This is a genomic window from Flavitalea sp. (assembly GCF_035489435.1).
Classification (GTDB): Bacteria; Bacteroidota; Bacteroidia; order Chitinophagales; family Chitinophagaceae; genus DATHKG01.
Window position 1 is genome coordinate 1 of sequence record NZ_DATHKG010000023.1, and the last position, 57,671, is coordinate 57,671.

At 40.1% G+C, this 57,671-nt stretch carries 37 protein-coding genes (1 of these 37 running past the window's edge); 11 read left to right on the plus strand and 26 right to left on the minus strand.

What is annotated here, in order from left to right; translation table 11 throughout:
* The 6 genes from VK664_RS03740 to VK664_RS03765 form a co-directional block, all read right to left on the minus strand.
* Positions 1-438: histidinol dehydrogenase (locus VK664_RS03740; RefSeq protein WP_461397268.1), on the minus strand; the 438-nt coding region annotated here is incomplete at its 3' end.
* Positions 439-485: 47 nt separating this feature from the next.
* Positions 486-2,756 carry an alpha-amylase family protein gene (locus VK664_RS03745; protein WP_461397269.1) on the minus strand — a complete coding sequence of 757 codons (2,271 nt, stop codon included), beginning with the start codon at positions 2,754-2,756 and terminating at the stop codon, positions 486-488.
* Positions 2,757-2,897: 141 nt separating this feature from the next.
* Complete coding sequence (locus VK664_RS03750; protein WP_461397270.1) at positions 2,898-4,334, minus strand: RagB/SusD family nutrient uptake outer membrane protein; 1,437 nt, start codon at positions 4,332-4,334, stop codon at positions 2,898-2,900.
* A 22-nt stretch (positions 4,335-4,356) separates the two neighbouring features.
* Positions 4,357-7,515: a SusC/RagA family TonB-linked outer membrane protein gene (locus VK664_RS03755; protein WP_461397271.1), complete on the minus strand. Its 3,159-nt coding sequence runs from the start codon at positions 7,513-7,515 to the stop codon at positions 4,357-4,359.
* Between the two features lie 530 nt (positions 7,516-8,045).
* The gene (locus tag VK664_RS03760) at positions 8,046-9,215 is read right to left on the minus strand and encodes a FecR family protein (protein WP_461397272.1); all 1,170 of its coding nucleotides are present in this window, start codon (positions 9,213-9,215) and stop codon (positions 8,046-8,048) included.
* Between the two features lie 64 nt (positions 9,216-9,279).
* Positions 9,280-9,888 (minus strand): RNA polymerase sigma-70 factor, encoded by a 609-nt coding sequence (locus VK664_RS03765; RefSeq protein WP_461397273.1) that lies wholly within the window; start codon positions 9,886-9,888, stop codon positions 9,280-9,282.
* Positions 9,889-10,148: 260 nt separating this feature from the next.
* Here VK664_RS03765 and VK664_RS03770 point away from each other — a divergent pair, with 260 nt between their 5' ends.
* The 4 genes from VK664_RS03770 (at position 10,149) to VK664_RS03785 (ending at position 17,383) form a co-directional block, all read left to right on the plus strand.
* Positions 10,149-10,307 (plus strand): hypothetical protein, encoded by a 159-nt coding sequence (locus VK664_RS03770; RefSeq protein WP_461397274.1) that lies wholly within the window; start codon positions 10,149-10,151, stop codon positions 10,305-10,307.
* Entirely contained in the window at positions 10,286-12,664 is a 2,379-nt protein-coding gene (locus VK664_RS03775) for an ABC transporter permease (protein WP_461397275.1), read from the plus strand. The genes VK664_RS03770 and VK664_RS03775 overlap by 22 nt, the downstream gene beginning before the upstream one ends.
* A gap of 438 nt (positions 12,665-13,102) precedes the next feature.
* Positions 13,103-15,340 (plus strand): 2OG-Fe(II) oxygenase, encoded by a 2,238-nt coding sequence (locus VK664_RS03780; RefSeq protein WP_461397276.1) that lies wholly within the window; start codon positions 13,103-13,105, stop codon positions 15,338-15,340.
* Between the two features lie 264 nt (positions 15,341-15,604).
* Positions 15,605-17,383 carry an NUMOD1 domain-containing DNA-binding protein gene (locus tag VK664_RS03785; protein ID WP_461397277.1) on the plus strand — a complete coding sequence of 593 codons (1,779 nt, stop codon included), beginning with the start codon at positions 15,605-15,607 and terminating at the stop codon, positions 17,381-17,383.
* 797 nt (positions 17,384-18,180) lie between these two features.
* Here the strand turns inward: VK664_RS03785 and VK664_RS03790 are convergent.
* The 5 genes from VK664_RS03790 to VK664_RS03810 form a co-directional block, all read right to left on the minus strand.
* Positions 18,181-20,112 (minus strand): LamG domain-containing protein, encoded by a 1,932-nt coding sequence (locus VK664_RS03790; protein ID WP_461397278.1) that lies wholly within the window; start codon positions 20,110-20,112, stop codon positions 18,181-18,183.
* Positions 20,113-20,449: 337 nt separating this feature from the next.
* Positions 20,450-21,916, minus strand: coding sequence for a lamin tail domain-containing protein (locus VK664_RS03795; RefSeq protein ID WP_461397279.1), 1,467 nt, complete (start codon positions 21,914-21,916; stop codon positions 20,450-20,452).
* Positions 21,917-22,352: 436 nt separating this feature from the next.
* On the minus strand, positions 22,353-22,730 hold the full coding sequence (locus VK664_RS03800) for a T9SS type A sorting domain-containing protein (RefSeq protein WP_461397324.1): 378 nt from the start codon (positions 22,728-22,730) through the stop codon (positions 22,353-22,355).
* Positions 22,731-22,767: 37 nt separating this feature from the next.
* Complete coding sequence (locus VK664_RS03805; RefSeq protein ID WP_461397280.1) at positions 22,768-23,274, minus strand: hypothetical protein; 507 nt, start codon at positions 23,272-23,274, stop codon at positions 22,768-22,770.
* A 182-nt stretch (positions 23,275-23,456) separates the two neighbouring features.
* Positions 23,457-25,028 carry a M81 family metallopeptidase gene (locus VK664_RS03810; RefSeq protein WP_461397281.1) on the minus strand — a complete coding sequence of 524 codons (1,572 nt, stop codon included), beginning with the start codon at positions 25,026-25,028 and terminating at the stop codon, positions 23,457-23,459.
* Positions 25,029-25,124: 96 nt separating this feature from the next.
* On the opposite strand from VK664_RS03810, the gene VK664_RS03815 reads away from it, so the two are divergent.
* Both VK664_RS03815 and VK664_RS03820 read left to right on the plus strand, forming a co-directional pair.
* Positions 25,125-25,256, plus strand: a complete 132-nt coding sequence (locus VK664_RS03815) for a hypothetical protein (protein WP_461397282.1) — start codon at positions 25,125-25,127, stop codon at positions 25,254-25,256.
* 158 nt (positions 25,257-25,414) lie between these two features.
* On the plus strand, positions 25,415-26,260 hold the full coding sequence (locus tag VK664_RS03820) for a pre-peptidase C-terminal domain-containing protein (protein WP_461397283.1): 846 nt from the start codon (positions 25,415-25,417) through the stop codon (positions 26,258-26,260).
* Positions 26,261-26,447: 187 nt separating this feature from the next.
* On the opposite strand, the gene VK664_RS03825 is transcribed toward VK664_RS03820, so the two are convergent.
* Together VK664_RS03825 and VK664_RS03830 are read right to left on the minus strand one after the other, a co-directional pair.
* On the minus strand, positions 26,448-28,457 hold the full coding sequence (locus tag VK664_RS03825) for a glycoside hydrolase family 97 protein (protein WP_461397284.1): 2,010 nt from the start codon (positions 28,455-28,457) through the stop codon (positions 26,448-26,450).
* A gap of 293 nt (positions 28,458-28,750) precedes the next feature.
* Positions 28,751-29,332 carry a 3-keto-disaccharide hydrolase gene (locus VK664_RS03830; RefSeq protein WP_461397285.1) on the minus strand — a complete coding sequence of 194 codons (582 nt, stop codon included), beginning with the start codon at positions 29,330-29,332 and terminating at the stop codon, positions 28,751-28,753.
* A 533-nt stretch (positions 29,333-29,865) separates the two neighbouring features.
* Here VK664_RS03830 and VK664_RS03835 point away from each other — a divergent pair.
* A complete protein-coding gene (locus VK664_RS03835) occupies positions 29,866-30,441 on the plus strand; it encodes an RNA polymerase sigma-70 factor (protein WP_461397286.1) in 576 nt (191 codons plus the stop codon).
* Between the two features lie 17 nt (positions 30,442-30,458).
* Here VK664_RS03835 and VK664_RS03840 read toward each other — a convergent pair whose 3' ends face one another.
* From VK664_RS03840 to VK664_RS03860, 5 genes are all read right to left on the minus strand, one after another.
* Complete coding sequence (locus VK664_RS03840) at positions 30,459-31,709, minus strand: polysaccharide pyruvyl transferase family protein (protein ID WP_461397287.1); 1,251 nt, start codon at positions 31,707-31,709, stop codon at positions 30,459-30,461.
* A gap of 410 nt (positions 31,710-32,119) precedes the next feature.
* Positions 32,120-33,496, minus strand: a complete 1,377-nt coding sequence (locus VK664_RS03845) for a polysaccharide pyruvyl transferase family protein (protein ID WP_461397288.1) — start codon at positions 33,494-33,496, stop codon at positions 32,120-32,122.
* A gap of 63 nt (positions 33,497-33,559) precedes the next feature.
* A complete protein-coding gene (locus VK664_RS03850) occupies positions 33,560-35,263 on the minus strand; it encodes a RagB/SusD family nutrient uptake outer membrane protein (RefSeq protein WP_461397289.1) in 1,704 nt (567 codons plus the stop codon).
* A gap of 12 nt (positions 35,264-35,275) precedes the next feature.
* Positions 35,276-38,668, minus strand: a complete 3,393-nt coding sequence (locus VK664_RS03855; RefSeq protein ID WP_461397290.1) for a SusC/RagA family TonB-linked outer membrane protein — start codon at positions 38,666-38,668, stop codon at positions 35,276-35,278.
* Positions 38,669-38,749: 81 nt separating this feature from the next.
* A complete protein-coding gene (locus VK664_RS03860) occupies positions 38,750-39,907 on the minus strand; it encodes a FecR family protein (protein ID WP_461397291.1) in 1,158 nt (385 codons plus the stop codon).
* 1,253 nt (positions 39,908-41,160) lie between these two features.
* Here VK664_RS03860 and VK664_RS03865 point away from each other — a divergent pair.
* From VK664_RS03865 to VK664_RS03880, 4 genes are read left to right on the plus strand one after another with little or no spacing between them, the layout of a single operon-like run.
* A complete protein-coding gene (locus tag VK664_RS03865) occupies positions 41,161-43,395 on the plus strand; it encodes a DEAD/DEAH box helicase family protein (RefSeq protein WP_461397292.1) in 2,235 nt (744 codons plus the stop codon).
* Entirely contained in the window at positions 43,392-43,604 is a 213-nt protein-coding gene (locus tag VK664_RS03870; RefSeq protein ID WP_461397293.1) for a hypothetical protein, read from the plus strand. The genes VK664_RS03865 and VK664_RS03870 overlap by 4 nt, the downstream gene beginning before the upstream one ends.
* Before the next feature lie 4 nt (positions 43,605-43,608).
* A complete protein-coding gene (locus tag VK664_RS03875) occupies positions 43,609-45,795 on the plus strand; it encodes an AAA family ATPase (RefSeq protein WP_461397294.1) in 2,187 nt (728 codons plus the stop codon).
* A gap of 1 nt (position 45,796) precedes the next feature.
* Positions 45,797-46,306 carry a hypothetical protein gene (locus VK664_RS03880; protein ID WP_461397295.1) on the plus strand — a complete coding sequence of 170 codons (510 nt, stop codon included), beginning with the start codon at positions 45,797-45,799 and terminating at the stop codon, positions 46,304-46,306.
* On the opposite strand, the gene VK664_RS03885 is transcribed toward VK664_RS03880, so the two are convergent.
* From VK664_RS03885 to VK664_RS03920, 8 genes are all read right to left on the minus strand, one after another.
* Positions 46,299-47,165: a hypothetical protein gene (locus VK664_RS03885; protein WP_461397296.1), complete on the minus strand. Its 867-nt coding sequence runs from the start codon at positions 47,163-47,165 to the stop codon at positions 46,299-46,301. The two genes, VK664_RS03880 and VK664_RS03885, sit on opposite strands and share 8 nt — an antisense overlap.
* Positions 47,166-47,169: 4 nt before the next feature.
* Entirely contained in the window at positions 47,170-48,330 is a 1,161-nt protein-coding gene (locus tag VK664_RS03890; protein ID WP_461397297.1) for a hypothetical protein, read from the minus strand.
* 3 nt (positions 48,331-48,333) lie between these two features.
* On the minus strand, positions 48,334-49,494 hold the full coding sequence (locus VK664_RS03895; RefSeq protein WP_461397298.1) for a hypothetical protein: 1,161 nt from the start codon (positions 49,492-49,494) through the stop codon (positions 48,334-48,336).
* A gap of 32 nt (positions 49,495-49,526) precedes the next feature.
* Positions 49,527-50,630: a phosphoadenosine phosphosulfate reductase domain-containing protein gene (locus VK664_RS03900; protein WP_461397299.1), complete on the minus strand. Its 1,104-nt coding sequence runs from the start codon at positions 50,628-50,630 to the stop codon at positions 49,527-49,529.
* Positions 50,627-53,848 (minus strand): hypothetical protein, encoded by a 3,222-nt coding sequence (locus tag VK664_RS03905; protein ID WP_461397300.1) that lies wholly within the window; start codon positions 53,846-53,848, stop codon positions 50,627-50,629. The genes VK664_RS03900 and VK664_RS03905 overlap by 4 nt, the downstream gene beginning before the upstream one ends.
* The gene (locus VK664_RS03910) at positions 53,838-54,704 is read right to left on the minus strand and encodes a DUF4007 family protein (RefSeq protein ID WP_461397301.1); all 867 of its coding nucleotides are present in this window, start codon (positions 54,702-54,704) and stop codon (positions 53,838-53,840) included. The genes VK664_RS03905 and VK664_RS03910 overlap by 11 nt, the downstream gene beginning before the upstream one ends.
* 423 nt (positions 54,705-55,127) lie before the next feature.
* Positions 55,128-55,556 (minus strand): (deoxy)nucleoside triphosphate pyrophosphohydrolase, encoded by a 429-nt coding sequence (locus VK664_RS03915; protein WP_461397302.1) that lies wholly within the window; start codon positions 55,554-55,556, stop codon positions 55,128-55,130.
* A 61-nt stretch (positions 55,557-55,617) separates the two neighbouring features.
* Positions 55,618-57,671, minus strand: the 3' portion of a protein-coding gene (locus tag VK664_RS03920; protein ID WP_461397303.1) for a DEAD/DEAH box helicase. 1,087 nt of this gene lie beyond the right edge of the window; 2,054 of the gene's 3,141 nt are visible here — the last part of the coding sequence; its start codon lies off the right edge, out of view; it ends in the stop codon at positions 55,618-55,620.

Genomic DNA, 57,671 nt, shown 5'->3' on the forward strand with positions numbered 1-57,671 from the left:
TTTAACACCTGCAACCTTAGCAGTTAAAATGCTCATATGTGCAGATGCCACCATGGGGTATCTTCCACCCGGGATGTAACATCCTGCACTATTAACAGGAATATTTTTATGCCCTAGTATAACGCCGGGCATAGTTTCAACTTCAATATCTGTGATAGAAGCTCTTTGCTGTTGTGCGAAAAAACGGATCTGCTTTTGAGCAAACTTTATATCATCAATTACCTGTGCGGGAACTGATGCTACAATTTCATTTATCTGCTCCGGGCTTAAACGAAAGGATTCCGGGCTCCAATTGTCAAATTTTTCTGAATACCTGCGAACTGCAGCATCACCGTTTGTTTCTATGTCTTTAATAACTTCACTTACTACCTGTTTTACTTTTAAATCGGCCTCCTGTATTTCCGATATACTCTTTCCCCGCTTTAAGAATGTAGCCATGTAATAACGATTTATACTTTATAAAAAAATTAAACCCAATTTGTTCGTCAAGCCTTCATCTGTATGTGTACGGCCGCAAAATCTTCCAGCTTACTAATGTTCAGTTCAATGTTTTGGCCGTTAGTAGTAACCTTACAGGAGCCCTGGCAGCGCAATACTTTGTGACTCTCTACCGAACGGCCGTCTAATTTTAACTTCACATTTATGCCATTGACTGGTATCAGTTCACGTATAGGACGAACAGGACCCGATGTTGTATTTACAAGCGACAGTATATATTGCCCGGGCTTAATCAGTGATTTTGTTAAACCAATATTTACACTTGATGGAGCATTACTTTCAATCGGTATCGAATTGCCTGCAAAAAGTCTTATTGTCCTTAACAGCAGATTACGGGAATCCGGATGACCCACCTGGTAACTTAACAGGTCCGGCTGGTTCGCAAAATACATCACTCTGCCTTTGCCATATGCATTCTCAACAACGGTTGGATATTCTGTAGAAAACTTATCAACCCACGATTTATCAGGTGGCTGGTTTTGAATGGTAGGAACCCAGGTACAGATCACATCCGCTGACTTTGCCGGCTTGCAAAGTGCTGTAAAACCAGCGTTAAACAACAGTTCCGTCTGGGCACTATCGGGCGCTACCAATGGGTGCTTTTTATTTAAGATGAACTGGTAGTTGTCGCGACGGGTGTTCTCTTTTTTACCCGCATAGCTAACACCAAACAATTCACTTAACCCATAGTCCTTTCGCTCTTTACCATTCGCATCATAAAGACTAGTGGCATAGGTCGCTATTAAGGTACCACCATTGCTTACATATTCTTTCAACAACGCTATTTCTCCATCACCCATGCACCTTACATTGGGTAAAACGATCACTTTGTATTTACTTATTCCCTCACTGGTTGCCTGGTCATCAAGTATAAAATCGTTGGGAATATGATTTTCCATGAACAAGTTTTCCCAACCCCGCATTTCATTACCAAACTGGTCGCCTTCTTCAGATTTTTTATGGTATGATAAACGGGTTGACCGGGAATAATAAATACCAATATTCGCAACTGGCACATGCTGCTCCAGCAATTTTTCATTTGCCTTTACAAACATGTACACATCTGTTTCATTAAAGGCATTCCGGTTGTCGGAGGTTTGGGTAGGCACATTTGTAAAGTAACAATTCCAGAACCTGCCACCAGCAGACAAGATCTGCCACAACCAGATCTTCAGATCTATTGGCGGATCAATTACCAACCGGTGTGAGGTTCCATTACCACCATACATTACAACCGCTTCGCGGTCAGGCACCATCGATTTTAGAAACTTAATAATCGTACTGCCATAATTAAGATCATAATAATACTTATCAGCCCCTCCTCCTGTTAAAAAGGCTACACTAACCAAAATATCGAAATGATCTTTGGCATTCTTCAGATCAATCCCCCATTCTGCGTCAGTTCCCAAACCATAAAGGCTAAATACTTCTGCTGTGTATACTTTATCGTTTCCAAATGATTTTATTGTTTTCTTTAAACGGATCATGTACTCATCCGCTACCTGGCGTTTCCACACCAGGTATTCATCCAGGTCTGCTTCGGAAGCCGAACCGGCAACCGGGATTGCCTTGCCCAGAGTTTGCTTATAAGCTTCCTGGCAACGTGAACAATAACATATACCACGGTAGCCTGGTGAATTATGCCAGATTCCATCTACTGCGTAATTCTTTAAGACATAACTCACGTATTCGTTGGCATACTCATTACGATGCCTGCCCAGGTAACAGGATTCATACAGTTGAGGCTTAGTCCAGTTCATTATCACCGGCTGTTGTGAGGCATTACGCATAAACCAATCCGGGAATTTTTTATAAACATGTTCCTCAACCCCGCGAAAGTCGATTCTTGCAATAACTTTAAATCCTGCTTCTTTACAGGCAGATGATATCTCCTTTAAGATATCCCGCTCGCCCATGATACGATTGATATTGGCTGCGGGCAAAGGATTCTGGAAGAAATCAACGATGCCCCCGGCGTTCACACAAAGGGTATTGTAGCCGCCCTTTTTCATGTAATCGATAACAGCTTTTGCATCGTAGTTCTTTGCATCGATTTCACGTAATACGGTATGCATAATACGCAATGGCTGCTGGTACCAAAGAAGCGGTCCTTCCGCGGCTTTATCACTAATTGTTGCAGCTTTACTAAAAAAAGGAGTAAGCATGAACCCACCGGCAACTACTGAACTATATTGAATGAAACTGCGGCGTGGCAAATTACCACCTGGCAAAAAATTTTCTTCCGTATCTACTGGCATCAAATTTATTTAATTCATTAAAAGATATCGCAAACCCCCTGTTGATTAAACAGGCAACTAAATGATCGGCGCTTAACTCTCATTTCAAAGTAACTCCAGGTAATTCCTCACCTGGAGCTACGATGTTGTAAAGAATAATAATTAATTATAGCCCGGGTTTTGCGGCAAAATAGCATCATCGTTTATCAACTGTATCTGGCTAAGAGGCACAGGGAAAACAGTCATATAAGCTTTCATACCTTTTGATTCCATTTTTGCAAGAGCTCTCCCGGTCCTTACCATATCGAACCATCTGTGTCCTTCAAGATATAATTCAAATCTTCTTTCCAGGTAAATGCTTTCGCGGGCCTGGTCTTTATTGAGTCCTGAGAGAGGTGTTAAACCTGCACGAACATGTACTTTGTTAAGATTATCAAGTGCCAGCGGAGTTTTATTATTTTCATTTAGGGCTTCCGCATACATTAACAGCACATCAGCATACCGAATTACCTTCCAGTTTGCCTTGCTGTCGTTCATACGCACTGTTTTAGTAAAATATTTTTTGGTGAATGTTCTTACATCAAAAGTCGGTGTCGGAATATAAACACCGTTATTATCAGTATAACCTTTTGCTACAGTGATATCTTTACGCTTATCGTTGGCGGCAAATAAAGTGAACAGTTCTTCTGAGGGAGAACCCTGGCTGGCACCCTGCCCGGTTATCCCATAAAAATTCAGAACGTTTGCATAAGCCGGGGCAAAGTTATTCGTGAATGCACTGCCCAGGTTGATGCCTTCCTCGTATTCAATATCAAAAATGTATTCGCTGTGATGTTCATCCTTTTGATAATTGAATAATTCATTGAAGTCTGCCAGGAGGTTATAACCCATGGTAGTTACTTCCTGTAGTTTGGTTTCAGCTTTAGGGAAATTTTTACGTGTCAGATATACTTTACCAAGCAGCGACTTTGCCGCACCGCTGGTTGCCCTTCCCAAATCGGCACCAGTATTCCTGGCGGGCAATTTTGTTTCGGCGTCTAACAAGTCCTTCTCGATTATGTCGTCATAAATTTTGTCTACTTTTTCCCTGGGTACCTTATAGGCTTCCGCGGTAGTCAGAGGAGTGACCACTGCAGGAACATCTCCAAAAATGCGAACGAGGTCGAAATAAGCAAGTGCTCTAAGAAACCTTGCCTCCCCGATGTATTTGTTCTTGTTCGTAACGACAGCTGCATCGGCAGTTTCAATTTTCTCCAGCAGCAGGTTACAGCGGCTGATCATGCTATAGTAATTGCGCCAGCTGCTTATAAGCAAATTATCATTGATATTTATAGAAAAGTTATCAATACCAACCTGGGTAATAGAAGTTAAAAACTGTTGTTCAGTGTCGTCACCAGCAAGGTCTCCAAAATTCCAGATGTTTGGTCCCTGCCTGGTTAATATACTGTAAGCACCTACAATAGCATCCTGGAAATCCTTATCCGTTTTGTATAGTATATCAACGCTGACAGTTGATTCCGGTGTCAATTCAATAAAATCTTTTTTGCAGGACATCATTAGAAACAATGATGTTACCATTAAAATATTTATCTTTTTCATTCTCATTAATGTTTAAATCATACTAATTTTTGAATCCGATATTTAATCCTAAAACCAGGCTCCTGGGAATAGGATAATCACTAAAAGCGCGACCTGGCCTCAGGGGATCTTCCAGGTTGCTTGCCTCAGGATTAAAGCCGAGGTTCTTTGAAAAAGTAAATGGATTGTTTGCACTTGCATAGGCTCTTACCGAACGAAGCCCAAGTTTACCGGCAATTGCTTCAGGAAGCGCATAACCAAAATTGATGTTTGTAATTCTCAAAAATGTTCCTGTATCGAGAAACCATGTGCTGAACTGGCCACGAACATTTCCTGTTGGAGCATTGTTGGGCCGGGGTGTTTGACCGTCGCCCGGTTCCTGTTCTGATTTCCAATAATTGTTAAGGGCAGAAAGCTGGGGAAAACGCCCCCTGGTTGCCATCGATGCTGCTCTTGATTCATCAAATATCAAAGCACCTTTCGATCCCTGTAAGCTAAAGCTCAAACTGAATTTTTTATAAGATACCCTGTTGGTCATGCCATAGTAGAAATCAGGGTAAGGAGAACCAATGATTGTTTTATCCAGGTTATTGATTACACCATCTGGCTTTCCGTCAGGACCACTGATATCCTTGAATCTTATATCGCCGACACGTGAACGGTCAACACCGGTCGGATTAAAAATCGGACCGCTGTTCAACTCGGCCTGGTTCATAAACACCCCGTCAGTAATCCAGCCGTAGAACATACCAATTGGTTGACCGATCATTGTGATATGACTATTGCCGCCATAAATCGGATCTCCAGTAGGTCCTAATTTAACAACTTCGTTTCTGAAAGATGAGATGTTGAAATCGGTGGTCCACTCGAAATCTTTGCCTTTTATGTTTGTTGTTCCCAAAGAAAAATCCCATCCATGGTTTTTCACCTCCCCAATGTTCTGCAAAGAGGTACTAAACCCGGTAATATCAGGCACATTAACATTCAGCAAAAGATCCGTATTGGTAGATCTGAAATGATCGACACTTATACGTATGCGGTTGTTCAGGAATGACAGGTCAATGCCGATATTAAGCTGGCGTTGTTTTTCCCATGTTAACAATGAGTTCGCAAGCTTTGCCTGTGAAAAACCTCCGGCTACCCCACCACCCAGCACATATCGTTCATAGTTGATCGTCGCAAACTGCTCGTAGTTTCCAATGTTGTTATTACCTGTTTCTCCATAGCTGGTCCTCAATTTTAACTCACTGATAAAGTCCAGATCCTTCATGAAATTCTCATCGGATACGCGCCATGCCAAAGCGGCAGATGGAAAAAATCCATATTTGCTTTCAGAGCCAAACCGCGATGAGCCATCGGCACGAAAGGAAGCAGTGATATAATATTTACTCTTATAATTGTAGTTTAGTCTTCCCAGGTATGAAAGAAGTGACCATTCAAATATCTCAGAAGAACCGGCAGTGATAACCCCACTCGTTGCATTTAAGGTCGGAACCAGGTTATTGGGAAACTTGTTACTGGATAAGGTATTGATTTCGGTTGTTTCCTTTTGGGCAGTATATCCGCCAAGGACCGAGAAATTATGATCGCCTACCGATTTACTATAATTGAGCGTATACTCTGTTAACCAATTGTAGCTCATCGATGCATTATCTGTTCCAAAAGCTGGTTCGTTGAAGAATGCAGGGAGTTGTGGTTTAAACCTGTAACCTTTATTATTCTGTACAACACCACCTGCCATTACATTAAACTTAAGATCATCTGTTATCCTATACTCCAGGTTAACATTTGCAAACAGGCTGAGCCTCTTTTGCTTATTAGTGATCTCCCTGGCCAGGGCAGCAGGGTTTTGAGCATTGGAGGTCACATCCAATCCGGGAATAAAAACAAAATAGCTTCCATCCGGATTGTATAGTGGATACATCGGGTTTACACCGAAGGCGCTGCCTATTACACCTTCATTGGATGAGCTACTCGATCCTGTTGCAGTTATGAGATTCCTGTCGATGAATGAAGGATTTAAATTCATCTTTACTGTGATCTTTTTGGAAAGCTTTGCATCGATGTTCGCCCTTAGAGAAAACCGTTGGAAGTCGCTGCCTACCACGATACCGTCCTGGCTTAAGTATTCGCCACTCAGGGCGTACTTGACATTTTCGCTGCCGCCGGTGGCCGATAGTTGTACCTGGTGCTGTGGTGCAGTACGCAACACATCATCCAATGCAAATTTGTCGTAGGTCAGCTTACCCGACATCACGTCTAAAGTAGTAGGTGGTACCGGGATAGCCCAGTTTTCGGGTGGCCCTGAAACATTATTGCCAAGATCAATATTGTTTTGTCGCAACCCTTCATAATGATATTGCGCAATCTCCATTGAATTCATGTAATGAGGTTTCATCGAAACTTGCTGCCAACCAGTGTAGCCACTCATTGAAATGTTTGCTTTCCCACTTGAACCTCTTTTAGTATTTATAATGATAACCCCATTTGATCCACGGGAGCCATAGATAGCAGTAGCCGAAGCATCCTTTAAGATATCCATGCTTTCAATATCATTCGGATTCAGGTTTTCAATATTACCTGTCGGAAATCCGTCTACTACATACAATGGACTTCCGCCTGCAGAAATACTTCCGATTCCTCTTATCCGGATTTGCGGAGCTGCACCTGGCTCACCGGAAACGGCTTTAACCTGTACCCCGGCAACCTTTCCGGCCAAAGCCTGGTCAATACGCGCAACCGGCAGATCCTGGATGTCTTTACTTGAGATAGATGATACAGAACCAGTAAGATCCTTTCTTTTCTGAGTACCATATCCAACAACTACTACCTGTTCAAGCGCAGCCGTAGTGGAAACCATCTTTACGATTAGTGATAAAGTGGCATCATCTTTTAGGTTGTAGCCAGATAAAGTCTGGGTTTCAAAACCTACTGTGGAGAAAGTAAAACTGTAAGGCCCTCCTGCGGGCACACGTAAAAAACTAAATGCGCCGGTACTATCGGAGCTGGTACCTAAAGTGAAGTTGGTTTTGACATTCCGGAGAATAACAGAAACACCCGGCACACCTTCACTTTCGTTATTTTGTACCACGCCTTTTACAATGTTGTCTTTTACCTGCGCATTTACAACATTTGATCCAAGAATAAAGAGGAGAAAAGAAAGGGCATAGCAAGCCCAGGACTTAATTCGATTAAATCTCATACGACAGCAATTTTAGAATGTTGAAATAATTATCTGCACCATTATATGCACGAACACACAAGTGAAATATACCTGCTAAGTCCGGCACTTATGGTTAAGTGAATGATGATTTTTATCAAATACATCTATCACTAAAATAAACCTGGAATTCTACCTGTTACTTTCGTTACCGGTAATTGTTCCGGGAAAAAATTTGAAATAAAAAATGTTTGTGTGTGTGCCTGGAAAAACTTTAATAAATAGCGCTACTATCTACTGACACGTTATTCTATGAATACCGTGAGCTTTTCAAGACCTGCACAGATGAATAAGAACAATATCTTCTGATAATGAAAATATTGGTTTGCGACCACTAATGTCTGATGGCTAACGCGACAACCATGATACGAAATCTCGTTTGCTTACCAGGGGTTCTTTTTAAGGGATAGGTTCAGTAATATTGAGGGATCTAAGATCTCAATGACGGTACAACACTACAAATGAATTGTATTGAGATGCGCATCTTATTTAATAACCGTCACGATACCTTTTTATAGTTTGCTGATTATATATTTATTATCTTTTTTCGTCACAGTCAGGTTATTCAATTTCGCTATCTGTTTTAACACATCGTCAATGGCTTCCGTTTTCTTAAACATTCCTATGAAATAAACCTTCTCCAGATCTTTTGCATCGTATCTGATATCGACCTTATACATGCTTTTAAGCTGATCGAAAACCTGGCTTAACAACTCATTATTGAACATGTACCATGAGCCTTTATCAAATGGAATGGAAGGATTTTCCATTGCCTCCTTACCGGTATTTTTATTAGTTCCTTTAGGACTCTGCTTAGCTACTCCAAAGTTCCGGACGCTGGCAGTAGACTTTTTCTTATCATATATAAGTTCCTGTCCCGGAGACAATATGAAATCTTTATTGAGATGTTTTTTAACCTCATCCCCCGAACTCACCTTCACTCTTCCCTCAAAAAGCCTTACGGTAATATGTTGAGAGTTACTATAGGCCGTCACAGTAAAGTTTGTTCCCAGCACAGTAGTTTTAATATCGCTGCTAAATACAGTGAACGGTCGTTTTTGATCCTTCACTACAATAAAGTTCGCTTTACCTTTTAAAGTGACATTTCGTGTGTCTGACGCAAACGGTTCATAAAAAGCAAGTTCACTTTTCCCCTCTAAAATCACTCCTGATCCATCGCTCAATTTTAATACCCGGGGTTTATCTTCATTGTTAATCTCCGTTCGCAAAATGGGTTTGACAACGACTGGCAACTGATCAACTACCACAACAGATCTTTCAACAGTTTTTTGTTTGTTGAAATATTGCCAGCCAAAGCCAACAACCAGGAGCAATGAAGCTGCGACAGCAGTTGCAGCCACTATGCGATAAACCTTTGATCTTATAGCGGTGTCAGCTATATTTAAGCTTTCGTCCCAGCTACCAATGACTTCTGTCTTCTCCGCCTGGTACTGGTTGTTCCCTATGTTTTTACTAAATTGATCCCACTCTTTATTTATATCAATTAGTTCAGATGTTCGTGTAGCACCAATTAAGCCGATGGTTTTTTTTAGTTCCTGCAGATAATCCTTGTTTGCATCGTCTTCATTTATCCATTGGCTAACAAAGGCTTCCTGTTCAGCATTCGATTCATTTAACAAATACAATGTTAGTAATTGGTCTAAGTTGCTGTTATTGTTCATTTACTTGAATATTATACGGATCAGCAGTGTTTCACCCCTACACCAGGAAAAAATATTTTTTCAACTAATTGTGATGGAGAATATATAAAATAAAAAAAGGCAGGTAATCAGCAAGTTTTTGCCTGAGTTTCAACAAGGCCCGGCTCATTTGGGTTTCCACCGTTTTTATCGATATACCAAGCCGGGATGCAATTTCAAAATATTTTAATCCTTCATACCGGCTTAACTCAAAAACTTTTCGCATCTGCGCAGGTAGTTCTAAAACAGCCTGATCAACATGATTTTTTAGCTCTTTAAAATCTGCTCCATTATACTCAATTGCTTCTCCGCGATCCCCCTTGCTTTGAATGGCGTATTTTTCATATTGCTGTTCTACTTTTCTGTGTCTCAGTATATCTAAACAGATATTGGCGGTTATTTTGTAAGTGTAAGCTTTCAAAGACAGGGAGGGTGATATATTGTGCCTGTTTTCCCAGAGTTTTATAAATGCACTGTGAGTGGCTTCTTTGGATAAATCAATATCGAATCCAAATTTATACTGGCAAAACATACACAGATTCGTAAAATTGTCTCTGAAAAACACTTCAAATTCGGTATCGCCAATACAGGTTTGATTCATCTCTTCTTTTTCGGCTTGATTACACGCAGAATCAGAAACTGCTTTCAATTGCATACTTTCAGCTTTATTACCAATAAAAGACAAACTAACTAAAAAAATCAAACTTCCGACATAAAAGGCAGTGGGGAATCAGTATATAAGAGCTATAACCGCGAACACATCAATCGTGACTTCTACCCCATAAAAGCTGGTTTTCGTCACGTTTCGCAAAGGCTACGGCAATCTTTTGCACTATTGTTGATATTTTAGTATTCAGGCAGCTACCATTCATCATCATTTTTCAGAATGCAGGTTAAATGACCTGTAATATTTGCATGAAATCGACGACAAAAACTTTGAAACCAGACAGGAAAGCAGATGTCTTTGTATTGAGCATCAAGGTGACCGGCCTGGCGAGGAATGCAAAAGCAAGTGAACATTACCAATTCTTTCCAAATGAAATCATACTGCTATGTTTAAGAACTTCTTCCTGACCGCCTGGCGTAATCTATACAAGAATAAATTATTTACGGTATTGCATGTATTTGGCCTGGCGCTTGGGATGTCGTTGTGTTTGCTATATATAGCCTGGTTGGTTTTTATATTCACTTACGACGACTTCCATACCAACAAGGACCGGATCTACAGGGTTACTACCCTAATGCAAAACAATGAGGAAAATCCATATTATGCCTCGGCCCCGGTTGAGCTTGCACACAACCTCGAAAAAGATATTACAGGCGTAGAAAAAGTCATCCGCATAAATACATTTCTTGGCGGGGAGATGATACACGGCGATAAAAAGATTTATGTTGACGGCTATTTTGCAGATGTCTCATTTTTCCAGGTTTTTAATTTTCCTTTAGTTAAAGGTGATAAGGCTACCGCGCTGAGCCAACCGAACTGCATCGTTATTTCTGAAACCGAAGCGAAGAAATTTTTTGGCGATAAAGAGCCTATGGGTGAAATGATTAAAGCCGGACCATATGGGGACCTGATGGTTACCGGTATCTGCAAAGATGTTCCGCAAAACTCGCATATGCAGTTCGGTGCAATTGCTTCCTATGCCACATACGAATCGCATATGAAAACTTTACCGCCGGTGAACCTGGATATCCGACAGGCGTTCATGGATGCTTACATATATATGCTGCTTTCCAAAAATGCCAAGCCGCTCAACATACAACAATCACTGAATACAATTGCAAAACAACGCTATACACAGAAGGATTTTAAAGCCTCGTTCAAACTGCAGCGCCTGGATAAAATTGCACCTGGCCCTGAAACAGCTAATTCGATTGGACCAACCTGGCAATACCTGTCAATATTCCTGGTGGGTTTAATCACCTTAATCATACTAATACCAGCTTGTTCCAATTATATCAATCTATCTATTTCTCAATCGCTGGAGCGCATGCGGGAAATCGGTGTAAGAAAAGTATTAGGCGGGGAAAAGAAACACATCTTTTTGATGTTTATCGTTGAATCAACAGTGGTGGCGCTGCTGGCACTTGTTTTTTCATATTTGATTTTTGAGGTAATACGAAAAGACTTTCTCTTTCAGATGGTGGAAACCTCGCCGATGAATTTATCTCCCACATTGACGACTCTGATTGGTTTTGTAGTATTCGCAATTCTTGTTGGTGCTACAGCAGGCGTAGTCCCGGCGCTTTATTTCCTGAAGGTTACGCCCATCAATGCATTGAAAGGAAAAGAATTAAAGTCAAGTGGTCGTTCTTATTTTCGAAAAATTATTTTAACCTCCCAGTTCATACTTTCTCTTGGCTTTACCATGGCTGTGCTGATCATGATCCGTCAGTATAATTATTCGGTTAATTATGATTTTGGGTTTGAACAGCAGAATGTCCTCGATGTTGACCTGCAAAATATCGATCCGCAGATTTTTGCAAATGAATATTCAAAGCTATCGCCGGTAAAAAAGATTTCTTTATCGTCGCATGTTTTGGGGATTGGGGCTGCGCCTGAGCAATATGTGAAAGTTTCGCAAGGGGTAGATTCGCTTAAGACTTCATCTATATCAATAAACGAAGCTTTTATTTCGAATATGAAACTGGAGTTGCTGGCAGGAAAAGATTTCAGTAATAATGCTAATGAAAATGCGCGGCACATTATTATAAATGAAGAGTTGGCGAAAATCCTGAATCCCAAAGACCCTTTTGCCGCTATCGACAGATCATTGATCTTAACTGATGGATCTGAAGTAAGAATCGTTGGTATCCTGAAGAACTTTCATTACTCGGGTCTTAAAGAATTAATCAAAGCTTTCTTTTTTGAATATAAGGCAGACAAATTCAGATTTGCGAATCTAAAATTGCAGTCAGCCGATCTCGCCAGCCTGATGCCTGCCATGGAGTCGACCTGGAAAAAGATTGGCGGTGAAGGGAAGTTCACCTCGCAGCTTTTTTCTGATGAGATAAAAGATGCTTATAGTTTTTATGTTACCATTATGAAGCTATGGGGCTTCCTCGGTATACTTGCAATTACAGTGGCATGCCTGGGTTTACTTGGTTCGGTATCCTTTACAACAAGAAAACGCTTCAAGGAGATCAGCATCCGTAAGGTGATGGGCGCATCTTCCAAAAATCTTGTGTTATTGTTATCGAGAGATTTCCTGATCCTGTTGGTGATCGCCACCTTCATCACCATACCGCTGGTTTATTTTATGTTTGATTATTTGTTGTCGACGATTCAGTCTTACAATATCCAGATCGGTATTTTTGAAATCGGCATTAGCCTGGTGATCGTGATGGTTTTGGGACTGACCACTATTCTGTCGCAAACGTTGAAGGCAGCGAATAGTAATCCCGTTAATAATTTGAGGGCGGAGTAGCATATTGGTGACCAATTAGGATGACAACCTAAAGCATGGTCACCTCTCGGAAACTTCAGTTTCAATCCGGTACCAAAGAAGGTCGGACGAAGAACAGGAAGGACAACACGAAGGAGAGTTTTTTAAGTGAGATGATAATTTGAAGCAGCGGACCCTGTCAAAAATCCGAATTTTTTAAATGACCGATATTTCAGTCAAAAACGAGTCATTTTGACTGAAATAGCGGTCATTTTGAAAAACCGCTAAAAATGAACCCTTCTGGTGATCCTTGCCTGAATTTTTTAGAGTCGTGGTATTATGCAATCTTATTATTGATTCATTAATTTCATAAGTTCAACATCCTAACCCTGAAAATGAAGTTTGCAGGACTTCCATCAACTATTGCTGTGACAGACTTTAACCTATGATTACAATTAAAGAATTCAACCAACAATAACAATGTCAGACTTCAACCAACAAATACTTGGTGTTTTGAAAAAGATCAGTGGCAGCGGCAGTTTTGTGAGCGCAGGGGCCGAACCGTTTATTTTCCCGGGAATGACAGTTAGGGATATTGGCGAAATCAGTTTTCCGGTAAATGCAACACAGGCACAGGCATTGATCGGCAAAGCCCGTAAAGCCCCGTTCGGCAAGGGAAGCAAAACAGTATTGGATACAAATATCAGAAGTGCATGGGAGATTGACGCTGATAATGTCAATTTTGAAAATAGTAACTGGCCAAAGTTTGTGCAAGCGATCGTCGAAAAGGTAAAACCTGATCTGGGTATTCAGGATGGAAAAGTTGTGGCAAATCTGTATAAACTATTGATCTACGAAAAAGGAGATTTCTTTCTAGCTCATAAAGACTCAGAAAAAGAAGCGGGAATGTTCGGGACTTTGATCATAGGGTTACCTTCAAAACATGAGGGAGGCGAACTACAGGTTCAATTCGATGGAAATACGCGCAGCTTCGAATTTTCCCAATCGACTAATCAATACCAGATCCCTTTTGTTGCATTTTATGCAGATTGTGAACACGAGGTAAAGCCACTGCGTTCAGGTCATAGAATCTGCCTGGTGTATAACCTTGTTCAGAAAAAGGGTAATAAGAAAATAAAGCCACAACAAATTGGAAACTATGCCGACCAACTCGCGATGATTCTGAAATCCGCTGAAAATGATCCCGATTTTCCAAAAATCGTATTACTCGGCCACCAATATACTCCTTCAAATTTCAGGATGAGCACGCTCAAACTTAATGATCGTCCAAGAGCGGAGGCCCTGATAAACGCAGCGGCAAAAGCCGGGTTTTATGCGAAAGCCGGATTGGTCACAAGCTATCAGATAGGAGAGTTGACATTCGATTATGATGAAAGGCCGTCAAGCCGGAGGCGTCGCTATGGCGAGTTTGGCGAACTTGATAATGAAGTTCTGGCCGAAAACGGCACCATGGGTGAAGTATTTGATGAATGTGTACAGGTAGAGCATTGGATGCCAGATGGAATTCCCCCCTTGAAAAATCTATCATTTGAAGAAGATCAGCTGATTTCGCCTATAAAACTTAACGAAGGTAATCCGGTTGAAAAAAACGAAACTGAGTATACTGGCAATGCGGGCATGGAAATGGAATATTGGTATCACTATGGGGCCATATTTTTATGGTCACGTAAAAACCACTATCAACTTCTTATAGATCAGCCAGCGGATAATAAACTAGAGTGGATCAATTATTATAATCAACATTGGGATAACCTTGATACGTCCGATCACAAGCTTATAAAAAAACTTGCAGAAGATGGTTTTGAACATTCAAACGACAAAGAATTAAATTTTGATCCTTTGGCGGAATGGTTGATCAATCTGGAAGATGAGAAATATCTTAAACGCAGCGCTGTAAAAATGTTGGTGGATCATTTTAACCAGGTATCAGTTGCAAGCTGGATTAAACTTTTGGGAAAATATCCGTCAGGTTGTTTTGAAAGTATATTTACTGGCGCCGGTGAAAGGGCTGAAGCCGGCATATTGCATCATTTGCTGGCCGTTCTTCGCGGTATAATCAATACGGGTAAAACCTACAGCGCATTCGTGCTGGCAAGGTTGAACAAGCTGCCCTCCTACCTGGAAGCTTTGAATCTCACAGAAACAAATATTAAACAAGCTGCACAGAAAACATTAAGGGAAACATTGATATTGAGTAAACTTAAGGCTGCTGATGACCCATGGTTCGAAAACACAAACAAAGCATTTACACGAAAGCTGAACCGGTCCTATGTGAATGATGTGCTGTTAAAGGTGATCCTTGAATCCAAAGAGAAAACCCGGCTTGGCGGAATGATACTTAAGATTTGCATAACGGACCTGGAGAGGAGGGTTGGCAAAAAGCCCGCTCCACCTTCAGATTGGACAAGAGCTGTTCCAGCGCACGCCAACCATGATAAAAAATGCTGGGAGATCCTGGCGCCTTTTCTACTGTCACCGGTACAACAGGTCTTCGATTATAGAAAAGCGCAAGCTGAAAGATCAGACATGGAGCATGCCATTACACGAGTCACTGTTGATCTTAAAATGGAAACAATCAGGATAGGATCGCCTCATACGCTCAGAATAAAAAAGACTCAGGCGGCCTATGAAACAAAACTGGCGGAGTGGAAAAAGGATGTTGAGTTGTTGAAAAAAGCGGGCAGTTTTCTTTTATGAGATTTTTCATTTCGGATGCTTCATCATCCAGCGGGTCTACTATTACTGCCATTGAATCAATTTGTGTTGAAGGGAAATAGCTTCTTTTTAAGGCATCTATCAAAATCGCTTCGCCCAATCCCTGGCGGTAGTAGTTTTTGCTAACAGCTAATCTCCCTAATAATACCGCTGGCAAGTCACTATATTCGGTTGTTATGCTATTGTCACTTTCACTATTTCGCCTTATGTTTACTTTTGTCTATCACAAACAAAAGTGCTTCCGGAATGCCGAAAGACTACAATAAATATCCGTTCCGCAACATGTTGCTCGAAAACATGCCAGGAGAAGAATGGGGGGATCTGCCGGGTTTTGATGGATACACATGCGTGTCGAACTATGGCCGGGTCTGGTCTTATGCGCGGCTGGTGGAGCTTTCAACAGGGCAGTGCTATTATACAAAAGACATGTTCCGCAAACAAAGCATCGCAAAATCTTATAATCAATATACAAAAGAATACTCCGAACAGCTAAGGGTTAAGATCAGATATGGAGGCATCAACCATTCTTTCATGGTAAACAGGCTCGTTTATGACCTCTTCGTTGCGCCCCTGGATACCGTTCCGGTAACTGCACTGGTCGTTCATAAAGACGGGGACAATTGCAACAATCATTTCAGCAATCTTGTGCTGATGAATGGAACCGAGCTATACATTCATGATCTTGGTCTGAAGCGAAGACCGAGATCAGGGCGGAAAATTAAGGTCGGCGAAAAAATTGTTTGGGCCGAAAATAATGCTCCAAGGCCCGTTGTACAGTACCTGTTAAACGGCAAAAAAGTAAATGCATTTGAAAGTATAGATGCCACAGCAAAAGCTACAGGTTATCATCGTTCAAGCATACGCGACTCCATAAACCAAAAGGTGATACAGTTAAATGGATTTGTTTTTAGATTTAAGGGTGACAGATACCGGGGAGAATATAAATCATTTTCTTATGAGAAGGAAATAACTCAATATAGCCTGGAAGGCAAGATTATTCGCAGCTATCCCAGTCTCAAACAAGCTTCGGACCTCACCGGGATAACTGCAGATACAATCAGCAGCTGTGCCCGGAGAAAAGGGAAACTCGGAGGTGGATTTGTGTGGCGGTTTAAAAACGAAAGATACAATGGTGAATTTGTCGGAATGATGAAAAACAAGAGAAGGGTCATTGTTCAATATCTTCCGGATGGTAAAAAAATAAACACGTTTCCGAGCATCCGTCAGGCCGCGATATTTCTAAAGGTTTCAGAAGCAACTCTACGCGATTGCGCAATGAGGAAAACAAGAATTTCCCACGGGTATGTTTGGAGGGTCGAGGGAGAAACTTATCATGGCGAATACGAACCCTATATCCGAAGCAAACCTGTGGCCCAATATTCCTTAAAAAATAAATTGATAGCCATACATGAAAGTATAGAACTGGCAGCTAATGCAAGCGGTTTAACACCCGCCAATATTCAGAAAAATGCTTCCGGAAAAAATTATACTGCGGGAGGTTTTATCTGGAAACCTGTTACACAAGAACAACGTTTTACCCTTATGGCATCCAGGGCAAAGCATGCTGCAAAAACACCTTTATTCGAAGCACCCGCTGTGAAAATCAAGACCCGGACAGGCAAAAAAGTGACCCAGTATAACCTGGCAGGCGCTAAAATACGGACCTTTACAAGTACCAAAGAAGCAGAACGTTTAACCGGGGTTCATGCAACTTCCATTTCCGCTGTAGCCAATAAGAAGTTCAATACCACTGGCCGCTTTATCTGGATTTACGGCGATGGACCGAAAAAACTTGATATTACCAAACACTTTTCATCAACCGCTGAAAAAATCAGGGCCATCAGCATTCCTGTTATTAAATTCTCCATTGAAGGCGAGCTTCTTGAGACCTTTCCAAGTATTGCAGAGGCTGCCAGATCAGAAAAAATCGCTGTAAAAACCATTTCCGCAGCCGTCAATGGAAAAACAAAGTCTGCCGGCGGATTCTTATGGGAACGAAAGCCAAATGATTTAACTCGTAGCTGATGCTCTATTTTGGATTTACTTAAATGACCGCACTGGAACACGCCATCGGGGATGATTCCACAATAAATGAAGGTGATGAAGAAAAGATTCAAATGATTGTAACCCCGGTTTTAGAAAGATCTATTCAAATTGCTTAAGCGGGTAAAATTATTGAGGCTGTCGAACCAGTGCTGATAATTTTCACTACCATAGAAAATGAAATGGATCACGTTGCAGACGAAGGGTTTACTTTTCAACTACTTGTAGAAGACTGTTTTGAGGTTCTAAAAATTTTTGCCTCTGCACTTTCCTTTCTTGCAATTTTGCTAACCGGTCTTTTACTGAACGTTGTAGAGTCTTTTCGTATTCAACGGTAATTGAAATGCCTAGTATCCGTAGTTCAGCAATGCTACACAATAGATCTGTATTGTATTCCTGGAATATGCATGTACCAGTTGTTTGCCGTGAACGGTTATAGTTTTCAGCCAATTCGCTGCGTGCTGCAGGCGCTGTGGGCGTTTCAAAGTGCGTTTCTTTGAAACATCCCGATTATTATTTCTCTTCATCGGACTCTAAAATAAGAAAAGTCAGTCTAACCCCACCCGGCCACTTAAGTGAAATCGGTAATAACAAGTCGCAGATTTTAGGAATCACGAATACACAACTCTTAATAAAAAGGTTCACTCTGTGAATCCTGGCTGTTAAAAAATCACCTAACGCCTATTCATACAATTCTGTTTTTTTCAACCCCTGCTGAGGTGGCACACCATAACTTCTCCATAATCCCACCGCTTCACCATTATTTCACCACTTCCCCATTATCTCACGACAAAGCGCAATGATGAGACCGATTTATCTTCTGTTGAAATAATATATGTTCCAGGTCTTAACGTATTGAGACGTTTAACTCCCGTTTGCAGAATTCCGCGATCAACAACACGTCCATTTGCATCGGATATATAATACTTAGCTGCCTTTGCGCCTGACCAGGTGATATCGATATTATGTCCATCGTTGCTTGTCCACGAAAGCTTTGTTGCTAAGGCTGAAAGATCAATCACCCTTACAGCTGAATAGGATGATCGACTGTCCTTATCAACTGATTTGAGCCTGTAAAAATTCTTGCCGGTCAGTGGTGTGCCATCCGTGTATGAGTAGTTTAATTTGCCGTTAGAATTACCAGCCGCATTAACAGAACCAATAGTTGTAAATGCAGAACCATCTGCACTTCTCTCAATATTGAAATGACTACTGTTAGATTCGGTTGAAGTGAACCATGAGATCAATGCCGATTCGTTGACTTTTGTTACATTGAATGCACCAAGGGTAATGGGAAGCGTAATGGCTATGGAACTGCTAACAAAGTTTGAAGTAGAACCGGTTAAACCAAAATTGAAAAGTCTGCCATAACCTGCAGTTGAGCTCTTATCTGTGATTGAGGTAAAGCCGGTATTGTTCCCTGTTGAAATGCCCTGGTCGAAAGAAAATAATCCAACGAGCCCGGCTTCGTTACCTTGCAGTGCGAAGTCTTTGGTAGCCTGGATTTCCGATTGCGTTCGGACAACGTTCCAAAGTCGCACTTCATCAATCGCCCCGTTAAATCTTTCAGATCCGGCTGATTCTACCATACCAATATGCAAAGGCATACCAACGCTGGTTCCATAGGTCATGCCAAGAGTTCCTATAGGTGATCCATCTACATAAACTGTAGTATTAACGCCATTACAAACAAAAGCCACATGGTACCATTGCCCGACATTAAATAAGTGATTAATAAACGACACTACAGAATTGTTCCACATACCTATTCGCGTGTTAGATACATGAATACTGAACCGTGTAATACCAGCTGTATTTCTCAGGCCAACAATCATTCGGTTATCTACGTCAAGAACACCTGGTTTCATCATGAATTCGATGGTTCCGCTACTGAAGTCATAAGCTGGGTTTGGCTCAACGCGCACATAGTCATCCAAACCATCAAAATCTACTGCATTGTATGCAAACTGAACAGGTGATGCAACCCGGCTTCCGTTAAATATCGTTCCGTCTAATCCTGAATTAGCAGTGCTGTTAACTGCTGTAGTTCCACTTGCCTCATTGAATTTGTAATATGCTATCAGGTTTGGTGTATTTGAAGGAAGATTGGATAACATAGTTTGTTTGATTTGCGCTGCCGTGCGATTTGCGCTCCAGATTCGAACTTCATCAACCTGACCCGGCAAGAAGCGTGGATCACCTGCTTCGGACCACTGTCCGATTTTTAAAGTGCCAACATTAGCAACTCCGGTTGATATATCACCGGCTCCAGTCATACCACCAACTGCAACACCATTTACATATAAACGTGCACTGTTTCGGTCAACGCCATCCCAGGTACCAACGATATGGTACCAGGTATTAATTGCAATACTTGCCGGGTAGTGGATAAAATAATAATTATTGACATCTTTCATCAGGTAAAAATAAATCCCTGCATTGGACACCAGCAATTCCATACCATTGGTGAGGCTGGACTTACTCACAATCTCGCTGTATCCGGGTGATAAAGATGAAAATCGAGCCCAACATTCCATTGCTTTCACGGAGGTTGTTGTATTAAACAAAGGATCATTTCCACAATCAACATAAGTGTTTGTACCGTTAAACGACAAGGCATCGTTTTGTGCAGATCCGGTGAGCGGAACTGAAAACATGAAAGCCAGGAGCATACTAAAAAAGCTGGAATGACGGGAGGAGAAAAGACGCATAGGGGTTGATATTAGATTGTTAAAATTGTCAGGTAAAAATAATGGAAAACAGTTTCGCTTTCTTTTCCTCTTACATAAACTAATAATAGTACCTAACACCGCCTAAGTGTAATCATTGAATTATGTTTATTCTTTTTAATGTGTCCGGGGTTTTATAACGGTCATACACAGCCTTTTTTTCGGCATGATTCAATTCGCGATATCGAGTCAGCGTATTTAGCACACAAAACTGCTAAACAAACTGGTATTTTCCAAAGCTGCCCGATTTTGACTGATGTCACTAAATGTCCTGATCCCTGCTATTCGGAGTATTCGGGAGCCAATGTCTTAATTCTATTTAATCTTTAAGCAACGATAATGTAATTCGTTGATTCAACGATTCTCCTTCCAACGCAAGCTGATAAATTCCTTTTGGGAGGAGCCCGGTGTTGATCGGTATTACATTTTTGCCCGGGGTTAGCATAAACTCTCCCTGTAACAACGATTGTCCCAGCGGATTGGTGATCCTGAACGAACACCTGCAGGCAGAGCGGGAAACAATACTCACAAAGGCATTGGATACTGTAGGATTCGGCCACATACGGATATCCTGAATTTTTTCTTCCGCAATTGTTAAAACCCTGGAGTAGTAGTCAATATTTGATTTACTGATGAGGCGGATGCGGTATTGATCAACATTTGATACAGGCGCCCATAAACTGGTTTCCTGTGCATTGAGAAAAGCAGCGGGTGAAAAAGTATTTACTGCTTTGAATCCGGCTCCCGACTTAGCTTCAATAATAATGGATTTTAAACTATCCAGGCCTGCTATCGAGGCTTTGAAGTAACGCCTGTTATCCCGGGTTCCATCAGCTTTGAAAGATATGACGCTATAAGGTAATAACACCCCGTAACAGTTGAAGATAAAAAAGTCGAATGATTGCAGATTACAGCCTGATGAGGACCCCACTGTGATCCGGTAGCGCCCGTATGCAAGATTATCGATATCAATAGAAGGTGCACTGTTGTCGGACCCGGAGGAATAAATATCTGTGTCTTCAAAGACGTTATTGGCGTTTGCATCGAAAGCAAGCAAATAAGTCATTGGAAATAAAGAGGCCAGGTCTGGAGCACTTACACCAATAGAAATACTTCCCGTAGAACCACTACACTGCGATGCGTTTAATGTTGTAAATGTATAATTGGCTGACGAAGTGCTTCCTGTTTTGTTTGGCGCTCCTGCACTGATCGCGGTAGTCTTCACCCAACCGCAGTCTCCATCTACACGCCTTGAATAACTATTATCAATACCCGTGGAAATACCAATGAATTCATAAGAGATAGCCATCCCGTCAAGGTCAAATGTTGTTGCAGTACAGGCTCCTCCAATGGAAGAGGTAGTTATCGCAACAGATGCCGAAGGGGTTGACCTCGAAACCGCATCAAGCACGTTGCCGGACGGATCCATCAACACGATTTTTTCATTCGCGCCTCCTCCGTTTCTTAAAAAACCATCGCCGGTAGTTGGGACGGGTTTGTCGGTACAATTACAGGTAGTCCAGTTAAGATCGACTACAACTCCACTGTCGGTGTTTCCACAGTCGGCAGCCAGAATATCGCGGCCAGACAGCACAAAATATTCTCCTGGTTGCAGTATAGTATTAGTTGGAATAGTGACTGCATATTGTCCATTGGTTACAACATAACAACCGATATTCATCGGACCAGGGCCGAAATTCAGGAGCTCAATATATTCGCTGCTGGTATTACATCCCGACCAGGACATGAATTCATTGACTACAACTCTTCCCTGGCCAAATGACATGGTTTTAAGTACCAATAATATAACCAAAATTAAGCCTGGCCTCAGGATATCGTTTCTACAAATTTTCAATTCAGGGTATTGATCGTGGTAAATTAATAATGGAATTTCCTTCTTGCAAGCTTGTAAGTGTTTATACATACAAGTCAGATCTTTTTGCCCGGAGTTTTGCAAAAAAGCAAACCAAATCCATCGGTGGAATTATTCCGTTCAACCCACCGGAACATTCGTGTAAACCTGTTACAATATGAGTTGTGATCGTATTTGGCGGACGACGAAGAACAGGAAGGACGAACGAAGAACAGGAAGAACAAGACGAAGTAGAGTTTTTTAAGTGAGATGAAAGTTTGAAGCTGCGGACCATGTCAAAAATCCGAATTTTTAAAATGACCGCTATTTCAGTCAAATAGGGCCTATTTTGACTGAAATAGCGGTCATTCTAAAAAAACCAGGAAAAGCTGTTATATGGTTTGCCTGTTTTGTGCCGAATACAAAATCTATCTGCGCAATATAACTTTATAGAATGTCCGTTTCTCCGTCTTGATGTTAGTATAAGTGTATACATACCGGAAGGCAATGTCATAACGTTCAGATCTAAACGATCCATTCCCCTGATGTCCTTTGCAATCATAACAGGTTTTCCATGCATCCCTGTAATACTTAAACTTTGCCATTGATCCGCAAGATCGAGGTTGCGCAGATACAAAACACCGGAAGCAGGGTTAGGAAAAACGCTTACCCCATAAACAGTTGCAGGATCGGGATCCCAAAGCCAAAGTACTGCATCAATCAGTGCAGCTTGAATCTCTATCTTAATCGTTTATTTTATTCCGTCTCTTCGTCTCATCGTCTCTTCATCTCTTCATCTCTTCTGAAAAAGCATGCCTCCAAAGACCATTTATATCAGCAGTATCAATAGTTGAATTTCGTCGGTAACGTTTATTTTTAAAAAGCATGGTTCCGTTATTAATTGTTAGGGTATCAGTTCGAAGTCTGCGGATTGTGTCGCCGGTAAATTTAATAAACCGATATACATTTCTATATTCCGCGATGATTAAACTATCAGATACTCGCATTTTTCCCAGGTATAAATTATAGCCAGACTCTGTATACAGGTAAATTGTGTCTTTATCACCTGGCGCATTTGTAGATTCAACCATTAAAAATACTGACCCTCTCAACGAAAGGGTAGCAAATGAAGCGTATCTGAAGTTCCGGATTTCCGGATCATCAATATCAGGTCGCTCCCAGGCAATACTTTCCGGTACCCAGGTGCCGTCGATATTAGTTGTTGCGGAAATCACATCTGGTTGCGAACACGAAAGTGCAGAGATCAACAGAAAAGATAGCGTCCGGATCATGAGTAAAAAATTTGCCAAAAAGATTATCATCCCAATTCCTTTGGCGCGAATAATTTGATCGCTTTGTTCACCAATAAAAGCTGGTGTTACATACTTCTCCGATTACTCTTTGAATTTAATTAAGATGTCTTTTTTTGCACATTCCATATTATCTGACGATACCAGGTAAATACATCGAGCACTCACTTTCCTGGCTCTTGTCCAGATATCGGTATCAGCCTGGCTGATAAATCCGGATCTGCCATATCCTTATCAAATGGAAACATCGGTCGCTTGATTCGTTTATAAGGCAGTTGTTCGATCGCCTGGTCTACTCCACCTGGAGTCAGTGCCATGATCCAGTCTGCCCGCATGGCGTACAATTCTGGCTGGAGGTAACCAATCTTCACTACCACGATATCGGTTTTGCGTGGTGCAAGATTCAATCTTGTGAAATCGACTTCGTTGTGATATGGTTTTCTTTTTTGAGTGACTATGATGTATATGCTCCCGGTTTTGATGACAACTTCAACCACTGCATCCTTATCGCCTTTTGCAATTGAATGAACAGTGCCCTTGATATGTGCCGGCGGAGAGAACCTTGAATCGACTTTTGCACCGGCGTAGCCATCAACACTGCCACCAATACCTGCCTCGACTGCCTTAGCTACCAATTCCGGTCCGGGGATAGAAGCATAAATCAAAGAAGGACCGTCAGCTGATTTAAACCTGGAATCATTGAGCAATTGATTGAGCGTCCAGGTAACATCTCCTGCCCCACCAGCTGTGGGGTTGTCTCCCATATCGCTTATAAAGAATGGATGTTTTGAACTTATTAATGCGGAATCAAGTGTTTGTTTCCATGGCAAGGTTGGCGCAACAAATCCAAATTCTTTTCGGGCGGTCCAGAAACGCTTTGCTAACTGTTCAGCAGCGGTAGTCACAGCAATTTTATCATCACCGGTCACCATTACCACGGCATGATTGCGTGGTTCATCTGCCCAGGCATAACCGATCCAGATCGCCGCGTCGGTTACCCCTTGCCGTTTGGAAGCGGGCTCAACCTCCGCATAGATTGATTTACCCGGTTCGATCCGCGTGCTTGTCTTTTCACCCGGCAACAATACCGGTATTGGTATCCAGGCTTTAAACGCAGGCTTACCTTTTCCGCCTTCAATGCGGTCCAACAAGTTTTCAATTGCACGACGTTTTGTATCCATGGCATCTTCATGTGGAGCCATACGATAGCAGGTTATAAGATCGCTATTCCCCGCGAGTGACTCTGAAACATTGCCGTGCAGATCCATCGAAGTCGATACGATGGTGTTGTATCCAACCACTTCTCTTATTCTTTTTAAAAGATTCCCTTCAGGATCATCGAGGCCGACTACACTCATAGCTCCATGGATGTCAAAATATAATCCATCATATGGTCCGTTCTTTTTCAACGAGTCCAGCAATCTAATGGTTAAAGCTTCATAAGCCTCACGCGTAACCGCACCGCCGGGAAGCGACTTACCGACAAGTACAGGGATCCATTCGGCACGTTTGCGGAGAGAAGAATCAGTGGCCATGAATCGATAGTTTTTGAAAATATCATTACCGTATTTAGCGTGGAAGGCTGCTGAATCGGTTAATGCAGGAGAAAATGTACTCGACTCTATACCCAGTCCCGCAATGGCGATACGCGGATGTTTCGATTTTAAAATTTTCTCCTGGCATGCCAACAGGCAAATGGAAAACGAAATGAAGAATATGATTGATTTCTGATTCACATATTATATTTTATTCAAGATAACCATATCCGTCTATATTGAAACCTATTCTGACACCTGGCATCTTATCTAACGCCTGGTATCCTATTGACATGGATGGGCGAAACTGCTACCGGGATAAGAAGTGGTGAAAACAATTCATCCGGTACCTATACCTGGATAACTGTATTTACAGATGCAACAGGCAGGAAAGAAATTAAGAAAGGTATTGTTCTGCTCATAAGATAAGACAGAGACTCAATGCCACTTTCAAAATAACCGAACTTCGTGTATGCTTTGACGGTAAAGTGAAAGATGAGAACAGTAGATAGACTAAGAAAAGTAATCGATGGCTATTGCAAATCCCAGGTTTCGCTGATATATTTGTGAAAACGTACCCAAACAACATGAAAAAATCCTTCATGAGCAAGGCATGTCTTGCCCTGTTCCTCTCCGTTACCCTGAGTATTGCCTCTTGCGAAAAAGTGTCTGAACTGGATGAAGATATAGATGAATTGATTGATCAGACGCTTGGCATCAAAGCACTGACTGAAGACCTGAGCAAAACCAGCAGCAATTTCAATGAAATTAAAGGTTTCATGATCGACGGCAAGGATGCCTCGTCGGAAATCAAAGTTAATGTGTCTGCGGGTGTGCCTTACAGTTATGACCACAAGCGTTATACTTTGTCCGGCTCGGCGTGGACCATCAAAACCAATTCTTATTCCGGCACCATCGCGAAATCGTATTTCACCAACACCTCCACTGCCAACATTGTAAAGGTGAGTGTGCAGAACAATGTTCCCAGCTTATCTGTAAACGGAACGGTGGTTTCAAGCGGGTCTTCCTCAGGCTCTACCGGCGGTGGCACGGGTTCGGGTACTACTACACCTACTTCACAGGTACTGGTAGACAAAGACCTTGACGGCGATTCGTACGAAAAGAAGACCATTTCCTTTACAGTGCCTTCAGGCGTAAAATCTATGGTAATAAGAACCACTGAAAGCAACACAGCATATCGTAACACTGCCGACATGTTTGTACGCAAGGGTTCCGCACCGGTAGTAAACGGACCTAAGCCACCATCCAATACGCCCGCATACTCCTGGACGGCCGATTGCTCCGGCACTAAGCCTAACCGCGAAGACGAGGTTTGCACGTTCAACAATCCCGCATCCGGCACCTGGTATGTTACGCTGTATGGTTACAACACTTATTACAGCAGCAGGGTATTGGTTACCATTACCAAATAAAAATTCGGATCAACATATTAATCACCAGAAAAAGAGGCTGCTTCAAGTAAATTTGAGGCAGCTTTTTATTTTCAGGATCATCAGTCCTTACTACAGTTAAGCCTCGTCACATTTTTTAAAAGCATGCTTATGTTAACGGATTTGAAAAAATCCGCGTGTTCATTTTAAATATTGAATAGGCTGAAAATTATTCTTTGTCGATCCGGACCAGAAACCCGCCTCCGGGGGCAAGGTGAATATTTAATTCCTCCACTTTTTTTACCGGTACATTTTTCTTTAGATCATAGTCTGCGGCATACCGGTCTGCATTAACGCCATCCTTGCAGATCGTAGCGCTATAATTTCCATTATCAAGAAAGTCCAGCTTGATTTTGATATCGCGAGGCGACCAGTCAGTCATTGCAGCAATAAACCAATCATTATCTTTCTTCCTGGCTGTTACAATATATTCTCCCACTTTTCCATCGAGAATAATTGTTTCATCCCAGGTAGTTGGAAGATTACCGATAAGCTCCATGAAGTCGGGTTCTTTTAGTCCTTGCGAGGGATTGCCTGAGAAAAACTGCATGGGGCTGTCATATACAACGTACATGGACAGCTGGTGGCAACGTGTACCGGGACTGGTAACAACACCACTTACAGGTCTTGTACCTTTTTCTGTTGCATTATTCAGCAGGCCGGGTTCATAGTCAAGTGAACCCGAAAGCATTCTCGTGTATGCAAGAGTAACATCGTGACCGGGAGTAATCCTGTTGCTCCATGCATTAAATTCCGACCCCAACACCCCTTCCCTGGATACGGCATTCGGATATGTTCTGCTGAATCCTTTCGGTGGAAATGCTCCATGATACATGACCATGATCTTGTGATCGGCGCAGGCCTTTGCGATCCGGTGATAATAATTTATCATTTTCTGATCATCGCGGTCCATGAAATCAGTCATTATAAAGTCGACTCCCCATTTATTGAATTGGTCAAGTGCAGAATCTAATTGCCGGCCGAGCGTCATTGACAGCGTCCACATAGCTATTTTAATTCCCTTTTCCTTTGCATAAGCCACAAGTGTGTCCATACTTATGGCTGGATTTATTTTGAACAGGTCGTTATTATCGCTCCATCCGGCATCCATCATGATACGCTCAAATCCAAATCGTTTTGCAAAATCAATATAGTATTTGTAAGAAGCAGTATTGAGCCCTGCCCGGAAGGGTACATCAAAAAGATTGATATCAATGATCCATTCATCAGTAATTTGTCCGGGTTTTACCCAGGAAAAATCACCTGCAATCGTGGGTGCACCCAGGCGATACACCAGGTCGTTACCGGGAAGCGACTTGTCTTCTGGCGCAATGATTAAAACACGCCAGGGGAAGCTGCGTTTTCCTGATGTTCTTGCAATAAAAGGAGCACGTTTTGTCACGAGCATTTGCGAATAGAGCTCGTTCGTTGATTTTTCTTCAAGGGGATAGCCTGCAAAAACCCCTTTGAGTTTGTTAGTGCCGGTTCCACCTAAAAACATTCCGGGATAATCATAAAGATCAGATTCGGTGATAGCGATCTTGGGACCTGTTTGTGGTGCAACAAGCACAGGTGAATAACCCAGTACCCCATTTTGAATACTATCCAACCTTATGAGTGGATATTCTTCTTCAAAACTGGTATGAAAAATATCAATATTCGGTCGTTTTTTTACCGTGGGAAACCAGGCTGCAGCATTACCTGGAAAATTAAACTCCGCCAGTTCATTAATAACAGTTATTGAATCCCTGAATGAAGTGGATATTCTATAGGCAACCCCATCATCATAAACCCTGAACTCGACCTTGAAAGGTTTTTTAAACTGGATGGTCAGCAAAGAATAGATATCCGGTATTATTTTTCTTTTTTCCGGTACAGGAGAGATAATCTGTTCGTTAATTTGTTTTACCGATGACGAGCGAATTGAATTTGATGAGAGAGCTGAATTTCCCGCAGCGAGCGCCACGTTATTCTCCAGTTCCAGGTCAATTGAAGAAATATCCAATATGCGTTTATTTTCATAAGTAATATAATAATTCAACTGTTTTGCCATCCATGTTTTTACACAGATTTTGCCCGAAGGGGAATAAACCCGAATTGTGTCAATTGCCCGACTTTCGGTAAACACACTGAGAAAAGCGAGGATAAGAATACAATGCCTGCAACTGGATTTAATCATATTTTTGGCAATTCACCAATCGTAAAATTTATCAATTCGGGTACAATTTCGTGTTTTTCAGATCAGTTTCATTATCCGGCTTCTCTAACATATATTGGATGGATATAAGAAATGATCTTATGGCTCCGTTCTAATGTTGGCGGGAACTCCATACGCACCTGGGGCAGCAATAATTATTCAAATCACAATCTCCTTACTCTTATATTTTTAAGCCAAACTTTTTCGCCATGATGCTGGAACATGATAAGCCCATCGGACGATTTGCCAAAATCCGGATTTTTGCTATACTTGCTTTATAGAATCAGCTCTGTCATTTCAGGTGAGCCCATTTCATACTCCACAACTTTGTTACCATTGAGCCAATGCTCTACATGGTTGCCTTTCACGATTAGCTTTGCTGTATTATATTCACCAACCGGTTTCAGGTGTTTGTGCTGTGGAATAATAAGATCATACAGTGATCCTGCAGAACGTATAGCAGCTGTGTCGTTAAACCCTATATCGTCCAAAAGCTGCATTTCAAAATTATCAAGCCAATTAGGGCTATTGCCATTATTTGATTGATGGGCGGATGATTCCTTCATGTGAAAAAAGATACCGCTGTTTCCGGCTTTGGATACTTTCCATTCAAAAGCAAGTTCGAAGTTCTTATAAGCTGTTTTGGTGACAAGATCAATATTGGGAACACCCGTTTGTGTAACCAGGGCGCCATTCACAACCCGCCAAGCTTTGCCTGGAAAGCTGTCCATGTTATAACCACGCAATTTGCCGGTTGAGCCGCCATTAAATAAAGTTTCCCATTTACCAGTTTGAGCATTGGCCACATCAGTTAGCAAGAGCAAAAAGCTGATGCAGAATAAAAAAAAGATTTTCATAAATAGCAGTTGACTAGATGATAAAAAAGAATAACCGAAACGCTCTCATAGGATGTCTGAAACTGAAAACTTCCTTTTCCATCTTGGGGCAGGACAGGTCTGCTCAGAGTCATTGACCAGTAATTAAGTATAGGCCTTACTGTCCAGTAAGATAAAGGGTAAATGTGATTAATAATTACTTTCTGCATAATCCATCGGATTTTTGACAGCCTTATGATACATAATGGGGATATGAACGAACGCATTTATCATTCATTGAATCTTCTAGCTTCAATAAACGTTTTTTGATTGGATCAAATCCAGCTTCATGTGACTTAATGTTATTAGCTGAGCTCCATGTGTGATCACTCATGTACTATTGTTTGGACGTTCGGAATGCCAGGAAGGCAGCTTCCTGTACTGCTTTTACGTAAATAAATTTTAGCTACTCATTTAGGTGATAAAAATATACTTTCATAATTTATATAATTCGCTCGCCGCATTGCTGGTTTCATAATTACCATTAAATTTATACAGACTATTTATACCAAAACTTGCCATTAGAAAAAGACTTGCTGATTAAAATTACCGAAGGCGATGAACTTGCCTTTAAGCAGTTTTTTGAATACTATGTAAAAAAAATTTACCAGTTTACACTGGGCTATGTTAAACATAGTGCTGAAGCCCAGGACATCACGCAAACTGTCTTTATAAAAATTTGGGAAAAACGATCTGAAATCAACTTTTCCCAGTCAATTGATGGTTTTGTTTTCACCATTACCTACAGAGTTATCATTGATGCGTTCAGGCGATCCAGCTCTAAATTCCCCGAAAAAAACAGACGGGAATTTTCTGACAATATGGCTTCGTCTAATCGTTCCGATGACCTGTTACATGCTCACCAACTTGAATCGTTGTATGAGCAATCACTTCGGAATTTGCCACCGAAAAGGAAGGAAATTTTTATACTAAGCAGGCATTTTGGGCTTTCAAACCGGGAAATTGGAGAACGCCTTGGCCTCTCCGTAAAAACGGTAGAAAATCAAATGACTGCAGCCCTGGCTACTCTTAGACGATTCTTTTTAAATTCAGACCTTATCCCGGCAATCATCTTGTACCTGTTTTATTAACCGGCTGAAAAATTGAGTTAGACCTTTGCCAGGCTCTTTTTTACGATTTCCATAGTGGCTTTCTGTCTGCCCACCACTATTTTCTGTGCTTCGGCTACTTTTTGTTTGGCTTTTTTGGGATTCTTCGCCACCCACAAAACGGTTGGTACAATGTTTTTAACTTCGTCATCCACGTCATGGTCAAACAGCCATTCACCCAATCCTATATCGCGCCACATAATTCCTTTACTGGTCTGTTCTTTAAACCGGCACACTATCGCGGGAATGCCATGCCCGATACACATAATGGGAGAATGTTGTTCATTGCCAAATATACCGGCCGAAAGTTTGTAAGTACTAAGCGCTTCATCAGTGAGCCAGTATCGATCGCGCCAAACAACTTTACTCTTGATATCATCAGGCAATGGATCGTACAACATTTCCTTACCTATTGCTACCTGTGTCTGATCTTCCGGAACGATCAGAATTTTCAGATCTGTTTGCTGCACTACTGCGATGATGGCATCCCGTAATGGTTTGTGATCATGTTCTTTCATGGCCTGGTTTCGGGCATCTCTTTCCGCGTTGAAAGCGGCGTTCTTGCTAGGAATTAACCAATAAGGGGTATTGCGATATTTAGGAATTACGCACATAAATTTCCCTTCTTTTAATCCATGCTCTTCCAGGAAAGTTTTTGCTGCAACATCGTTCAGTATATCAGTAGCAAATGCACCATCGGGTCCAAACTCCATTATTTTTGATGCAGCTCCATTAGATTTAGCAAAGTTCAAAGAAGCTGAATCCCTGAAAAAAGCAAAATCCGCCTTTGTTAGTAACTCTATCCCTTCCGGAGATTTATCGCTATAGGTAATTCCATAGATGCCATACGGTTTACCGGTTTCCTTTGACCAGCGGGCAACATCAGTTTTGGCAACCAGTGAGGGCCCTGATCCATGCAGGAGAAAATCACATTCGCTGAAAGCCCGGGCCACAGCTTCTTTGTCCGCACCCGTAAAAATTTCAAGGTTTGGAAAACGTTTTGAAATTATTTCTTTCGCGCCATTGTCCAGGGTATTTGCCCAGAGACGCACTTCTGCATCCGGAACATATTTCTCCAGCAGATGAAGTACACCGGGTGTATGCGCTATATCACCAATGTTTACCGTTTGCCAGCCAGATCTTAAAACGATCTTCTTTTTAGCAAGCCCTGCTTTTAAAAAATCCGGGAAAGTGGTTAACAGTCCCAATCCAAGGGTACCGTTTTTGAGGAAATGTCGGCGTGTTTGCATATAAAAAAATTAGTTAGAAGATTTAGTTAATCAGATAATTAAGTTGCTCAGATAAATTTGTGGTCAGATATTTTAGTTAGTCAGAGAATTTATTTAGTAAGACAAATTCCGTTGCCCAGAATTTAGTTGCTCAGAATTTTGTTGTTAATAGAACTTAGTTAATCGAAAAATTAGTTAGTCAGATACTTTGGTTACTCAGATAATTGTAGTGATTTTAATACTTTGGACGCTTACTGCATACTTTTTTCTAAATGCTCCGGAAGTTTTCTGCATAAGGATTTTTATTAATGACTTAGGAAGATTACTGTATATCGTTTGTTTTAGTTATTTCGGAAGCTTACTGTTTATTGTTTTCCACTAAATACTTCTAAGCTTACTGTATACTGTTTTTACCAAAGACTTCGGAAAGCTTATTTCATACTGGCTTTGATATGGTTCATGGATGCCCTCTGTCTTTCTTCCACCACCGCCATGGCAGCTTTTACTTTTGTTTTTGCCGCAGGATAATTTTTAACAATGGTTGAGAGCGCAGACACCAGTTCATCCGTCTTTACCACATCAATATCAAAAAGCCATTCAGGCAAACCGATATCTCTGAACATCCAGCCTTTGCGGCCGTTAGAAACCGGCCTGGCGTGCAGTATTGGAACACCTAAAGTGAGTGCCATAATAAGAGTATGTGGCTCCATTCCAAATACCACGCTGGCATGTTGCAAAATACCCATGGTTTCATCAGCATTTGTCCACCACTCTTCACGGCACACTACATGAGATTTTATATCTGCGTCCAGCGAATCATACAATTGAATTTTTCCCTGCAGCCCTTCTTTCACTGCTTCAGGAAATATCAATACGCGTTGCCCCGTATTTTTTACCCAGTAAGTAATCATTGCTTTCACTTTGTCGAGCCGCAAGCGGTCTTCCGCCAACTTTTCCGGGGTGGAACTAGGGTTCATCAGGTCGCCTGGCTTACCATCCTTCGAAGTATTGGTTCGGATGTTCACTGCCAAAAACTTTCCTTTCTCCAGTTTATTGGCCTGCAGGTAACGGAGCCCTGCTTCATTGTCAATAACATCAATTCCAAAACATCCATCGGGTGCAAACTCAAGAACCCTGGGTTTGAATGCATTTTCTTTTACAAACGCCAGTGAGTTTTTATCACGGCAATATACAAACGCAGCCCTGTTCAATACATCGCGGTAAAACAACATCGAAGGGGGTGCCATTTTATCAAAGGACTGCCCATATGGTCCAAACGGTATCTTGTTATTGTAACAATACAGCATAGGCGCTAACAAACCAATCATGCCATCCCAGTTATAGTTAAATAGACCATAGTTGAAACTCATGCCGGAGTTGTGGATATACATATTAGCTTTATCAAAAGCTTCTTTCAAATCGCTGTTCATAGGCGAATCTCCTTCCGAAAATAACCCGCGAACTATTTTTACTTTCGGAAAATATTTAGCTACCAGCGCTTCTGTAATAGGCCTGGGTGCTGCGTGCCAGAGTACAATTTCTGCATCCGGGATATAGCGTTCCAGGAGCCGGATTGTGCCGGGTGTATGGCCAATATCCCCAACATTATAATCATTCCAGGAAGAACGCAGCAATACCGTTTTAGTTGCACTTCCTTTTTTCTCTGGTGCGTTTGAAGTATTAACTGGTGCGTTTACAGTATTCGCAGGTGCGTTTGAATTAGTCGCAGCAGTAACAGATCCGAAAGCCAACGGAAGCAAACCTAATCCGGATTTCTTAAGAAAATCTCTTCTTCCCTGGTTAGTCATACGTTATTATTTGTGGTATCCATATTCGTTTGAATATAGTTCAGGTAAATTATCTAAGGAAGTTCAATAACCGGGATTTTGTTGGAATACCGCATCTGTATTGGCATCTATCACCTTTTGTGGTATTGGCCAAAAATTGTTGAAATCGCGGATGGTATTTCCGGATGATGGTCCATTGGGAACAGAAGGTTTAGAATTATATTTTCTTACCCGATCAACCAGGCGTCCCATCCGGATAAGTGTTCTCAACCGGGGTTCTTCTACCACCAGTTCCCTTGCTCTTTCATCGAGTATATAATCTTCCGTAACGGCAGCAGGTAATACGGGAATAGCCTTGGCCCGGTTTCTAACCACGTTAATATCGGCAGCTGCCATTGTCAAATCCCCCTTGCGGAAATATGCTTCTGCACGAAGCAGATAGGTTTCTGCTACCCGCATGCGACTAAAATCTTTTACGGAGTTTCCATTAAGATTATTGTTACCCAATTGTGTGCCTTCAATTTTCCGGAAATAAGGATAGTATTGTCTTAATGTATCTACAATGATATTGGTGAGTGAACCATCAAGTTTTACAATAAATAATTCGCCATTTGGCGTCGCTCTTCTTGTTTGAATCAGCTTACCGAAATATTGATTATCTGCCGGGTTATTGTAATAATAATCACGCCTTATATTGAACCTGGAATTTCTGATATCCGTATTATCTAAACTCCAGACATCATATTTAAGATAATTTGTAGGAGAGTTAACGCCAATTCCACGGCCTAAACTATCATTAGGCAGGCATGCTATATTATTCGGAGAGCGCAGGCGGTCATACTCAGGTCCCCAATATCTTATACTATTGTTAGCGGAACTTGCACTAAAACTTCCGCCAACAGTAAAATTTTCAAACTGCCATGCCCACATTACTTCTTTATTACCTCTCGACTTGTTGATCTGTCCATCTGCAAAAATATCGGAGAAAACATCTCCTGGCCTTGAGGCAGCAGCTCCGAATCTTGCAGTCATGATTTCATAATCTCCGGCTTCTTTGCTGATAACCTTGGATGCGGCCTCAATAGACTTATCATAGTTAGATGCATCCTTAGATTCCATCCCGATTGAAATATAAATTTCGCTTAGCAGGTGATAAGCTGCCGCCCTTGGTATTCTACCATCCGGCACAGTAGTAGGTAAAATAGCAACAGCTTCTTCCAGGTCCTTTGCTGCAAAATTTAGTACCTCCAATCTCGGGCTGCGCACAAAATCAAATTTTGGTTCAACAGTTCGTTCCGCCACAATGGGAACACCGCCATAAATATTAGCCAGGAAATTGTAGGTATATGCCCTGAAAAACAGTGCCTGTCCTTTTATGTTATTTCGTGCATCCGTGTCGATTGGTAAATCCGGGTTGTCAATATCCTCCAGGATCTGGTTTGCCCGTACAATCATTTGCTTATAAGCCCAATCCCAGTAAATGATCGTAGCATCTAAATTCGGATTAAGTAAGCTGTAATCTTTGTTTCCACGAGAATCGTTTCTTCCCCATTGGGTTAAATCGGTACCCACCGTCATGTATTCAAAATTGTTGGAAGCGATAATATGTTCCTGCCTGGCACCTTCATATAATCCTACAACAGCAGCATCATAACCGGCTTTATTGGTGAGCAGGTTCTCCGGGCTGAACCGATCCAATGGAACTTCATCCAGGTAGTCTTTACCACAGGAAAAACTAAATATGGCTATTGCGATATATGCGAGGTGTAATTTGTTTCTGTTTTTCATAATCACGCGCATTTAAAATGAAATATTTAATCCGGCTACAATTGTCCGCAGCAATGGCCCATTATTTCCAGGGCCTCTTCCACCTCCTCCATACTCAGGATCCCATCCTTCCCAGTCTGTCCAGGTATAAAGATTTTTACCACTTACATATACCTGGAGAGCTGACATCTTTACTTTACTCAGTAGTTGTTGCGGGAGATTGTATGAAAGCGAAACATCCTGTAGTCTTACAAAACTTCTGTCACCATACAAACCATAACCCAGCGGATTGCGATAATTAATGCGTGCTGCAGTGTTGATAGGATTTTCGGATGTCCAATAAGGCAGGTCTAAAAAGTTTGCCTGGTCGTAAAAGTTGCTACCAGGATTTATTAGAGATGAAGAACTATAACCACCCTGTCTAATGTTAAACACAAAGGAAAATTGGAAATTTCCGTAAGTCAGCATATTGGTTATTCCCATATTGTATTTAGGCTGGTTGCTACTAACTACTCTTCTGTCGGCAGGAGTGATTACGCCATCAGGAACACCATTGGGACCGCTGATGTCTTTGAATTTAATATCACCGGCTTTCGCCCCCGGAATAGAGGACAAATCATCGCCTTTTTGAAAGATGCCGTCAAAAACATAATCGAAGTTAGAACCAAGGGGATGACCGATGAACCAGCCGCTGGCAATATCGTCATCTTCAACTCCATCTCCATTAACATCTCTGCCAGTGAGCGCTACAATCTTATTCCTGTTGAAAGAAAATGCAAGATTGGTACTCCAGCCGAACATTTTCTTCTGAATGTTTACGGTTTTAAGATCAACCTCAAGTCCATAGTTTTTTGTTTGGCCGATGTTTCTCAAAAATGATTCAAAGCCATTGGTATTCGGAATAGTCTGGTTTAATAACAGATCAAATGTATTGGCAGTATAAAAGTTGATTGAAGAAGTGATCCTGTTCGAAAAGGCCTGCACATCTACTCCAAAATTAAAACTCTCTGTTGTTTCCCAGCCCAGGTTTGGATTGGCCAGGGTTGTTGTATACAAACCGACCGTTGATGCACTGCCATCGCCAAAAACATAATTTGATTGACCCACCTGGCTAAGTGAAGAATATTCACTAACGCCACGGTTTCCATTCCTTCCCCATGACGCACGAAGTTTTAGAAAATCAATTTGATTAACATTTTTGAAAAAATCCTCATCACTAACGTTCCAGCTCAGTGCTACAGCGGGGAAAACACCATATTTGTTACCTGCACCAAACGCTGAGTACCCATCTCGTCTAACGCTCAGCGTTAACAAATATTTACTTCTAAAGGCGTATCCCAGCCTAGCCATCGCTGAATTTTGTTTGTTCTCAGCTCCGCCCGATTCAATATTATAGCTATCGCCTATCTGGAGTGAATTGTAGGTAAGTGCATTATTGAAAATATTCTGGCTCGAAAAAAATGAGAACTGGTTTTTAAATTCATAGATGCCGTAAAGCAGGGTCAAGTCGATGTCGTGATCCTTTGCTATCAGCTTCTTATATTTCAGGATATTTTCTACGGTTACATTCTGACTTTCACCAATTCGTTTTGAGCCCGATCCCAATCGGTTTAAGGGCTCGTAAGAATTGTTATAGCCGAATTGTTTGGAGTCGGTTCTTGTATAGCCGGCATTTAGTTTATAGGAGAGTCCTTTGTAGATATTTACATCTGCGTAGGCATTGGTGAACAAAATATTTGTAACGGATTTGGCGTCGTTCAGGGTATGACCCAAAATAGGGTTGGATACCAATCCAAGATCCTGCGGTAATGGTCTTGGCGAAACACCGTCATCGAGATAAAGGCTTGCAAAAGGACTCAAATAAGTAGTAGCAGTAAGGTCGGCTCTTACGCCCGAATTATCCCTGGATGAATAACCTGAATTGATTCCGATTTTCAGCCAGTCGGTAGCATTCACAGAAAGATTTAAACGTGTAGAAATCCTGGTGAAATTATCTCCTATCACCGGCGATTTGGCGCTTGATCTTGCGCCGGAAAAAAAGTAGTTCACCCGGTCTGCTTTTCCTGAAACGCCTACTTCAAAATTTGACATAGGTGCATACTGCTTTATTTCTTCAAATGGGTCGATAGAAATTCCGGCGTCAATATTTTTTTGTTCAATTGGCTGAAAAGGAACGGGCCCACCTTCTGCAATTACCGCGTCTTTCCTGGCAGCGAGGTATTGTTCTGCATTTAATAAATCTGGTTTATTGGCATAGTCTGACACACCGTAGTAAGAGTTGACTGTAAATTTCGGTTTGGAAGATTTTCCCTTCTTGGTAGTAATTTCTATAACCCCATTTGCTGCCAGTGAACCATAAATGGCGGTGGAACTTGCATCTTTTAAAATATCGATGGATTCAATGTCACTTGGGTTTATATCTGCTAAACTCCCACCTGCATACATGATACCATCCAATACAATCAAAGGGTTGTTATCGGCGGAGATGGAATTAATACCACGAATAATGATATTTCCCGACTGTCCCGGTCTTCCATTATCTGTCATCTGCACACCGGCAGTTGTACCTCTTAGTATCTGCGCTGCGTTCATATTCGGCTGCAGTCTTGTTTCTTCGATATTTACTCTTGCAACCGCCCCGGTTAAATCTTTCTTCTTCGCTGTACCATAACCGATCACCACTACTTCACCAAGACTGCTGGTAAGACTTTTCAACTCTATCGTTAAGTCTGCGATATTCCCGGTTAAAGTCATTTCCTGTGGCTCGTATCCAACATAAGAAAACACCAGTATATCGCTTTCCTTATTCGCTTCTATAGAAAAACGACCTGATGTATCTGTGGTAGTTCCGGAAAGCGTTCCCTTTATGTTTACGCTTACCCCTGGCAGTGGCTTTCCTTGTTCTCCCAATACCGTTCCGCGAATAGGGATAACAAGCGCTCTGTACTTGCTATACTCAGTAGTAGCTTTATCATTAGTTGCCTTATAATTATTAACAGGTTCATTTGCCGGCAAAGTAGTTTTCACTGCACTATAAACATATTCTGAAGGCGTGACCCGGGCGATTTTGCCATCTGTTGGAACTATAATGATATAGGTGTCTTTTTTTACTTTCCTGAATTTTAAGTGAAAGTCTTTCAGCAGTTTAGTAAGCGCGTCTTCCGCATTGGATGAAGTGGACCATGGGGCTTCGGTTTTTACCATAAGGCCATTCACCATGCTATCATCGAATAAAATATCAACGCTGTAAGTTTTCCTGATTTGAAAAATGGCCTCACGCAAATGAAGGCTTGTGCCTTTAATTTGTTTGTACTGGTTTTGTTTGCTGTTAACAGCGTAATCCTGGGCTCTAAGGAGTAGTGGCAAAAGAAAAAATACCAGGGCAGTGATAAATTGAAATTGTAAGTGCAGGGTTTTCTTTTTCATAAACAATCGTTTTGCTTTTCTAATCAGCATTTACATTAAATGAATTCAGTACACGGATAATAGTTATTGCTCTTTCAAGGGTTATCGCTCTTTTAAGGGCTGTTGCTCTTTTAAGGGCTGTTGCTCTTTCAAAACCGAAGTCTTTTCTCTTAAGATTATTTTCTCTTTTGATTGTTCTATTTCCAGATTGTAGATCTCAGATATTATGGTCAATAGCTCACGTGCAGATGTTGCACTAAAGGAGCCGGTTATGGTTTTATTACCAATCGTTTCGTCATTTATAACTATTTTGTCGCCAAAAAATTCGCTGATATGGCCTATCACTTCATTCAGGGTAGTGCTTTCAAATATGAAGCGATGATCTTTCCAGGGAATAAAATTGCTGACAGGTTGCTGGTGTTTAACAGACAGCGATCCGGCTTTGTCAGCAGTCACCACATCACCCGGTTTCATCAGAACGGGCTGATGTTGTTCATCATTAAAGCGAACCTTTACCGAGCCTTTTTTTAGTATAACCCTGTTTTTTTGATTACGGCTATACATCAGGAATTCGGTACCCAGTACTTCAACATTTAACGGGCTGTTGGTGGTAACGAGGAATTTTTGATGATTAACCGTGTGAGTCACATTAAAAGCAGCTTCTCCCTGTAATGCAACTTTTCGATCTCCTTTATTAAAGCCCCATCGGGGAACAAGCAGGCTGGAATTGGCATTGAGCACAACATGACTCCCATCAGCCAGGTTAAACTCAGTGACTTCTCCAAAATCAGTTTGGTAATGAATGTATAAAATCGATTCCCGGTAACCATATGCAAAAAAACCAAGGGCAAGGATGACAGAAGCAGCTGCGATCCACCCGATTTTAGAAGCCCTAGCAAAAATATTTTTAACGTGACTTTCGGTTACGGGAGCCTGAGCTATCTCAATTTCAGGCACATGAAATGAAATTTCAGGATATTGGGAATTTGCATTTGACTGATTAACCAGGTGATTAACAGTTGCATCCCGAGATGCATCCCGGTCAAAAAGTTTTGTACTCAAATTGTTCCAAATCTGTTGTACGTCCGGTTCACCGGGTTTCTTTTCAGTATCTGTAAGTGACATCAGGTCCCAGTTTTCCTTCATCCAGATTTTGATTAGCAAGTCCTTCTTTGGATCTAATAACCAGCCGATCACCTCCTCTCTTTCTGCAGGTGAACATTCATTGAGAAAAAATCTATGTAGCTCGGATTTATCCATAACAAACAATCTTCTTACAGTTACAACGCATAAATTTTCCCTAACCCCTATTCTGATTAAATATTTCTTTAAAAAATTTTGAAGAAATTGGGAGAGTGACAATCAGCGACTTAACTGGATCGGGAAGAACTTGGGGTCTTCATGGACGAAATTGGTTTTATATTGTAAGGTAACATGTATCTTCTAAGTGCTGTACGTCTTTATCCTTTAGATCTTTCTTGTATCTCTCCTAAAACTGAGATAATCAATTTACCTCCGTCCGTAATCGATGTCGGTATTACGATTTACCGTAACAAAGAGTTTCTCCGCATACTAGAGTTGAAATGAATTAGGTGCCTTTGATAGGTTCCGGTGGACTTTTGTCTTTATCTGTTCTGCAATATCAACGCTCATTATTTAGTTGTATGTCGAAATTGGAATACTAGTATTTACGAATGCGGCGGGAGCTAGATATTCTGGTGCGGTGTTGCTGACTTCTATAGTAGCCTGTACAACGTCGGTATAAGCGGCGATGTAACTGAAAAATACCCTGATGGATCACCAAGAAAACTTTCCTTTGTTCGCACATTTAAAAAATTCATTCAAGTTTTTTTATCGATGTGCGAAAAAGCAAATTATTGGATTCAATGATTTAAAAGTTTTCAGAAACGGAATGAGCTTATAGGCCATTCCAAAGATGGTCATAGCGCTTATCTTAATGTAAGATACTTTGCAAAATTATGTTATCATGTGTTCTTCGATTTTTCGACTTAATAAGTAATGCATATCCTGGTCCCAACAATTCGGATGAGAATGGTGAGAAAATTTATACAACTATCATTAAAACCTCAACTGCGACGGTGGGCGTGATAATTTTGCATTGTATAAGGAACCTCAATCGTTACAGGATTCAAGATTTGTTATTCCTACTATCGCGGAGAACATTTGGATAGCTAAATTTTGTTAAAATGGTTAATAGGGATTACGCCATTGTAATACGCGATCTAGCTACTCCATGTGTTTTGAGATAAATACCGCACGGTAAAACTCCGACTCATAGAAGGGTTTAATTGTTAAATAACTACTGATGAAGATAACTAAAAACGTCCAAGGTTTCTTAAATTTCGAGTTCTGTCTCAAATTCCCACAACTCCTTGAAATGCCGGGTTTAACGCCCTTTTTCGCTATAATTTAGGTTCGCTTCCATTTAATCAAAAAGAAGCTTATTTTGTTTAGCAAATGCAACATCTTACCACCCCAATTATATATAATGTATGCTAAAAGAGGTTGAGTGGTCCGCAGACCGAGCCTATCGATCTGGAAGCGAAAATGAACCTTTAGAGTTCTATCTTGACGGTTTGTGTAATAGCCGACAGTTCGACCTGTTGTTAGGTTATTTCAGTTCTTCTGCCATTAGTGTTTTATCCTTGGGGTTTGCCACCTTTCTTTATTCTGGAGGGATAGTAAGAATGGTTGTTAATAATATTATGTCACGAGAAGACCGTGACATAATTAGATCAGCAAAACAAAGAGATAACGCAAGTCATATTATTGATTTAAGCGATATCAAACAATTGAAAAGAACCTTAGACGATTATGGCAAGCATTTTTTTCAATGTATTGCTTGGCTGATTTCTAATGATAAGATTCAGCTAAAAATTATAAGACCTAAAAGCGGAAAAGGTATTGCCCATTACAAATCAGGAACTTTTTCTGACGGAAATACTTCAATTGGATTTAAAGCGTCTTGCAATTTCACGGCATTCGGTTTATTGGAAAACCTGGAAGAGTTGGATGCTTTTTTGAGCTGGGAAAACAGTCGTTCCAGTAAAATGATCAACAGGCAAAATCATGATTTTGAAAATATATTCTCTGGTAGAGCTGAATTTGTTGATTACCTCGACGTAGACGATGTTGCCATCGCCATCAAAAAAGAGTTTGGAAATAAATCACTGAATGAACTGATTATCCAGGAAAAAGAGCTGATAGAAAGAAAAAGTCGTGTCTTAGAGAATAAACGACTTAGGAAAGTATTTGAAAAAGTGATTACCCGGATAGAAGAAATTATTAGAGAGCCGAGGTTTCCTTACCCATCCGGTGCAAGAGGATACCAAGCTGACGCTTATGAAAGTTGGAAAGCCAATGGATACAAAGGCATATTTGCAATGGCGACCGGCACAGGTAAGACTATTACTTCTCTAAATTGCGTCTTGAATGAATTTAGGGACAATCAGGACAAAATATATCATGTGCTGATTTTAGTTCCGACTATTACCTTGGTGGAACAATGGGAAAAAGAAGTTTTGTCCTTCAACTTTCAGGAAGTTTTCAAAATCTCATCGAAGGTAGATTGGCAGAATCGCGTGACTACATTAATCTCAACGGCAAGGCGAATTCCAATCTCATTTGCTTTAATCAGCACATACGCATCTTTTGTAAAAGACAAGTTCCAGAGTTTGATTAAAGACTTGCCCGATGATACCATATTTATTGCTGACGAGGGGCATAACTTGGCTTCACCTTCAGTTATTGCAAAAACTAGGGATTTCAAACTTAAAAAGAGAATTGGCCTATCAGCAACTCCTAAAAGGATATATGACCCGGAAGGCACTGCAGAAATGGAAGTTTTTTTTGATGACAATGAACCCTACACTTATTCCTTTTCAATGGAACAGGCTATAAGAGAGAATGTATTATGCCAGTATTACTATTATCCGCATATCATCAAACTAACCGCGCATGAAATGGCCGAATATGTAGATATTAGTAGCCAGTTGTCAAAACTATACCGGTTCGGAAAAGGGAATCCCGACAATGAAAGCAGAATTGAACGGCTGCTTTTAAAAAGAAAACGAATAATTCATAAGGCTGAAAATAAACTGGGAGAAACGATAGATATTTTAGGCCGGCAATTTCAGCAAAAAGGAAATCTCAAATACACATTTGTATACGTACCCGAAGGAGAAACTTTTGAAATCCGGGAGGAAGGCGATGAACCCGTTGTAGAAAACATAAGATTGATAAATCAATATTCCCGTGAAATTGCCCGGATAAATGACAGTATTCTGGTCAATCAATTCATCAGCGGCATGGAAGACAGAGATGAAATTTTAGAACAATTTCAAGAGGGAAAAATTGATGTAATTGCTTCAATGAAATGTTTGGATGAGGGTGTAGACATTCCCAGGGCAGAGACAGCGATCTTTTGTAGCAGTACCGGCAACCCACGTCAATTTATCCAGAGAAGGGGAAGAATACTGAGAAAGCATCCCGCTAAAGATAATGCTGTTATTCATGATCTGGTCGTATTACCAGATTATGAAAAAGAAGTTGAAGGTGCTGATACATTCGAGCTAGAAAAAGGGCTAGTAAGAAAGGAACTGGAGCGGGTCATGTATTTTGCTTCGCTTTCCAGAAACCCTTTTTTTACAGAAGATGTATTCAGAAATGTTTGTGCGCACTACAATCTTAATATATATACTATTCAAACCGAACTTTCAACTGTATGACAAAAGAAAATATATACAAAACCTTCCTTGACGACCCTCTTTTTATCGAGAAGAATTATATCACCCAAGACAAGGTTGAAAAATTGAAAATGGCGGAGCCAACCAATACAAAATTGTTAGAAGTAATTAAGATAGCTATTAATGGAAACGTTGATGGTGATTCTGAAGGTGTGATTTCCAGGAAAATAAATCAGTATCTCAATAAATAATACCATGATAATTGATAAGATTGATCTTGAAAATTTCATGTGCTATTCCGGTAAAACGAGTATGCTTTTCAAGGAAGGGATTAATGTGATAGTTGGGGATAACGGCTATGGCAAATCAAAACTGTACGATGCCTTCTATTGGGTGCTTTATGACCAGGTTTTTGAGAGCAACAAAAAGGAATTCATAAAGACGGGATTGTATAAAGAAAACCTAATATCAGACAAAACCCGGTATGAAACTCCTGTTGGTAAAATCACTGCCAAAGTAGCCATCACATTCCGTGACCTCGATAATGATAAGGTCATAATTATTGAAAGAAGATACTCCGCAAATAATGACAATGGAACAACAATAGGTGACAATGGCAGCGAGCTGTCAATTATGAAAAAGGATCTTTCCTATTTAACGGCACGTCTAATATCCGATGAAGAAGAAAAGCAACGGATTCTAAGAACCATCCTTCCTTTTGAAATTAAAGATTATTTGTGGTTCCAGGGCGAACAGGTGGAATCTATCATTGATTTTAATAAACAGGACAGTCTCACCAAAGCGATTAATGCGCTTTCCAGTATTGCAAGATATGATGAACTCAAATCAATCGCCGTTACTGCTGCCAAATCGGCGAACAATGAATATGATAGGGACGTAAAAAGATTAAGCAAAGACAGCGGCAAAAGCGAGCAACTAAGTGCAACCAAAGTCAAGCAGGAAGCTAAAATCGTAGGCCAACAGGCTGAGTTAAATGAAGTAAACGAAAACCTGTCAAGAGCGGAAGCGAGATGCGAAGAGCTATTAAATAAAATTGAAGATGCACAAAGAGTCAATGAACTCCAGCAGGAGAAAAGGAATATACTAGCTCGGCTGAATGAATTGAATGAAGAATTAAAAGGGGAACAAACCTCTTTCCACAGAAAAATGTTTCGTAGCAAGTGGGTGCTTAAGGGCACCACAGTATTGCATGAGCAATATGCAAGGAAGTTCTCCGCTTATGAACAAAGGAAGTTGCAAATGGCAACGGAAAAGGCGGCACGCCTGCAACTGGAAAATGAGACTGTCAATCAATTACAAACACGCCTGCCGTTTAATGTACCAGAGCCGAATTACCTTGAATGGATGCTCGAAAAAGAAAGGTGCCTCGTTTGTGACAGAGAAGCGAAAACTGATTCAGAAGAATGGAGAAAAATAAAGGAGTTACTGGACCGGCCGCAACAGACGACTGTGAAGAAAAGTGAGGAACCCTTGACACTTCATGATTTTAGTGACGATTTCAAGCGGTTATACCAAAACGGGCTGTCACTCAATGGCAGAATCAATGAAATTGACGATGACATCAAAGAGGCCCTTGCAAAACGAAATAACCTTAATAAGAAGGTCAGGGATGCAAATAACGAGGTGGGGCGAATAGAAGAAACTATTCAACGACTGCTGGCTGAGACATTATTGACTACCGAAACCGCTAAACACATTCTTGATGAATACTCTGTCCATAATAAATATGTAAAAGATTATACAGAAGAAAAAATAAAGCTTGGCCAGCAAATAGAGCATTCAAAAAATATTTTGAAAGGTGTGGAAGACCAGCTAAAGGAACTGGTAACCGGTGAGATTCCCGCATGGTTGATCGAAAAAAAAGAAATATTGACTGATTTTGAAAGCGTAGCAATTTCAACAAGGGACAGGGTCTTCAATAGCCTGATTACGCAATTGGAGAAGGAGGCTAATACCCATTACGAAGCGATGACCTCCGGTAATAGGTCCGCGAAAGGGCAGATCAAATTGCGTAAGCTCCCCAATGGTAATTACATGCCTGAGATAATTGACGATGCCGGAATACCGCTGCGGGGCATAAATACCGGCAATTTGATTTTGGTAAAATTGTCAGCGATTATGGCAATTATCTCAGCTAAAAATTCCGGGAGGGCAGCAGAATTATATACGCTCATTACAGATGCTCCGACGTCTGTCTTTGGCGAAGACTATACAATTGGGTTTTGTAAAACTGTCAGTAAAGTTTACAAGCAGAGTATTATAATGAGCAAAGAGTTTTACAAAAATGAAAGTCTCAGGAACGAATTATTAACGAATGCTGAAATTAAGATTGGAAATGTTTATATGATTTCGCCTTCGATACTCGCAACCGAACGGGATAACCGGAATAATTTGTCCACTAACCTTAAAGCATTGAATTAACATGGAACTCCTTAAAAAAATTAAAGATAGAGCACCTGAATACGATGCTGTTCATGAAGACCTAATTACGAAGTTTACGGTCGTCCAGGGAGGCCGGGCAGGAACCGCCGGTGAAGGAACTGCTTGGGAGCAGGGGAAATATTTCTCTACCAAATATGAAATCTATATTTATGCTGCCTTACTTGGACTTAAAAACGATTACCATATTCCGCTTAGCGTAAGCTCGAAAAAGGAAAAATTCATAGAGATCAAACACTGGCAACCGCAGGATTTGGCTGACTATATTGTAATGAGTGTCTTAGCTAAATACAGTACTGATTTTAATGAGCTAGAGAATAAGGATGATAAAGAAATTGAAAAAGACATTCTGGCCATCAGAAAGCTAATGGAAGAATATGCAAATGGTGGATTTGATAAAATGCGTGCAAAACTGGAAACCGAACCATCTTTTTTTGACAATAACGATAATTGTTTTATTGATTTATTAGAGAAGCAAAAAATGGTTACTTAGAGATTCCTAAATGACCATCCCATAGTAAATTGTTTGAAATAAAATCATACCGACTTTTCACGTAAGCTGCCTTTCCATTTATTCCATTAACTGACAATTTTCGTATTAGATCCTTCAATTTCGGAAAGTCGGCATACATTTTTTTATACCCCCCCTCATGTAATGTATCAAAAACAGATTCTAGTTGATTCTCATATAACATGTCTAAAAGATTTGTCAAGTAAGATTGGAAGATACCCTTAATATCCCGTTCCTTGATTCTGCTGATTGTTTGCTTTAACTCATTTAACGGAGAACTATAGAGACCTAAAATCGCATCAACATTTTTTAGCAGATGCTTCTTAGTTATTAAACCCTTCAAATAGAAAATGCAAAGAATGTCAATAGAATCAATGATTGTTCCAATTTGATTAGATAAAAAAAGTTCAATGAAAAAAGTATTAGCCCTGCCATCGTCGGTCGCAAAAAGAACCCGATTACTGTTTTCCATAAAGTCATTTTCACCCCATCGACTAAGGTATAGAGACAATAAAGCACTCTGAAATTCACCATCGCTTTCCTTGAGTGTTTGTCCAGATACAATTGCAAAGTTTCTTACAAAAGGAATACATTCATATTTGATAGAATCTAGTTCACTGACATAATCAGATAAATGTAAGTCACTAATTAACTGATTTAGTGTTTCTCGGGAATTGTCATAATATGATAAATATACAAATTTGCTACTACCAAATTCAGCTATAACTTCTTTAGTTATAAAAACATTCTCAAAAGATTTATCTAGAAGTTTAATTAGACTATTATCCTGAACAATGTGAAGTAAGTTGGATATTGTACATGCATCTAAAACAAGAATCATTTTGCTATTTTTTCCATGAGGGAATTTCTGAACTTATCTTCTCGACAAATTCTTTTGTAATACTTGGTGGGATTGGGTTTTCTAATAAGGCTAATTCTAAAATTAACGACAATGTCTCATTAATTTTTCTTAACGATTTTCTACCAATGTTAGATATAATGAACTTAATTGACGCTTCCTGATATGGATAATATAGATCATTATCATTTATAAATTCCGGTTTTCTAAAATTTGGATGATTTAGTAAATTTCTAATGTATATTAAAGATTCTTCCTCATTTGGTTCATCGAAATCAATATGAATTTTTGCCCTTGATGCTAAGGCCTCACCAAGAATGATCGACAAATCTTCGAATGCATCAAAACCTTTTAATGTAAAATTTAGAAAAATTGTAAGATTATTAGGGGTTTTATCAATTAACTGTCGAAGAAAAGTAGTGAATCTATCTTGAGTAATTTTTGGCAATGACTCAATGTCTTCGAATTCATCTATCCAAAGAAAGACTGCGGAATAAATTTTTTTTTGATGGGTGATAGTATTAAAAATACCGCTTAATAGATTTACAATTTGCTCATCATCCTCTAATCCGAGGGGCAAATTGAGTTTTTTGAGAGTGGCTTTTGTTATATCACCATATAGATAGTCCCTTAAGGCGTCCTTTGAATTTTCAAATCCTATTTCTGGAAATAGAGAGTTTTGAACTCCGTCCACTCCAAGAAATTTTTTTAAAAAAAGTCCTATTATACTATCTGTAGTATTTGCTTCAATAATACGCGGAGCCTCTGCCTTAAACTCGGTCTTCACCAGGCCAAAATCTTCCACTATATTTTCAAAATTTAATTGCCCCATTAACGATCTTAAAAACGATTGTACGGGATCTTTTGTACTTCTAGGTAGATTTACTTTTATATTTTTAGTCTTCTTGCCAAAATTGTCATGAATAAAATTTGTTTTGGTATAATAATTAGCCGCATGAGTCTTACCGCTTCCATATCTTCCCCAGTTAATCACTATTCTTGAAGGAGATGTTGCTATACTGCTCTGTATTCGTTGATTAAGTTTTTCTTTCAATTTGTCCATGCCTATCCAAACTAACTCCTCTGCTGTGTTAGATGGGCTAATTCGGAAAGGGTTATTTGTCAGTTTATAATTTTCAAAATCCATTGCCTAAGTAATTTTCTTTAATGAGCCGTCATTTTCAGAAGGAAACCAATCCATTATGTAACCTTTTCCATCTAATTTAAACAAATATCTTTTTATCTCCCCATATTCGAGAAGAATTCCTTCTCTAAGCAAACACATAATAGCAATATATTCAATAGCTTGAGAAGCAGCAATTCGATTTGGTGCAAGGGTCTTAAAATTTATGAAAGCATAATTTAAATATTTCTCTATTTTTTTATCTGATTCGAAGTCCGCTTTTGGATTTAAATCATAAATTAATGAAAAGGTTTTTACGTAGTCACTCTCCACAAACGCGTCAATGTCGAATATCTCATTAATTTTGCCTAACAATTTAGTTCCGGACCCGGAAAGCTTTAAGATGTTTTGTTTATGCTTAACTTGATCTATCAAATCAAGATCTAGAAGCCAGCTGATGCGAGGCTCAATGATGCTTTCATAACTTCTTATCTTCAAGGTCTTACTTTTTTGTTTTCTTTCAAAGTCAATCGCCTTGTTCCTCAAATCTTTATCTAGATACGGTATAGCAAGATAACGTGTAATCTGATCACTTAATTCCTCAAGAAATAATTGCTTAACAAATGCATATTTACCAAATTTTGTGTCGCCAGAAGATGCATCTTTTGAAAGAATTGATAGTATTGTTTTGATGTAGAAGAAATCTTTTTGCAACAACTGTTTTAGAAAAAAAAATTTATCCAATGCGTTTAAAACGAAAACATTTCCAGTTCCCACATTAAGATCAAACAGTGATATTGGCTGAATAACTTTTTGCTCTTCAATAAATTTGAACTTATTCCCTTCCTTTTGATAACGTTCTTGAATCACTTTGTAAACTTTAGCGTATTTCGTTAAAATGTATGAATAATTGTTTCTTGCTATGATCGAGAGAGATTCAGCTAGTCGAGTATAAGGCTCAGACGAAGCACCGGTTCCTAAAGATTCAATAATCCCTTTACTATCCTTCCTATAATAAAAGGAATAATTTTCTAGTTGCTGTTGAATTTCATTAGACCCACTGATTCTTTCAAAGTATTTATTGAAAGAACTAATAGATATAAAATCTTTATCAAAATATTGCTGCACTAGTAGCTTTAGATAGCCAAGACGGCGAACTTTTGTATGTGTATTTATATGGTCAAACAAAATTCCAGAAAAATTTATTCTATATTAATAAATTAGATAAAACAAGCAGCACAACCTTCCCCTTCAGCTTCTTCTAAAACAATATCTTTCCAATCTTTTTTTGTAATACCGGCCTTCTCTTGTTTTTTGATAAAATCTTCTTTTATCCGTTGCATTCTTTCGGGTAGAACTAATTCTGCAAGCGATTCATCCTGGCACCAAGTATAGCCATCCTTTTCATATTCCATTGCTTTGGCAAACCGTTCAGGGTGCTGCTCATAGAGCCATACCCATTCAATTTTTTGCTGGAAGAAACAGAAATAACAGCCAGACCGGCTGCGGGCATACTGGCCTTCTTTACCATTTACTACAAAATCAACTTTCTTATAATACTGTGGTATACCCACGCCACTTTTTTCAAGAATATTGAAAATATCATCCCTGATTAAAATCTCATCATTGTCAATAAGGCCAAAACCATGTTCCTGTGCCAAAGGATAGTCTGTTGTTTTGAGGAAGGAAAATACCATAGAATTGAACACCTTTACATCAGTTTCCATGAACTGTTGGAGCTTTTGAATGGCAGTATAAGATTGGGAAACCGGCTGCGCCAAGATTTGCTCAAATCGGTTTGTAGTAGCGGCGAAATCCAGACTCTTATACAACCTTAGAAGCTGATCAATATTTTTATTGTAAAGGACTTTAATAATTACGTCTTCACTCCAAATATTCTGCCTGAAAGGAAAAATACTTTGAATATTGGACTTTCGGGAAATATATCCTTCCCGGTCCTCATCACCTCTTATACCAACATAAGAAATCACCGGGTCGTTGCCGACAAATTTCTCAAAGGGTTCGAGTTTCAGTTTCTTTGTACACCATCTTGAATTGGAAGACGGCAGATACCCCCCATACATCTTTAGAAAATGATCAAAGGGATCTTCATTTTTTCCGTCAGTCGCCTGGAGCTGAATAATCTTTTTTCCCAGATAAATTTCAAGATTTTTAATTAACTGATAAGTCTCTGCTAATTCTTTCCCCGTATCACAGGTATAATACTCAATATCCAGTTGAGGATATTTATCCTTCATATAGATAGCAAGTGCAGCACTGTCCTTTCCCCCTGAAATTCCTAATAAATGCCTGACTTTTTTCATTTTTGTAATAAGTCTTTTAGAATATTTGCGAGCGCTGCTATATTAAGTGTCTTATCCTTTGAAAGCTTCGTCCTGATAAGATTTTCAACTTTGCCTACTTCAGCTCTCTTCGTTTTGGGCAACCGCACTAAACTCTTTTGGATACCGTTAACAAATGAACTCATTTCGATGCCTAATATGTCTTCCTTTTCCTCATCGAGATCAGCGGGAGAAAGATTGGTCAGGCTGTCGAGCTCCAGCATGATGTTTTTAAACTTGTCATGCAGCAAAAATTCCTCCTCGTCCCGGATAATTTCAAGAGATTTACCGAGGACTGCTTGGCCTATTGAATTAAGCCACGCTTTTCTATCATCCAACCCTGAATCTAATCGTTGAATGAAGGTCTTCTGATGCGGCAAACATAAATGCTTTTTCAGTTTTTTAAACCTGCCCTGCAATCTCTTTTTATAATTATCAAAGGACAGCTCTTCCCCGATAAATTCTGATAAGATAAACACTTCAAAGCGGTTTAATAAGCCATCATAACTACCCCGCAATTCACGAATAGAATCTTGCAATTTAGTTATATAAGCATGTAATTTTTCTTTAGACTTTTGTAAGGACTGCTCAGTATAACCTAAAGCCATTGGAAAATCTTCAAAGAATGATTTTTCCGGATCTTTCGGATTCCCGATTGCATCACGCAATGCAAGGGTTTCCTTTTTTAATCGTTTTGTATGCCGTGAATATTCTGGCAACCCTCTATAAAAAGTAAGAAAAGGCTTAATCGTCTCAATAAAGGTTTGGTTATCGAGCTTTTCTTTGGAATGCTGATTCAGGAATACGCGATAACTGTTAAAAATATCCAGCTTAACACCTTCAATATCAAACGTTTTAAATTCGTAATCATTCGGGTATTTTAACATAAGCTCCAGCACTTCATCCGTAATGTAGGGGATGTAGCCGCTTTCACCAAACAATGCGTAATCATCACGTTTAATAAAAAAGAAAGACGCAGCCCAAAAGTCTATTAACCCTTGTTTCAATTTGAATGGCCGCTTCGTAAGTGGGGCCATGTATTCAGCAATCGACCTCCGGGATTGCTTTGCACTGTTTAAAAACTCAATTGAGTAATCCCATAAGTGATTAAACGACGATTTTTTAGAAACCTGTGTACTGAAATTTATCTGATCTGAATATAACGTAATACCATTTTCCTTTAACAGCGTTAGATAAATCGTCTTTTCTGGCGGGAACTTATTACTCTCAAAACCAAGATCCGGCTTGTTCCAGTTATCAACCAAAGCTCGGAGATAGTTCTTCTTGGCGGTATGAATAGAACCGGATATTTTATGCTTATTAACCAGTTCGTTCTTAAACACCGGTGTTTTTGGATACACCTGCAGACATATTTGAGAAAGTAATTTGTTGAAATCCTTCTTACTGGCAATTTTTATTACCTGCCCTTTGAAAATCCACTTCAGGTCAGATTTCTTTGAGTACAGGTTGTTCATGATATAGTGCGTCAGCAAATTTTTCTGATGAAGCAAAATGTTATTGAGCTCCTTTACGGCGACGCGGTCTTCTTCATTTTCCGCAATTACTTTTTTTGTTTTTTCAATCTCAAAAAGCTGATTATTGATCACTTTTGAATTTTGATAGAATCCGTAAATGATAGCTTCTTTCTGATCGACAGATTCCTTTTTGACTTCATTAATAGTTATTTTTTCATTGAAAATTAGATTAATAAACCCATCAATTTCATCCATGGGAACTTCCGAAATAGGATGCTCAGAAATTTTGAATTCAAAAATCCGCGGTGTCCCGTTGAGATAAGAATAAGATTTAGCAAAGACAGGTGGTAACGGGTAATACCTGTTTAACAGTGTCGCTATATCGCTGATTTCATTTACTTTTTTCCCCGCTTCTATTAAGGCAGAAGAAATATCTAAGTCCGTTCCCTCCGACAATACAAACCGCCTATTATAACTACGGAAAAGAATTATTTTTTTGTTTTCCAGGTTATCTATCAGTTTGCTCGCGTCTTTAATACCCAGACAAATGGCTGCATATTTAACTAAAAACTCCTTTCCCAAATCAGACCCCGCAACTGAATTCATATTAAGCAGTCCAATGGTCTTTAAGATTTTGCCATAGTTTGATATTTCATCATCAAACAATCGCTCTGCTGCATCTAAAGAGCTTTTGATGGCAGCCCAGGTCGCGAAGTCCGGGTTATATCGAGAACTGATAAAAGAGTAAAAATTGAATTCAAGATAATCATATACACAGGCAATATTATAAAAAGGATTTTGCGTTTTATCAAAGCTGTTAATTCCGGTATGATCCGTGGATTCGAGAAATGAAAATAATGACCTTTCATTTTGTCCATACTTTTGCAAAGAAAGCGTTAGTATATTGGCCGCCATCAAATCAAGGGGAAACAGTTTTTCGGAAACCTCGCTCGCATAGCCGGGATTAATATTAAACACTTTTGACTTTTTAGTAAGTGCCAAGGCGAGTTGTATATCGGATTCAACCTTCTTTTCCATTTTTCCAGTCTTCAGGTGTTCTGAAGCAAGGAAAAGTAGCTGTTCGATTGGTTCGTTGAACGTAATTTCTCTGAACCTACCTTTTACTTTTGACCATTCCTGTTTCTGCGTATTGTTTAAACCAAATGCATACGCATCAAAGTTTTGATGAATGGTGGTGATCAGAATTATGTTGTGATCAGGATTATTTGCAAATTCTGAAAGTTGTTGTATGAAGTATAACTCTTTTTCCGGAGAATTTTGAGATGCAAATTCCAGGAACTTACCAAACTCATCAATGCAGATGACAAGTAATGGGCTTTTCTTGCCTAAATCATGATACTGGTTAAAAATTTCCGAGAGTATATTTTCACTCTTGTGCTTTGATAGATTGATCTCAAAAAAATCTGCAAACGCAGTAATGACAGATTTATATTCTCCGATGAAATTGATCACTTCAACTGCGGGGTTGGACAATAAATTAATTGCAAAGAATTTTTTCTTCTTAATCAAGCTTTGCTGAAATGCCCATAAAAAAGAGGATTTACCCGTACCATACGACCCGATAAGATTGAAAGAACGAATACCATTCTTAAAATCACTGGTGATCTGATTGACAACTCTGGTAGCATTCGGTGTCGGTATATAGTGTATTTCCCGGCCGGAATCACGTATAATGTTGGTAGATGTGGTGAATTTAGTTTGCATAATATTTATCCAAAATTGATAATGCGGAAGGTTTCTTTTTGAATTGTATTTCCTTAACGCCTGCCTGATCGTTAAAAATGATGTACCGATGCTTTGCAGCAATACTCTCAATCTTTGCAAGTATTCCTGACCGGTTCATTGCGAAAACAGTTCCTACCCCGTTGTAATCCTGTTCAAGATTGATTAAATTAATTGATAAATCGAAACCTTCAGTGTCGAGAATGGCAAATAAGATTACTTCATCAGGAATTTCGCGCCTTTCACTATTTTCAATTAAGAAAAAGTCTTCCCTCCCTTTACTGAAAGACTTAACAAGGTCTAATTCTGTGAGTAGTCCGGAAAAATTATCTTCTTTGTCCTTAACTTGCGCATCGGAACGCAAATACATTTTTGACAGCACTGAAAAATCTTCCAAGAGTGTTTTTTCATTTGCCTGGAAAGATTTTTCAATCGATGATTTTCTTTTAATGTAGGCAATATAATTGTCTCTGGTAAATTCCATTTTCTCTCTGCGCAGCTCATTAAAGACAATTGAGTAACTCGACGAAAAACCTCGCTTTACTAATTGGTAGTGTAATAACCATAGGCTTGCTTCATCCTCCAGGTACGGGTCGTAACCATCATCAGCCAATAGCTTATCTGCGAATGGAGTTAGCACATCGTCAGCTGACAGGAGATCAAATGCCTTCATCCAAAAACGAATGGACGTCACCATATTTTTTCCCACTCCCAGTACAACTACTGCATCTTCATCATTGAAAGATTTCCCAGATTTAATCAGGTCATAGCCCTTCTTTAACCAAAGCTGCCGGCATTGAAAGGATTCATGACCACTAAAAATGTATTTTTTTGCCATAAATTCGGTAATTCGTAAAGCTAAGTAATTGTGTTATAGCATATTCGAAGGTTGTAAATATGTGAAGAACTAGTATTTTGAAGTTAGCGACCTCAAAATACTACATTTTTTAGCAAATTAACCAGACGGTCTATTCTTGGAAAACCTAAATCTTCAAATTGGCTTAAATACCTAATTGCGGCGGAAAATCCGCAAAGACATAGGGAGTACCCTAGTGTAGTGTTATCGCCATTGTCAGCGTTTCGTTCCATAGCAAGTCAGAGAAGTTCGATAGAAACTCTTTCTTCCAGTTATAGATCTAGTCATAGATCCGGCAGGATTAATGGTAAAAGATAATTTATCACATAATGTTGGCTAAAAGAGTTCATATCAACTGAAAAATATTCATTCACTTAGCTGGAACTTAACACCAAAAGGCTACAACTAGTGAAAAATATCTATCATGGATAATTGCTGCAGCTTTTGAACTACAGGTATGTCAGCCGCTGCCCAGTCAAGTTGCAGCAATTCAGTTGCGGCAAGCCACTGATAGGCAATATGTTCGGTCAACGATATCTTATTATTAGCTGCAGTACATACGAAACTTTGTAAAAATATCCTAAAGTCCGGATATTGGTGATCTACCACAGGCAATTGCTGAACTACTTGGATTTCGAGTTGCAACTCTTCGCGGATTTCCCGGATCAATGCTGCCTCTTTAGTTTCGCTAGACTCCACTTTTCCGCCGGGGAACTCATACTTATAACTGATATATTCATATTTATGTGCTCCCTTTTGTACGCACAAAATTTTCTCGTTCCAGATTACTACTCCAGCTACAACGTTGACTATTTTTCCCTGATCATCCTTCATACAAGTTGGAAGCATTTTGGTTAAAGGAACATTATCGGTAATCTAACCAGCGATGCAAGCTTTATCCCACTGCAAGTTTTCCACTATCCTTCCATAGATAAGCAGGCATAGGTTGCTTTAGTCTCCATTCGATGCTCATAGGTTTTGATCCTTGTGAACTAACAAATTCCCCCTCTCCAAGAAATATATAGGGCATCGTGATTCCATACTCATCGTCGTTCTGTTCGCGAACAAAAATTAAAATCTTCTTCCCTAACCTTTGGTGGTGTATATAAGAAAGTCCTTTGACGGAGTTTTCTGATGTTGCATTTTGTGACTGCCAATGGAAAAGAGTGTCATTGATAGCATAATCCTCATACATTGTGGTGGGTGAGTATTCCCTTTCTGACTTTTTCAAAGTGATAAAGAGGGCCTCCGCGTTGATTACCTTATTTTCAGCGACTCCTTCCCGATTTGAAGATGCTTTTTCAAAGGTGTGTAAGCCAAGCGCGACCAGAATTTGATTTCTGTTATAGCGACTGTGCAACTTGAGGGGAAAGATGAAAGGAAGGTTTGCTGGTCGCTCAATAAAATCGATTGAATATTTCAACAAATCCAGAATTTCAGCCAACTCTGATTTCAACGTTGGATTTAATGCCAATCGTGCTAGCCCACCGGTTATCGCCGTAATATTTATTTGAGGGCCAGGTTGCTGCCATAGATCATAGTGTAACATCAAAAGCATAACTTTTTCCTCTGAGGACAGCGCTTGATGATCGAATTGATCTGATATTACAAAAGTCGAAAAGTTCAAATAAGTCATCGAATTACATCTTAGCAATCGTTTGATGCATCCAATAATTTCCTTAGCATTGGGTTCATCGAACTGCGGAATAATGTCAGCCTCATAACATAATTGTTTCCAACTACCTTTTTTGTAAATCAGTTGTGGCTCTAGCCCATGAAAATCTAAAAAATTCTTCAAAGTCAAAGGCATGGTAGATTGATGTCTGAAATTCTTGATCTTTTCAACTAGTTGCTTGCGATTAAATCCAGTCGCTTGCTTAATATTATCGAGGATAATTTTCTTTGCCTTCTTTTCAAGTATAATTGAACACCCAAGCGGTAAGTGAGGGAAGTCATCTTCAATTTCTTTTACAATTGAAGTATGAGTTTTACCAACCAGCGCTCTGAATTTATATTCAAAATCATATTCTGGCCTGGAGTTGCCGACGAAATCAAGCACTGTCAAACAATCCTTGCCATCGGCTAAACGAAGCCCCCTGCCCAACTGCTGAAGAAAAATAGTGAGACTCTCAGTTGGCCGCAAAAACAAAACTGTATCAATTTCAGGAATATCAACACCTTCATTGAAAATATCTCGCACAAATAGGTAATTGATTTCGCCCTTTTGCAGTTTCTGTCTAATTGCAACCCGGTCATCCGAATTTTCACTAGTGAGACAAGCCGCCTTTAGACCTGCAAGAATGAATTTATCAGCCATGAACTTTGCATGTTCAATGCTTACACAAAAACCTAGAGCGGTTACTTTATTTATATCAGTTAAGTACCTTTCACAATTAGAAAGAATATCATTCACTCGCCTGTCATTTTCAGTGTAAACTCTCGTCAACTCGCCAATTTCATATCGCCCGTTACGCCATGACACTTGGGTAAGATCTACGTTATCAGACAGTCCGAAATATTGAAAAGGACAAAGCAGCTTCCGGTTTAGCGCTTCTGGCAATCGAATTTCGGCAGCGATCACATTCGAAAAATCTTTTAAGATGTCAGCACCATCGGTCCTCTCTGGTGTCGCCGTTAAACCTAAAAGTACTAATGGTGTAAATCTCTTCAGTATAGGTCGGTAGCTTTCAGCTGTAATATGATGGACTTCATCGATCACTACATAATCATAAAAACTGTCTGTAAGACTAAGTGTGTCGTGCTGGTTTGTTAGTGTCTGGATCGATGCAAACACATAATCAAATTTTGAGGGGCTTTGGCCGTCGACCCATAATTCACCGAAGTTTGCATCACGTAAAACATGCTTATATGTCTGCTGAGCTTGTTTTAAGATCTCTTGCCTATGTGCTATGAAAAGTAATCTGGCTCGCGGATTGTTATTCTTAAATT

Coding starts and splice junctions, on each gene's coding strand:
- VK664_RS03745 (WP_461397269.1), bottom strand. CDS start 2,756: ATGCCAGTAGATACGGAAGAAAATTTTTTGCCAGGTGGTAATTTGCCA.
- VK664_RS03750 (WP_461397270.1), bottom strand. CDS start 4,334: ATGAAAAAGATAAATATTTTAATGGTAACATCATTGTTTCTAATGATG.
- VK664_RS03755 (WP_461397271.1), bottom strand. CDS start 7,515: ATGAGATTTAATCGAATTAAGTCCTGGGCTTGCTATGCCCTTTCTTTT.
- VK664_RS03760 (WP_461397272.1), bottom strand. CDS start 9,215: ATGAACAATAACAGCAACTTAGACCAATTACTAACATTGTATTTGTTA.
- VK664_RS03765 (WP_461397273.1), bottom strand. CDS start 9,888: ATGCAATTGAAAGCAGTTTCTGATTCTGCGTGTAATCAAGCCGAAAAA.
- VK664_RS03770 (WP_461397274.1), top strand. CDS start 10,149: ATGAAATCGACGACAAAAACTTTGAAACCAGACAGGAAAGCAGATGTC.
- VK664_RS03775 (WP_461397275.1), top strand. CDS start 10,286: ATGTTTAAGAACTTCTTCCTGACCGCCTGGCGTAATCTATACAAGAAT.
- VK664_RS03780 (WP_461397276.1), top strand. CDS start 13,103: ATGTCAGACTTCAACCAACAAATACTTGGTGTTTTGAAAAAGATCAGT.
- VK664_RS03785 (WP_461397277.1), top strand. CDS start 15,605: ATGCCGAAAGACTACAATAAATATCCGTTCCGCAACATGTTGCTCGAA.
- VK664_RS03790 (WP_461397278.1), bottom strand. CDS start 20,112: ATGCGTCTTTTCTCCTCCCGTCATTCCAGCTTTTTTAGTATGCTCCTG.
- VK664_RS03795 (WP_461397279.1), bottom strand. CDS start 21,916: ATGTCATTTGGCCAGGGAAGAGTTGTAGTCAATGAATTCATGTCCTGG.
- VK664_RS03805 (WP_461397280.1), bottom strand. CDS start 23,274: ATGATCCGGACGCTATCTTTTCTGTTGATCTCTGCACTTTCGTGTTCG.
- VK664_RS03815 (WP_461397282.1), top strand. CDS start 25,125: ATGGGCGAAACTGCTACCGGGATAAGAAGTGGTGAAAACAATTCATCC.
- VK664_RS03820 (WP_461397283.1), top strand. CDS start 25,415: ATGAAAAAATCCTTCATGAGCAAGGCATGTCTTGCCCTGTTCCTCTCC.
- VK664_RS03825 (WP_461397284.1), bottom strand. CDS start 28,457: ATGATTAAATCCAGTTGCAGGCATTGTATTCTTATCCTCGCTTTTCTC.
- VK664_RS03830 (WP_461397285.1), bottom strand. CDS start 29,332: ATGAAAATCTTTTTTTTATTCTGCATCAGCTTTTTGCTCTTGCTAACT.
- VK664_RS03840 (WP_461397287.1), bottom strand. CDS start 31,709: ATGCAAACACGCCGACATTTCCTCAAAAACGGTACCCTTGGATTGGGA.
- VK664_RS03845 (WP_461397288.1), bottom strand. CDS start 33,496: ATGACTAACCAGGGAAGAAGAGATTTTCTTAAGAAATCCGGATTAGGT.
- VK664_RS03850 (WP_461397289.1), bottom strand. CDS start 35,263: ATGAAAAACAGAAACAAATTACACCTCGCATATATCGCAATAGCCATA.
- VK664_RS03855 (WP_461397290.1), bottom strand. CDS start 38,668: ATGAAAAAGAAAACCCTGCACTTACAATTTCAATTTATCACTGCCCTG.
- VK664_RS03860 (WP_461397291.1), bottom strand. CDS start 39,907: ATGGATAAATCCGAGCTACATAGATTTTTTCTCAATGAATGTTCACCT.
- VK664_RS03865 (WP_461397292.1), top strand. CDS start 41,161: ATGCTAAAAGAGGTTGAGTGGTCCGCAGACCGAGCCTATCGATCTGGA.
- VK664_RS03870 (WP_461397293.1), top strand. CDS start 43,392: ATGACAAAAGAAAATATATACAAAACCTTCCTTGACGACCCTCTTTTT.
- VK664_RS03875 (WP_461397294.1), top strand. CDS start 43,609: ATGATAATTGATAAGATTGATCTTGAAAATTTCATGTGCTATTCCGGT.
- VK664_RS03880 (WP_461397295.1), top strand. CDS start 45,797: ATGGAACTCCTTAAAAAAATTAAAGATAGAGCACCTGAATACGATGCT.
- VK664_RS03885 (WP_461397296.1), bottom strand. CDS start 47,165: ATGATTCTTGTTTTAGATGCATGTACAATATCCAACTTACTTCACATT.
- VK664_RS03890 (WP_461397297.1), bottom strand. CDS start 48,330: ATGGATTTTGAAAATTATAAACTGACAAATAACCCTTTCCGAATTAGC.
- VK664_RS03900 (WP_461397299.1), bottom strand. CDS start 50,630: ATGAAAAAAGTCAGGCATTTATTAGGAATTTCAGGGGGAAAGGACAGT.
- VK664_RS03905 (WP_461397300.1), bottom strand. CDS start 53,848: ATGCAAACTAAATTCACCACATCTACCAACATTATACGTGATTCCGGC.
- VK664_RS03910 (WP_461397301.1), bottom strand. CDS start 54,704: ATGGCAAAAAAATACATTTTTAGTGGTCATGAATCCTTTCAATGCCGG.
- VK664_RS03915 (WP_461397302.1), bottom strand. CDS start 55,556: ATGAAGGATGATCAGGGAAAAATAGTCAACGTTGTAGCTGGAGTAGTA.